Here is a 49,415-nt window from a genome sequence, read left to right on the forward strand (position 1 = left end):
GCCCCCGTTGGGGGTGACGTTGTAAGCACCCGGCGGGCGCCCCTGGGCGGGGGGCCCGCCGGCCCCGGTCGGCGGCTGGGGGGGGGGGGGTGGGCCCCCCCCCGCCCCTCCTGCCACCGCCTACTTCGCCGGCACGAAGGCCAGCGCCAGGAACTTCCTGGACGACGACGGGTCAGCGCTGATCAGTTGGGTGCCCATGTACAGGCGGCCCTTGTGGAACTTGACCTCTTCCAGCTTGATCGTCATGCTCTGCTCCGCGTCCCGCACCGCGCGGTCGGCCGGGTTGTCCAGCAGCACGGTCTGCTTGCCGGAGCCGCCGTCGATGCTGGCGACCTGACCGCCCTTGTCGTACGGCGGGAACTTGTAGACGAGCAGGTTTCCGCCGTCCATCCGCAGCGGCACCATCGTGTACCGCTCGCCCGACGCGAAGTTGTCGGTGGTGGGCTTGCCGGTGGCGAGGTCGAAGGAGACGATCTCGTTGGTGCGGCCGGTCTCGGCCTGGCCCTTGTGCTCGACGGTGGACAGGTAGACGCGGCCGTTGCCGACGGCGATCTTGGTGCAGTTGCCGACGTCGTCCAGGTCGCACTCGATGGTGAACTTCGAGCTGTCCACGCCGATCTGGGCACGCTGCTTGCCGGTCTTCTCGTCGATCGAGAAGAGGTGGCTCATGCGGGTCTTGTACTCGCCCGACTCACCGACGTTGGCGCCGACGACCAGCGGCTTGGTGGAGACCACCGAGACGTACTTGGACGCCGCCGGCATCTTGAAGGTGCTGATCGGCGCACCGGTCGCGGTGTTGAGGTTCTGGATGAGGTACGACTGGTCGTCGAAGTTGCCGCACTGGCGGACCGCGATCAGGTTGGCGCCGCCCGCGTAGCCGACGTCGTTGCACTGGTCGGCGGAGGCCTTGGGGGCCCACCGCACCGCGCCGTCGGCCAGGGCGAGGCCGCCGCCGCCGGACACGCCGGCCGCGGCCACCGTGTCGCCGGAGATGGTGACCATCTCCAGGCGCTCCTTGCGGTCGCCCTCCGGGAAGCTCTTCTGCCAGAGCAGCTTGCCCGCGTTGAGGTCGATCAGGCCGACCTCGGTGCAGGAGGCGATCTTCTCGCCGGGCTGCTTCTTGCCCTGGAAGACGATCGCGGCCTTGTTGTCCGGGGTGACCTGGAGGGAGCCGCCGCAGGGCGAGCCGTCGAGCGGGAGCTTCCACTTCTCGGTGCCGTTCACCGGGTCGTACCCGATGACGCTGTCCACGGCGCTCTTGGCGTACACCGTGTCGGTCGCCCAGGAGCCGCGGACGGTGGTGATCTCCTTGACGACCGGCAGCGGGACCTGGAAGCCGACCTTCGCCGTGGTGACCGGCGGGGCCTGCTCCTTGCCCGCGCCGTCCGGGGCCTTGGGGGAGTCGCCGCCCTTCGCACCGCCGCCGCCGGTGGAGTTGCCCGCGACGTCCTCGGGCTCGTCGCCGCTGGTGGCCTTGTAGACGACGCCGACGGCGACGATCACGACGACGGCGACGACCGCCGCGATGATGATCTTGAGCTGGTTGGACAGGCCGCCGCCGTTGCCGCTGCCGCCCTGGACGACCGCGCCCGGGGCCGGGCCCTGGGGCGGATGCATGCTGTACGAGGCGGGCTGGCCGGGCTGCTGGCCGGGGTAGCCGTAGCCGGGCTGCTGCTGGCCGCCGTACGGGTTCGGCTGGGGCTGGCCGGGCTGTCCCGGGTAGCCGTAACCGGCCGGCGGAGCCTGCGGGGGCCGGCCCGGAGCGGCCGGCGGCGGCGCGGGAGCGCCCTGCGGGGGCTGGCCGGGGGACTGGGGGTAGCCGTAGGCGGGCTGGCCGGGCTGCTGGCCCGGCGGGGGCGGGGTGGGTGCGCCGAAGCCGCCGGCCGGCGGCGGGACGGGGGCACCGAAACCGCCCGCGGGCGGCGGGGTCGGGGCGCCGAAGCCCTCCGCCACGGTGGGCGGCGGCGACTGCGGCGGCGTGTCCTGCGGGGCGGGCCGGTGGCCCGGCTCGGGGGACTTGCCGAACGGGGAGGGCTGCGGTGCCCCCTCCCCGTTCTGCGGGGGCTGGTTGGGCGGTTGCGTCATGGTGGTTCTACCTCTGGGCCGGTGGGGACGAAGGGGGGTGGCAGGTCGAAGGCGCGCGGGCCTTCACACGTCGTGGCGGGCGCGGGCCCCGGACGTCGGGAGGGGTACGGGCTCCCGGACGCCGGGACGGGCGCGAACCCTCGGACGCCGGGACGGGCGCGGGGCGGGGCCGGCCGCGAGGGGCCGCGCTCCCGCCCCGCGCAGCTCAGTTGCCGAAGGCCAGAATGGCCTGCGGCTTCTCGTCGTCCTTGCCGGAGATCCGGTCGGAGGACATGAACAGCCGGCCGCCCTCGTAGGCGATCCGCTTGGAGAACATGGTCCGCTCGATCGCCGACACCGACGCCGGGTGCCTGAGCACGGGAGCCGGGCTGCCGCCCGCCACCGGGACCTTCACCAGGCCGCCGGCCTTGTCGTACGACGGCTCGGTGTACGCGAAGACGCTGCCGTTCTCGACCTTCAGCGGCGTCATCGCGACGCCGTCGCCCTTCGAGGTCCACTTCCGCTTGCCGGTGCTGACGTCGTAGGCGCGGATCTCGTTGCTGCGGCCGGAGCCGAGGCCGCTGCCGGACTTGGGCTCGCTCGACACGTACAGGGTGTTCTGGTCGGCGGCGACGCCCGAGCAGTCCTGGAGGCCGGACTTCAGGATGGCCCAGCCGCACTGGAGGTCGGGCAGCTCCTCACCCACGGCGAGCTGCGCGCCCAGCGTCCCGTTCGGCTTGATGAAGGAGATGTTGCCCGCCTCCTTCTTGCCCTTCTCCAGGTAGAGCACGATCGGGTCGACCGACAGGACGCGCTTGATGGTCCACTTCGGATCGACCTTCCAGGCCCACTTGGTCCTGCCGGTGACCGGGTCGATCTCGCTGAGCTGCGAGGTGGCCTGGTCGGGCTTTCCGCAGGCGTCGACCGTGAGCATCTTGGCCGCGGAGGAGGCGAACCCGTCCCTGCGGCACCCGGCGGTCCGCACGTCGCCGAAGAGCTTCGAGCCGTCGCTGATCCGGAAGGCGCTGGGGAAGGTGCGCTCGGCCACGACCGTGTCGCCGGAGACCACGAGGTCCTCGACGTCGCCGTCGAAGAGGTTCTCCTTCGCGACCTCCTTGCGCCACCCGGCCTTGCCGGTCTTCAGGTCGACCTGCTGGAGCTGGTTGCAGTCGCCGCTCTCGCCGTTGGTCTTCTTGACCCCGATGACGATCTTGTCGTCCTTGCCGACCGTCTTCGGCGCGACGCACACCTCGGTCGGGAACGGCAGCTCCCAGCGCTTCTTGCCGTCGGCCGCCCCGTACGCCGTCATCTTCTTGTAGTACGTGTGGATGACGGTGTCGCCGACGAACCACATCGGCATCACCTTCCCGCCGCCGCTCGGCAGGTCGACGTCGTTGGCGTGGTTCCACAGGACCTTGGAGTCGCCGGGCTGGCGGCCCGCGTTGAGGTCCGCGCCCCCGTCGCGGCCCGGGGCGTCGCCGCCGTTGCCCTTGCCGTCGCCCTTGTCGACGCTGGGGGCGGCGGAGGGGTCGGCCGCGCCGGTGGGCTTGGCGACGGGTTCCTCCTCGCCCCCGGAGACCAGGTAGACGCCGCCCGCGATGACGATCAGGGCGGCCACGGCCGCGCCGACGATCAGCATCAGCTTCTGCTTGTTCTGCGGGCCACCGCCGCCGCCCGGACCGGGCGCGCCCGGGTAGCCGGGAGGCTGCTGCGGCGGCTGGCCGGGGTAGCCGTAGCCGGGCTGGGGCTGCTGGCCGTACGGATTCGGCTGGCCGGGCTGGCCGGGGTAGCCGTAGCCCTGCGTCGGCTGCGTCGCGTACGGATTCTCCGCGGCCGGCGGCGGCGTCTGCGGGTAGCCGTAACCGGGCTGGACGCCGGGGGGCGGACCCTGCGGCGGCTGCGGCGCGCCGGACGGCGGTCCCGGAGGCGGGCCCTGCGGAGCCCCGGCGGGCGGGGTCTGCGGGTCCTGCGGTGCGCCGAAGCCCCCCTGCGGCGGCTGGTTGGGCGGCTGAGACATCAGCACTTACCTCTTCACACGGGTGTCCCGCCGCCCGGTCGGTCTCCCCCGCGATTCCGGGCGGTCAAACCCCCCGGAAAGGAGCGAATCGGGCTTGGGTCCCGTAGATCTACGACAGTCGAGCGGGGCTTCTTTCTATCACCGGAGTCACCTCGAACAAGGGGCCGGTCCGCCCCTGTTCCCAAGGGAGGACCGGCCTGTGATGCGCTCGTTATGAGGTCTGTACGTCTTCTCTACGACCGGCCCGGACCCCGGAACCACCTGACGGAATGCCAGATTTCGGGACCCCGCGGACCCGGCGGCTCAGGCGTCCTCGGCCAGCTCCAGCCAGCGCATCTCCAACTCGTCGCGCTCGCCGATCAGTTTGCGCAGCTCGGCGTCGAGCTCGGCGACCTTGCCGAAGTCGGTGGCGTTGTCGGCGATCTGCGCGTGCAGCACGGTCTCCCGCTCGGACATCTTGCTGAGCTGCCGCTCGATCCGCTGGAGTTCCTTCTTGGCGGCCCGCTGGTCGCCGGAGGACTTCTCCGGCTTCGCGGCGGACGCGGCCACCGGGGCGGGGGCCGCGGCGACGGCGGCCGCGACGACCTGCCGGCGGCGCTCCAGGTACTCGTCGAGGCCGCGCGGCAGGTTGCGCAGGGTGGCGTCGCCGAGCAGCGCGAACACCTTGTCGGTGGTGCGCTCGATGAAGAACCGGTCGTGCGAGATCACGACCATGGACCCGGGCCAGCCGTCGAGGAGGTCTTCGAGCTGGGTGAGGGTCTCGATGTCGAGGTCGTTGGTGGGCTCGTCGAGGAAGAGGACGTTCGGCTCGTCCATGAGGAGGCGCAGGATCTGCAGCCGACGGCGCTCACCGCCGGAGAGGTCGCCGACCGGCGTCCACTGCTTCTCCTTGGTGAAGCCGAACTGCTCGCAGAGCTGCCCGGCGGTCATCTCCCGGCCCTTGCCGAGGTCGACGCGGTCGCGGACCTTCTGCACGGCCTCCAGCACGCGCAGGTTCGGGTCGAGCTCGCCGACCTCCTGGGAGAGGTACGCCAGCCTGACGGTCTTGCCGACGACGATCCTCCCGGCCGCGGGCTGCGCGTCGCCCTGGGTGCGGGCGGCCTCGGCGAGGGCGCGCAGCAGGGAGGTCTTGCCCGCGCCGTTGACACCGACCAGGCCGACGCGGTCGCCGGGGCCGAGCTGCCAGGTGAGGTGCTTCAGGAGGACCTTGGGGCCGGCCTGGATCGTCACGTCCTCCAGGTCGAAGACGGTCTTGCCGAGGCGGGCGTTGGCGAACTTCATCAGCTCGCTGGTGTCGCGGGGCGGCGGCACGTCGGCGATCAGCTCGTTCGCCGCCTCGATGCGGTAGCGGGGCTTGGAGGTGCGGGCGGGGGCGCCGCGCCGCAGCCAGGCCAGCTCCTTGCGCATCAGGTTCTGTCGCTTCGTCTCCTCGGTGGCGGCGATGCGCTCGCGCTCGGCGCGGGCGAAGACGTAGTCGCTGTAGCCGCCCTCGTACTCGTGGACGGCCCCCCGCTGCACGTCCCACATGCGGGTGCACACCTGGTCGAGGAACCAGCGGTCGTGGGTCACGCAGACGAGCGCGGACCGGCGCGACTGGAGGTGCTTGGCGAGCCAGCTGATGCCCTCGACGTCGAGGTGGTTGGTGGGCTCGTCGAGGACGATGAGGTCCTGGTCGGCGATGAGCAGCTTCGCGAGCGCGATGCGCCGGCGCTCGCCGCCGGACAGCGGACCGATGACGGTGTCCAGGCCCTGCCCGAAGCCGGGGAGGTCGAGACCGCCGAAGAGTCCGGTCAGTACGTCGCGGATCTTGGCGCTGCCCGCCCACTCGTGGTCGGCCATGTCGCCGATGACCTCGTGGCGGACGGTGGCGGCGGGGTCCAGGGAGTCGTGCTGGGTGAGCACGCCCAGCCGCAGGCCGCCGACGTGGGTGACGCGGCCGGAGTCGGCCTCCTCCAACTGGGCGAGCATGCGGATCAGGGTGGTCTTGCCGTCGCCGTTGCGGCCGACGACGCCGATCCGGTCGCCCTCCGAGACGCCGAGGGAGACGCCGTCGAGCAGGGCGCGGGTGCCGTACACCTTGCTGACTGCCTCGACATTGACCAGGTTGACGGCCATGAGTGGGTGCTCCAGGGGGCGGGGACGGATAGACCTCCCAGCCTAGTCGGCACGGGGAGGTGCCCCGGGGAGCGGGGGCGGAGGCCGTGGCCGGGCGGGGGCGGAGGGCGCCCGGGGGGCTGTGGCGGCGGCGCGGGGAGCGGGGGCGGGAGTGCCGGACAGGGACACCCGAACGGGCGTATCGAAGGCTCCCCGGCAGGCCGGAGCCGCCCGCCGGCGTTCTGCTGGTTCCGTACCCCCGGTACCGACCCAGAGGCAGGACGTCATGCACACCTCCACCTCCACATCCCGTACCGCCGCCGCCACCGCCGCCGCAGCCCTGCTGCTGGCCCTCGGCGCGGGCGGCGGGGCCGCGTACGCGCTCGACTCCCCCACCGACCCCGGTGAACTGACCGTCATCGACACCTCCGAGGGCAAGGCCCTCGCGGACAAGGACGGCAACGCCCTCTACGCCTGGGCGGGCGACGAGAAGGACAAGTCCCACTGCACCGGCGACTGCGCCAAGACCTGGCCCGCCGCGACCGGTTACCCGACCAAGTCGTCGGACGTCACCGGGGAGACGAACCAGATCGACCTCGCGGGCAGCGACAAGAAGCAGGTCGTGCTGGACGAGAAGCCGCTGTACTACTTCAAGGACGACGCCAAACCCGGCGACACCAAGGGCAACGGCGTCAAGGGCCCCGACGGCAAGGTCTGGAGCCTGGTCGGCCCGGACGGCAGGGCCCTCGCCGCGGCCGCCGCCGTACCGGACGCCGGCGACTCCCCCTCCGCCGAGGCGAGCGCCTCGCCCTCGGACGCGGCGTCGGCGTCGGCCTCCGCGTCGGCATCGGCTTCGGCTTCGGCTTCGGCTTCGGCTTCGGCTTCCGAGTCCGCCTCGGCGTCTGCCTCCGAGTCCACGTCGGCTTCGGCGTCTGCTTCGGCTTCGGCAAGCCCGAGCGAGAGCGCCACGGGCACGGCCGAGCCGACCGCTCCCGTCGCCCCGGTCGTCCCGGGCGAGACCACCAAGCCGGGCAAGCCGACGCAGCCGGACCGGGCGACGCCGTCCGGCGCGGTCAAGGCGGGCGCGGAGGTCGCCGACCGGGACGACGGCGCGACCGGCGCCCTGCTCGGCCTCAGCGCCGCGACGGCGCTCGCGGCGGCCGGCGCGGTGTACGGCGTACGACGCAGGAACGCGGGCCGGCACTGACCCCCACCGGCCCGGTCCGGGGCGGGGGCCGCGAAGCCCCCGCCCCGCTCCCCAGGGGCTCCCACGAGCGCTAGAGCACCACGGCGCCCGGCGCCGGCGCCACCGCCACCCGGGCGGCCACGCACGTCCCCGACGCCAGCAGCGCCTGCGCGACGCGGTGCGCGCCCTCGGCGTCCTTCGCCAGGAAGGCGGTCGTCGGCCCGGAGCCGGACACCAGTGCGGCCAGGGCCCCGGCCCGCGTCCCCTGCGCGAGGGTCTCGGCGAGGGAGGGGCGCAGGGAGAGGGCCGCGGCCTGGAGGTCGTTGCTCAGGCCCGCCGCGAGCGCGGCCGTGTCGCCGGTGCGGAGCGCCGTCAGCAGGGCCGCGGAGGCCGCCGGCTCCGGGACCTCGGTCCCGGCGGTGAGCCGGTCGAACTCCCCGTACACGGCCGGTGTCGACAATCCGCCGTCCGCGACCGCGAACACCCAGTGGAACTCCCCGCCCACCTCCAGCGGCGTGAGCTGTTCGCCCCGCCCGACGCCGAGGGCCGCTCCGCCGACGTACGAGAAGGGCACGTCGCTCCCCAGCCCGGCGCAGATCGCCAGGAGCTGTTCGCGCGGCGTTCTCGTCCCCCACAGCACGTCGCACGCCAGCAGCGCGCCCGCCGCGTCCGCGCTGCCGCCCGCCATGCCGCCCGCGACGGGGATGTCCTTGTCGATGTGCAGGTGCACGTCGGGGGCGAGGCCGTGCAGCTCGGCGAGGGCGATCGCGGCCCGGGCGGCGAGGTTCGTCCGGTCGAGCGGCACGTACTGCGAACCGGGTCCGCTGCACGTGACGCGCAGTTCCCGCGCCGGGGCCGCCGTCACCTCGTCGTACAGCCCCACGGCGAGGAACACGTTCGCGAGCGGATGGAAGCCGTCGCCCCGCACGCCGCCGACGGCCAGTTGCACGTTCACCTTGGCGGGCACCCGCACGGTGACCGTCATGCCTTGGCCTCCGCGATCCGCGCGAACTCCTCCACCGTCAGCGCCTCGCCGCGCGCCTGCGGCGAGATCCCGGCGGCGACGAGCGCAGCCTCGGCGGCGGCGGGCGACCCGGCCCAGCCGGCGAGCGCGGCGCGCAGCGTCTTGCGCCGCTGGGCGAAGGCGGCGTCGACGACCGCGAACACCTCCCGCCGGGTGGCGGTCGTCGCGACCGGCTGCGCCCGCTTCACCAGCGACACCAGCCCGGAGTCGACGTTCGGCGCGGGCCAGAACACGTTCCGCCCGATCGACCCGGCACGCTTGACGTCCGCGTACCAGTTGGCCTTGACGGACGGCACCCCGTACACCTTGTTGCCCGGCCTGGCGGCGAGCCGGTCGGCGACCTCCGCCTGCACCATGACGAGCGTGCGCTCGATGGTGGGGAAGTGCTCCAGCATGTGCAGCAGGACGGGCACGGCCACGTTGTACGGGAGGTTGGCGACCAGCGCGGTCGGCTCGGCGGGGAGCTTCTCGACGAGCATGGCGTCCGAGTGCACGAGGTCGAACCGGCCGGCCCGCTCCGGCATCCGCGCCCGGACGGTGCTCGGCAGCGCCGCCGCAAGCACGTCGTCGATCTCGACGGCGACGACCCGGTCGGCCGCCTCAAGCAGGGCGAGCGTCAGCGAACCGAGCCCCGGCCCGACCTCGACCACGACGTCGTCGGGACGCACCTCGGCGGTGCGGACGATGCGGCGGACGGTGTTGGCGTCGATGACGAAGTTCTGCCCGCGCTGCTTGGTGGGGCGCACGCCGAGGACTTCGGCCAGCTCGCGAATGTCTGCGGGCCCGAGGAGGGCGTGCTCCGGGGGCGCGGGGGGTTCAGGGGTGCTCACCGCACCAGCGTAAAGGGGCCGGCCGCCCGGGACGGCCCCCGCCGGTCCGCTACAGCCTGCGGCCGCAGTGCGGCCAGGGGCTCGCGCCCCGCTGGACGTAGAGCTTCTTCGCGCGGAAGGTCTGTTCGGCCGCCGGAGCCTCGTGCGCGGCACCCGTTCCGCCCAGGGACTGCCACGTCTGGCGGTCGAACTGGTACAGCCCGCCGTACGTCCCGGTCGGGTCGGTGGCGTTCGCCCGTCCGCCCGACTCGCACTGCGCCAGCCCGTCCCAGTTGAGCCCGTCCGCGCCCGCCACCGACGACGGCATCGTCTTGGTGCCGACCCGGATCACCTGGTCGACGGGCTCCCGGGCGATTTCCTCCGAGAGCCTCTTCGGCTTCTGCTTGACCCCGTTGACCGTCCTCAGGACGTACGTGACCCGGCGCGACCCCTTCACCCCGGCCCGCTCGACCTCCTCGGTGCCCTTGAAGAGCGAGGCGTCGTTCCTGCGGATCACCCTGAAGTCGATGGGCTCCTCGCGGACCTCCTTGCTGCCGGTGATCCGCATGACGGTGACGGTCTGCCCGTCGCGGGGGAAGCTGTCCAGGGGGACGGACAGGGTGTCCTCCGCGCCCAGGGTGATCCCGGCCTCGCCGACCGCCTCCTCGACGGTGGCCGCGTTGGTGCGGATGGTGTGCTCGCGTCCGTCGGCCATCACCGTCAGGGTCCGTTCCGTGCGGACGTCGAGCGTGAGGCCCTTGCGGCCGATGGCCGACGACCGGGACGCCGACAGGTAGGCGCCCTCCGCCCGCACCCCGAACTGCTTGAGGGCCCCGCCGACGGTCTGCGCCGTCGTCCACACCTGCCGCCGCCGGCCGTCGAGGGTGAGCACGACGGGCCGGCCGTAGCGCACGACGACCTCGTCGCCGCTGGCGAGCGCCTGCCCGGGGCCGGGGGCCACCAGGTCGTGCTCGCCGATGTGGACGCCCTCCTGCTCCAGGAGTTCGGTGACGTCGTCGGCGAAGGTGTGCAGGGTGCGCGGCGCGCCGTCGACGCTCAGCTCGATGGCCTTGTCGTTGGCGACGAAGGCGGAGGTGCCGCCCGCGAGGAACGCCACGACCAGCGCCTGCGGCACCAGCTTGCGGAGGGTGTCGGGCTTCTCCGCCCCCGGTACGGCCGCCGTGCCGCCCCTGCGCCGACGGGCCGTCCGCCGGCCGTCGCCGTCGCTGTCGCCGCCGGGGCGGCCGTCCTGGGGCCCGGCGGGCAGGGGGTGCTGCCGTGGCAGGAGCGGCTCGTCGGTGGCGACGGCGGACGGGGCGAGGTCGTAGAGGCCGAGTGCGGGGCCGGACGCGGGGGCGGGGTTGCCGGCGTACTGCGCCGTGTACGTGTCGTACGCACCCGGCGTCTCTGGCGGGTATACGGCGTACGGGTTCCGCACGGCGGTGGCGTGATGTCCGTACGGGTCGTGCGGGTCGTGCACGGCGGTCGCATGACGTCCGTACGGGTCGTGCGGGTCGTGCACGGCGTGCGCGTCAGAGGCGACTGCTGAGTCCTGCTGCCCGGTGTCGTACCCGTTTTCCGCACCCTGCCGACCGGCGTCGTACGCCGTATAAGAGGCCGCCGTATACGAAGCCGCCGCGTACGAAGCCTCCCCGTACCCGGGCCCCCCGAACGGCCCAGTCCCGTACGCCGCCCCGTCGTACCCGGCGGCGTACGGCTGCGGCTCGTACGACGTCCCGTACTGCGCCTCGTACGACAGCGCACCACCCTGCGTATTGCTCACGTCGCTCCCGGTCCGCGCGAATCCGCCCGACGGGCAGACCGGTGTCCCGGCCTGCCACTGCTGCGGGCCGGGACACTAGCGGAGCGGCCGTCACTCTCCAAAGCGGCGCGGCTACGCAGGGTCGCGCGACGAACTCCCGTGCGAAGCGGGCGGAGCCCGGGCTCAGTAGCCGAACGCGCGTGCCGTGTTGGCGGCGATCGCGGTCGCCATGGCGTCCTCGTCGACGCCCTTGACGGCGGCCATCGCGCGCACCGTGATCGGGATCAGGTACGGGGCGTTGGGCCGCCCGCGGTAGGGGGCGGGGGTCAGGAACGGCGCGTCGGTCTCGACCAGCACCCGGTCCAGGGGGGCGACGGCGAGCGCGTCGCGCAGCGGCTGGGCGTTCTTGAAGGTGACGGTGCCGGCGAAGGACAGGTAGTAGCCCTCGGCCGCGCAGATCCGTGCCATGTCGGCGTCGCCCGAGTAGCAGTGGAAGACGGTGCGCTCGGGGGCGCCCTCCTCGTCCAGGACCCGCAGGACGTCCGCGTGGGCGTCCCGGTCGTGGATGACCAGGGCCTTGCCGTGCCGCTTGGCCATCTCGATGTGGGCGCGGAAGGAACGCTCCTGCGCGGCCTTGCCCTCCGGTCCCGTACGGAAGAAGTCGAGGCCGGTCTCGCCGACGCCCAGTACGTGCGGGAGGGCGGCGAGCCGGTCGATCTCGGCGAGCGCGTCGTCGAGGGCGGCCTCGCCGCCGCCGGGGCGGGCCCCCTGGCGGGACCAGCCGTCGGGGTCGCCGAGGACGATGCGCGGGGCCTCGTTGGGGTGCAGGGCGACGGCTGCGTGGATGTCGTCGTACGCCGCCGCGGTCTCGGCGGCCCACTGGGAGCCCTTCACGTCGCAGCCCACCTGCACCAGGGTGGTCACTCCGACGGAGGCGGCCGTGGCGAGGGCCTGCTCGACGGTGGTGTCCTGCATGTCCAGGTGGGTGTGCGAGTCGGCGACCGGCACGCGGAGGGGCTCGGGTGCGGGCGGTGCTGTCTTCTTGTCGACATTGTCGCCGACAGGGCGGGGGCTCATGCGGTCGATCCTACGAAAGCGCCGCCCGGCCCCGGCCCGTGCGTCCGTTACGGCTGCTTGCGGTGGAAGGGGTGCAGCAGGTCGGCGAGGTGCCAGTGGTGCGGCTCGCGCGGCTGGGGCGCGCCGGCGGCCGCGGACTCCGCGGGAACGGGTCCGGCGGCGGAGACCGTCTCCGCGTTGCGCCGCTGGAGGTCCTGGACCGAGGACACCTGGCCGGAACGCATGATGCGCACCACGGTGCCGCCGCAGTTGAGGCAGGAGGGGCGGGACAGCGGGGAGGGCACGCGCTCCCCGTCGGCGCGGTAGACGACGAAGGGGTGACCGGAGCCGTCCGTGTGGTGCTCTATCTCGTACGCCTGCTCCCAGCCGTGCCCGCACTTCATGCAGGCGAAGGCGTACGCCTCCCGGACCGCCCCATGTGCCGCGTCGTGCGTCGTGCCCCGTGCGGTGCCCTGCATGGTGCCCTGCGCCGTGCTGCTGCCGGCTGCGCCCTGCGCGATCTCGCTCATGCCAGCTCCTTTCCACTCACCTCCAGTGGACGCCTTTTCGGGCACAAGCGCGACAGACCTGTCAAAACGTGGAGAGCATTTGGCGTCCGCCCGAGAAAGTTGGCTTATGCACGGGATTCGCTTTGCCTTTCAGGGCTTTCCTTTGCCTTCGCCCGCCCCCGCGGCCTGCGAACGAGCCGCGTTCTTTGCCGCGACGACCGCATCGAACACCTCCCGCTTGGGCAGTCCCGCCTCGGCCGCAACGGCGGCGATGGCCTCCTTGCGCCGCTCCCCCGCCTCCTCGCGCACCTGCACCCGGCGCACCAGCTCCCCGGCGTCCAGCTCGGCCGGACCCGCCTCGGGCGCGCCCTCCACGACGACGGTGATCTCGCCGCGCACCCCCTCCGCGGCCCACTCCGCGAGCTCCTTGAGCGGCCCGCGCCTGACCTCCTCGTACGTCTTGGTCAGCTCGCGGCAGACGGCGGCCCGCCGGCCCTCGCCGAACACCTCGGCCATCGCGGCGAGGGTGTCGTCGAGCCGGTGCGGGGCCTCGAAGTACACGAGGGTGCGCCGCTCGTCGGCGACCTCCCGCAGCTTGCCCAGCCGCTCGCCCGCCTTCCTCGGCAGGAACCCCTCGAAGCAGAACCGGTCGACCGGCAGCCCGGACAGCGCGAGCGCGGTGAGCACGGCGGAGGGCCCCGGCACGGCGGTGATCCGCAGGTCCTTCTCGACGGCGGCCGCCACCAGCCGGTACCCGGGGTCGGACACCGACGGCATGCCGGCGTCCGTCACCAGCAGCACGCGCGCGCCGCCCTCCAGGGCCTCGACCAGCTCGGGCGTGCGCGCCGACTCGTTGCCCTCGAAGTACGACACGACCCGCCCGGTGGTGAACACGCCGAGCGCCTGGGTCAGCCGCCGCAGCCGCCGGGTGTCCTCGGCGGCGATCACGTCGGCGGCCGTCAGCTCCTCGGCCAGCCGGGGCGGGGCGTCGGAGACGTCGCCGATGGGCGTCCCCGCGAGGACGAGCACCCCGGCGGAGGAGGCGGACGCGGGGGCGGGGGCGGCGGACGCGTGGGGTGCAGTCGATCCAGTCACGCCCCCATCCTCCCAGGGCCCGCCCCCGGCGGTGCCCGGCGTGCGTCTGCCCGCCGACCCGCCCGCACCGCGCCCGGCCTGACAGGCGACGCGCACAGCCCCGTTACCTACGATGGCGCGGTGACGAGTACTGCGCCCCCAGCCCAGCACGGACGGGCCCCGCACGAGGAGCCGCCCTCCTGGCAGCGAAGGCTGCGCCGGTTCGGCTACGCGCCCCGGACCACGACGGGGCTGCGCGAACGCCTGGTGCCGCCGTACGCCGTCATGCCCTACCGCGCGCACGTCTGGCAGTTCCTGCGGGTCTCCCCGGCCGTCTTCTACGCTGTACGGCGCACGCTGCCGTGGGTCGGCCCGCTGCTGGTCACCCTCCTCGCGGGCGTGCTGCGGTTCTGGAACCTCGGCAACCCAAAGGCGGTGATATTCGACGAGACGTACTACGCGAAGGACGCGTGGGCGCTGGTCCACCAGGGCTATGAGGGAAGCTGGCCCAAGGGCGTCGACAAATCGGTTCTGTCGTCTCCCGACGCGGTTCCGATCCCCACCGACCCCGGTTACGTCGTCCACCCCCCGGTGGGCAAGTGGCTGATCGGCTGGGGTGAACAGCTCTTCGGCTTCTCCCCCTTCGGCTGGCGCTTCGCGGTGGCGGTGCTCGGCACGCTCTCCGTCCTGCTCCTGTGCCGCATCGGCCGCCGCCTGTTCCGCTCGACCTTCCTGGGCTGCCTGGCGGGCCTGCTGCTGACCGTCGACGGCCTGCACTTCGTGATGAGCCGCACCGCGCTGCTCGACCAGGTGCTGATGTTCTTCGTGCTGGCGGCGTTCGGCTGCCTGCTGGTCGACCGCGACCGCAGCCGCCGGCGACTGGCCGAGGCGCTGCCGGTGGACGCGGACGGCGTCCTGCGCCCGTCGTCGGAGGTGGCCTCCCGGCTGCGGCTGGGCCCGCGCCCGTGGCGGCTGGCGGCCGGACTGTGCCTGGGCCTGGGCTTCGCGACGAAGTGGAGCGGCCTCTACACGCTGGTCGCCTTCTGCCTCCTCACCGTCCTGTGGGACGTGGCCGCGCGCCGTACCGCGGGGGCCCGCCGCCCGTACGCGGCGGTCCTGAAGCGGGACGTGCTCCCGGCCTTCGTCTCGACCGTCCCGGTGGCGGTGCTGACGTACATCGCCTCCTGGACGGGCTGGATCCTCACCTCGAAGGGGTACTTCCGGGACTGGGCGAAGGGCCGGGCCGGCCTGTCCCCCGACCACATCGGGCCGATCCCGCTCCCCCGGTTCGACATGACGTGGGTGCCGGAGTGGCTGCGCAGCCTGTGGCACTACGAGAGCGAGGTCTACACCTTCCACATCGGGCTGACCTCGGGCCACACCTACCAGTCCAACCCCTGGTCGTGGATCCTGGCCGGCCGTCCGGTCTCGTACTACTACGAGTCCCCGAAGCCGGGCGCCGCGGGCTGCCCGCGCACGGAGACGGAGAAGTGCGCGAGCGAGGTACTGGCCCTGGGCACCCCCCTCCTGTGGTGGGCGGCGGCCTTCGCGCTGCTGTACGTCCTGTGGCGCTGGTTCTTCCGCCGCGACTGGCGGGCGGGGGCGATCCTGGCCGGGGTGGCGGCGGGCTGGCTGCCCTGGTTCCTCTACCAGGAACGGACGATCTTCTACTTCTACGCGGTCGTGTTCGTCCCCTTCCTGTGCCTGGCGGTGGCGATGCTGATGGGGGCGGTGCTGGGCCGGCCGGGCGCGGACGAGCGACGCCGGGCGACGGGGGCGATCGGGGTCGGGGTCCTGGTGCTCCTCATCGCCTGGAACTTCATTTATTTCTGGCCGATCTACACGGGCCAGACGATCCCCATCGACGAGTGGCGGCAGCGGATGTGGCTCGACACGTGGATCTGACGGCGGGCGGCGATCGGCCCCCGCACGTCACCGACCGTATTCATTCCGAGAGACCCGGGAAGGAGTCACCGATGAGCGTCGAAGCGATCATGCACACCCAGTTCCCCGCCGGGCACACGGTCTTCTTCGGCATGGGCGGAGAGGTGATCACGACTCCGCGGAGCGAGGAGCATTCCAGCACGACTCCTGATCGCCGAGGTCGTCCCAGTCCCTTCGGCGCGCAAGGACTACGACGAACGCACCGCCGAGTACGGGCGCTGCGGCATCCCGGTCTGCGTGGTGGTCGACCCGTACGCCGCTAAGGCCGTCGTCCGCACCCGGCTACCACGCCGCTGACCGCCACTCGTACGGCACGGGCGAGCTGCCCATCGAGTTGGCCGACGGCCGCACCCGCACGCTCGACCCGGACGAGCTGCCCCGGGCCGGGGCGCAGGGGCCCTTGCGCCGGCCGTTGTCGCACCCCTGTACCAGTCCCGTAACGCAGTAGCACTCCTGTCACCCCGACCCCGTAGAGTCACTCCCCGACAACTCCGGGCAGCATTCCGCGCTCCCGGCGAGCTCCTGGGAGAGGACCGCGTCATGCGCAGCGGAGCCAAGGTCGCCGTCGTCGGCGGCGCGTTCGTCCTGGTCGCCGGTGGTGTCGGCTACGGCGGTTACAACCTGTACACCGGCCTCACCGGCGGCAGCGGCCCCGGCGGCTCGGGGCAGGGCGGGATCAACACCCAGAACGCGCCCGTCAGAACCGGTCCCCCGGCCCCCGAAGAGGTCCGGTCCGCCTCCGATGCCTTCTTCGCCGCCTGGGCCAAGGGCGAGCCCGGGACCGCCGCGCAGCTCACCAACAACGCGGCCGACGCCACCGCCGTCCTCGCCTCGTACGCCGACGAGGCCCACATATCGGGCCTGAAGATCACCCCCGGCACGGCGGTCGGCACGAAGGTCCCCTTCACCGTCACCGGCAAGGTGGGCACTGAGGACGCCGCCAAGCCCCTCTCGTACGAGAGCTCGCTGACCGTCGTACGCGGCAGGACGACCGGCAAGGCACTCGTCGACTGGCAGCCGACGGTCGTCCACCCCGAGCTGAGGAAGGGCGAGACGCTCAAGACGGGCACGGCGTCGGCGCCCCCCATCGAGGCCGTCGACCGCAACGGCAAGGTGCTGACCCGGGAGGACCACCCCTCCCTCGGCCCGGTCCTGGACCAGCTCCGCAAGAAGTACGGCGAGAAGGCCGACGGCAAGCCGGGGGTCGAGCTGTTCATCGAGCCCGCCGAGGCCGACCAGCCGACCCGCACTCTCCTCACGCTCTCCAAGGGCGTTCCGGGCAAGCTCAGGACGACCCTGGACGCGGGGGTGCAGGCGGCGGCGGAGAAGGCGGTCAAGCGGTTCGAGGGGGGCTCGGTCGTCGCGCTCAGCCGCCAGAGCGGCGCGATCCGGGCGATCGCGAGCAATCCCGCATCGGCGTTCAGCCCGGCCGTCAGCGGCACCAAGGCCCCCGGCTCCACGCTCAAGGTCATGACCGCCGCGATGTTCCTGGAGAAGGGCGTCCTGAACCCGGGCACGACCGTCGAATGCCCCCCGGACGTGACGTACGAAGGCCGCAAGATCAACAACCTCAACCACAAGGGTTACGGGAACATCCCCTTCTCCCGGGCCTTCGCCGTCTCCTGCAACAGCGCCTTCATCAAGCAGATCCGCAAGGTCGGCGACGACGGCGCGCTGCCCGCCTTCGCCGCGTCCCACTTCGGCATCGGCCCCGAGTGGCAGACCGGCATCAGCACCTTCGACGGCAAGATCCCGGCCGGCCAGGGCGGCGAGGCCGCGGCCCAGTACATCGGCCAGGGCCAGACCCAGTTCAACCCGCTGAACATCGCCTCCATCACCGCGACCGCCACCACCGGCACCTTCCGCCAGCCGTACGTGGTCCCCGCCGACCTCGACGGCCGCCCCTTCGCGAAGGCTCCCTCCAGCCTCTCCGCCGCCACCGTCCAGGGCATCCGCTCGATGATGCGCCTGACCGCGACCTCCGGCACGGCCGCCAAGGCGATGGCCTCCGTCGGCGGCGACAAGGGAGCGAAGACCGGTTCCGCCGAGCTCGACGGGCAGGAGGCGTCCGACAGTTGGTTCACGGGTTACGCGGGTGACCTGACGGCGGCGGCCATGGTCCTCAAGGGCGGCCACGGCGGCGACGCCGCCGGCCCGATCGTCGCGAGCGTCCTCAACGCCCGCTGAGACCCCGCGACATACCGGCTCATCACCCCCGGCCGCGCTCCGGCCACCCCCCGGGCCACCCCTCGGAACGCACTCGCCCGGCCCGCACGCGCAGCAGTAGCGTGCGGGCCATGAGCACTTCACCAACGCCTCCCGTTCACCCGCTGTTCGCCGAAGCCCTCCGGGAGATGGGGCTCGCCGGCCTGGAAGCCGAGGTGCGCCGCTTCCCGGACGCCACCCGCACGGCCGCTGAGGCCGCCGCCGCCATCGGCTGCGACACCAGCGAGATCGTCAAGTCCCTGGTCTTCGCGGCGGACGGCGCACCGGTCCTGGTCCTGATGGACGGCTCCTCGCGGGTCGACCTGGATCTCGTGCGTGCCGAACTCGGCGCGACCGCGGTCAAGCGCGCCGACGCCGACCTGGTGCGCGCCACCACCGGCTACGCGATCGGCGGCGTGCCCCCCTTCGGCCACCGCACCCGCACCACCGTCCTCGCCGACCGGGGCCTGCTCACCCACCCCCTGGTCTGGGCGGCCGCCGGAACCCCGCACTCCGTCTTCCCCATGGCCCCGAAGGACCTGATCGCCCACGCGGGGGCGGAACTCGTCGACGTACGCGAGGAAACCGCGTCGTGACCCCGCTCGTCATATCCGCCGTCCTGCTCGCCGCCGTCACGCACGCGAGCTGGAACGCCATCGCGCACCACATCAAGGACCAGCTCGTCTCCTTCACGCTGATCTCCGGCGGCGGCCTGCTCATCGGCCTGGTGATGGCCGCGTTCGTGCCCTTCCCCGCCGCCGCGGCGTGGCCGTTCCTGGCCCTCTCCGCCGCCCTGCACGTCGCGTACATGCTGCTGCTCATGCGCTCGTTCACGCTGGGCGACTTCGGGCAGATGTACCCGATCGCGCGCGGTACGGCGCCGCTCGCGGTGACCGCGCTCGCGGCGGTCTTCGCCGACGAGATCCCCACCGGGTGGCAGCTCGCTGGCGTGGCGGTGGCCTGCACGGGCCTGGTGGGCGTGGCGCTGTGGGGCATCCGGGGCTCGGGCAGGAAGCCCCAGTGGGCGGCGATCGGGGCGGCGTTGGCCACGGGTCTCGCGATCGCGCTCTACACCACGGTCGACGGCCTGGGCGTGCGCGCCTCGGGCACCTCGCTCGGTTACGTCGCCTGGCTGATGGTCCTGGAGGGCATCGCGATCCCGGTGTACGCGCTGTACCGGCGGCGCGGCCGGCTCGCCGCCCAGGTGCGCCCGTACGCGGTCCGCGGCTTCGCGGGCGCGGCCCTGTCGGTCGCGGCGTACGGCCTGGTCCTGTGGGCCCAGACCCGCGCGCCGCTCGCTCCGATCGCCGCGCTGCGCGAGTCGAGCATCATCGTGGGCGCGGCGATCGGCGCCATCTTCCTGAAGGAACGGTTCGGCGGCCCCCGGATCGCGGCGGCGGGCCTGATGGTGGTGGGCATCGGCCTGATGCTGCACACCAGTTGACCGGCGGGACCCGGCGACGGCTCCCGGGAGGCGCCGCAGGGGGCGCCGTTCCCGGATGTGGGCCGTTCAGGTTGAGGTTTGGTAAAGACTGCGGTCGCACCACATCCATTTGCCCTTCACCGGCGTCACACGTGCAGGCGGCCCCCTCATACGGCCCCCCTTTCAGGGCATTTGGAGCATTCACGGTGAAAACTGGAATCAAGGCGATCTGTCGCATAACGGCGACTCTCGTCACCGCCGGTTCGGTCATGACCGCCGGCGCGCTCGTCGCACCCGCCGCGCAGGCCGCACCGGCCGCGGCCCCCAAGGTGCCGTCGATCGTCGCCAAGGGCGGCTTCCTGATGGACAGCGCGTCCGGCCGCACGTACTTCTCGAAGGCCGGCGACACCCGGCTCTCCACCGGTTCCACGACGAAGATCATGACCGCTCAGGTGGTGCTCGCCACCAAGGGGCTGAACCTCGACACCAAGGTCACGATCCAGAAGGCGTACAGCGACTACATCGTCCGCAAGGGCGCCTCGTCGGCGCGGCTGATCGTCGGCGACAAGGTGTCCGTGCGCACGCTGCTGTACGGATTGATGCTGCCGTCGGGCTGCGACGCGGCGTACGCGCTGGCCGACAAGTTCGGCTCGGGCTCGACGCGGGACGCGCGGGTGAAGTCGTTCATCGGGAAGATGAACACGACCGCGAAGAACCTGGGGATGAAGAACACCAGGTTCGACTCCTTCGACGGCATCAGCAACGGGTCCAACTACTCGACCCCGCGCGACCTCGCGAAGCTCGCCACGGCGGCGCTGAAGAACGGCAGCTTCCGGGCGATCGTGAAGACGAAGTCCACCTCGCAGCGGACCACCACCAAGAACGGTGGCTACCGCACCATGCAGTGGACCAACACCAACAAGCTGCTGGGCAGCTACAACGGTGCGATCGGCGTGAAGACGGGTTCCGGCCAGCAGGCGAAGTACTGCCTGGTCTTCGCGGCGACGCGCGGCAAGCGGACGGTCGTCGGCGCGGTGCTGGCCTCCACCAACGAGGCGAACCGGACGGCGGACGCCAAGAAGATCATGGACTACGGCTTCAAGCGGTAGTTCCGGTACGGACACGGGCAGGGGCCGGCCTTCCGGGGCGGCCCCGGCAGTTCCGGTACGGACACGGGCAGGGGCCGTCCCTCGGGGCGGCCCCTGCGGCGTTCATCCCCGCGCCAGGCTCTCCTTGACCGCCGCGATCAGCGCGAGCGCGCGCGGGTCGGCGGTGACGCCCTTGCGGAGGCCGTTGGTGACGTAACCGAGGGCGATGCCCGACTCCGGGTCGGCGAAGCCGAGCGAGCCGCCCCGGCCGGGGTGCCCGAACGAGCCGGGGCCCAGCAGCGGGGAGGCCGACCCGTGCAACATGAAGCCCAGGCCGAAGCGGGTGTTGACGACCAGCACGCGGTCCGGACCCGCGGATTCCTCGGTACGGGCGAGGGTGAGCGTCGCCGGGGCGAAGAGCCGGGGTCCGTCGTCGACGGGGCCGATCATCGCCGCGTAGCAGCGGGCGAGGGCGCGGGCGGTGGAGATGGCGCCGGAGGCGGGGAGTTCGGCGGCGCGGTAGGCGGGGTCGTTCTCGTCCGGGAGCGGGTCGATGGCCCCGAAGGCACGCCGGGTGAGGGAACGGGGGTCGGCGTACGCCTCGCTGACGGCCCGCTTGGGGCGGAGCCTGAGGCCGGAGGCGGACGGCGGCTCCTCGACGGGCCCGAGCCGGCCTACCCGGTGGGCCTCCTCCCTCGGCAGCCCGATCCAGAAGTCGAGCCCGAGCGGACGGGCGATCTCCTCCGCCACCCAGCGGCCGATGGTGCGCCCGGTGACCCGGCGGACCAGCTCGGCGACGAGGAAGCTGTACGTCTGCGCGTGGTACCCGTGGTCGGCGCCGGGCTCCCACACCGGGGCCTGGGCGGCGACCGCCCGCGCCCCGGACTCGCCGTCGCAGGCCTCGGCGGCGGTCAGCGGCCGGTCCAGCACCGGGAGCCCCGCCCGGTGCGAGAGCAGGTGACGTACGAGGACCCGCTCCTTGCCCGCGGCCTTGAACTCGGGCCAGTACGTGCTCACCGGCGCGTCGAGGTCGATCTGCCCCCGCTGGTGGAGGAGCAGCGGAACGGCCGCGGCTATGCCCTTGCCGGCGGAGCGGACGACCTGGGCGGTGTCGAGGGCCCAGGGGACGCCGCCGTCGACGTCGCGGGTGCCGCCCCAGAGGTCGGCGACCTTGCGGCCGTGGAGGTAGACGGCGACGGCGGCCCCGCAGTCGCCGCGGGTGTGGAAGTTGCGGAGGAAGGCTTCCCTGACGGGCTCGAAGGCGGGGGCGACTGAGCCTTGGACGTCCACGCGAGGGCTCCGCTTCCTGGGTGCTGGGGGACGGGGTCGGGGTGGTGCTGACCACCATGGTGCCGGGTGGGGGACGACCGCCGCGGGCGGGGTGCCCTTGAGCGGCCGCACCGGCTCGTAGGGGCGCGTCGGGGGCGCGTGTTGGGGGCGCACGGGGAACGGGCAGGGAGTACGCGAGCGCAAATGTTTTCGGCCCGGCGTGACGTTATGGGACATTGAGTGTCTATTAATCGTGATTGCGAGTGTTGCGTACATACGAGGTGAGGAGGCGGGCATGTCCCGCACCGTTGAGGACCGCCCCCTCGGGGGCTCCGACGCCGAGAGCGCCGCCGCCGGGGCCACGGCCGCCGAGAGCCCGGCCGGACGCCCCGCCGAGGCGCGGCCCCCCGCGGAGGCCCGCCTGCGCGCGAACCTCGTCACCGACGCACCGGTCCCCACCTGCCTGCCGGTCGTCCTGCGGTACGCCCCGGCGGGCGACCGGCGCGATGTGAGCATCGAGCTGCCGGTGCCGGGCCCGCCGGGCGGCACGGGCGGCCGCCCCACCTGGACCTTCCCGCGCGCATTGCTGGAGGCGGGGCTGCGCGCCCCGGCCGAGCAGGGTGACGTGCGCATCTGGCCGTGCGGGCGGGTGCAGGCGGTGCTGGAGCTGCACGCGGAGCAGGGGGTGCTGCTGGTGCAGTTGGACAGCGCGCCGCTGGTGCGCTTCCTGCGGCAGACGTACGCGTAGGCGTCCGCGCTTGACGCCGTGGGCGGTGTCGCGCGCGGCCTGCGGCGATACGGGCGGGGCCTGGTGGTGCCGGACGCGGCCTGCGGCTGTGCGGGCGGGGCCTGCCGGTACCGGACGCGGCCCGCGGTCGTGCGGGCGGGGCCTGCCGGTGCCGGACCCGAAGATCCAGTCGTACGAGTTGCCGCACCCCCCTGGCGCGGAAAGCATGAGGGCATGCGAGTGCCCACAGACGCGACCGCCCAGGAGCCCGGCCTCCCCCACTCGGCCCAGTCCGAGCCGCCCGCCTATCTCCGCTTCCCGCACCTGCACGGCGACACCCTCGCCTTCGTGGCCGAGGACGACCTGTGGGTGGCGCCCCTCGCCCCGGCCGGGCACACGCCGGGACGGGCGTGGCGGCTGACGGTGGACCGCACCCGCGTCGGGCACCCCCGGTTCTCACCGGACGGCCGTCAACTCGCGTACACGACATGGCGCAGCCTGGACCCCGAGGTGCACGTCGTCCCCGTCGCGGGCGGGCCGTCGCGCCGGCTCTCCCACTGGGGGTCGGTGGACGCCCGCGTCTGCGGCTGGACCCCGGACGGCCAGATCCTCGCCGTCTCCTCGCACGGCCAGCCCTTCTCGTACTTCTCGTGGGCGTACACGCTGCCCACCGACGGCAGCCCCGGTCGCCGCCTCCCCTGGGGTCCGGTGTCCGCCATCGCGATCTCCGACACCCTCCCCGGCTGCAACGGCGAACGCCGCACCCTGCTGCTCACCGGGAAGCCGCCGCACGAGCCCGCCGCGTGGAAGCGTTACCGGGGCGGGGCGACGGGCCGCCTGTGGCTGCACGGCGAGCGCCTGCTGCCCGAGCTGAACGGCCATCTGGACACGCCGATGTTCGTGGCCGGCCGGATCGCGTTCCTCTCCGACCACGAGGGCATCGGCAACCTCTACTCCTGCCTGCCCGACGGCTCCGACCTGCGCCGTCACACCGACCACGCCGACTTCTACGCCCGGCACGCCTCGTCCGACGGGACGCGGGTGGTCTACCAGTGCGCGGGCGAGCTGTGGCTCGTCGACGACCTGTCGCCGACGGGGGCGCCGCGCCGGCTGGACGTCCGCCTGGGCGGACCGCGCTCCGGGCGCCGCGTCTACCAGGTGCCGGCGGCGGGCCACGTGGGCGGGCTCGCGGTCGACCCCACGGGCCGGGCGAGCGCCGTCTCCGTGCGCGGCAGCCTGTACTGGCTGACCCACCGCGACGGCCCGGCCCGCACGATCGCGGACACTCCGGGGGTACGGGTGCGGCTCCCGGAGATGCTGGGCGCCAGCGGGCAGGTCGCGTTCGTGACCGACGCGGAGGGCGAGGACGCGGTGGAGATCGCGTACCTGCCCCGGGCGGCCGGGGCGCGCGCCGCGCGCCGGCTCGCCGCCGGTCAGCTGGGGCGCGTACACGAGCTGGTGGCGGACCCGGACGGGGCGCGCACGGCGATCGCGTCGCACGACGGGCGGCTCCTGCTCCTCACCGTCACCGAGGGCGAGGAGTCCCTGACCGAGGTGATCCGCTCGGTCAACGGGCCCGTCCGCGACCTGGCCTTCTCGCCCGACGGGGCGTGGCTGACGTGGTCGCACCCGGGGATCGGGCGGTCGCTGCGGCAGATCAAGATGGCGCGCATCCATTCCCCGAGCGCCGCGAAGGACGCGGGGACCGCCCTGATCGTGGACGTCACCAACGGCCGCTTCGAGGACGAGAACCCGGTCTTCACCAGCGACGGCCGCTATCTGGCCTTCCTCTCCTGGCGCGGTTTCGACCCGGTGTACGACGTCCACACGGGCGACCTGTCCTTCCCGCTGGGCTGCCGGCCGTACCTCGTACCGCTCTCCTCGGCGACCCCCTCCCCCTTCGCGCTGTCCCCCGACGGCCGCCCGGCGGCGGGCGGCCTGGACCCGGACGAGGCGTCGGAGGGCGACGGCACGGTGACGGTGGAGGTGGAGGGCCTGGCCAACCGGGTGACGCCCTTCCCGGTGGCGGCCTCCAAGTACTCGTCCCTGTCGGCGGTCGCCGGGGGCGGCCTGGTCTGGCTGCGCTGGCCGATCTCGGGCGCGCTCGGCGAGACGTTCGCGAACCCGGCCGACACCTCGGGCCGCCCCACCCTCGAACACTTCGACCTCGCCAAGGCCCGCAGGACGGAACTCGCCGACGACCTGGAATGGTTCGCCGTCAGCGGCGACGGCAGCCGCCTGGTCGTCGTGGAGGACGGCGAACTGCGCGCGGTCCCCGCCACCGAACGCGGCGACGGCGACTCCACCGTCCACCTGGACCTGCGCCGCATCCTGCACGACGTGGACCCGGCCGCGGAGTGGCGGCAGGCGTACGCGGAGGCGGGCCGCATCGTCGACTCCTACTTCTGGGAGCCGGACATGGGCGGCATCGACTGGCCGGCGATCCTCGACCAGTATCGTCCGCTGGTCGAACGCGTGGCCTCCCCCGACGAGTTCGCCGACCTGCTGCGGGAGGTGCTGGGCGAACTGGGGACCTCGCACGCGTACGTCGCCGGCGCGCGCCGCAACGAAGGACCCCCGCACTACCAGCGGGCGATGGGCCTGCTGGGCGCCAACTTCTACGTCAAGGACGGCAACTGGACCGTCTCCCGGATCCTGCCGGGCGACTCCTCCGACTCCAAGGCGCGGTCGCCGCTGGCGGGTACGGGGATCCGGGTCGGGGCGGTGCTGACGCACGTGGACGGCCGGCCGGTGGACCCGGTGACGGGGCCCTTCCCGCTGCTGTCGGCCGCCGGCGGCACGACGGTCGAGCTGACGTTCGTGCCGGAGGGGCCCGCCGGGGAGGTGCGGCCGCGGCGGGTCGCCGTCGTCCCGCTGGTGGACGAACGCCCGCTGCGTTACCAGGACTGGGTGGCCAAGCGCCGGGAGGTGGTTCGCGACCTGAGCGGCGGCAAGTGCGGCTATCTGCACATCCCGGACATGGGGGGCTCGGGCTGGGCCCAGTTCAACCGCGACCTGCGGCTGGAGGTCTCCCGCCCGGCGCTGATCGTCGACGTACGCGGAAACGCCGGCGGGAACATCAGCGAGCTGGTCATCGAGAAGCTGACCCGCCGCATCCTGGGCTGGGACCTGACGCGGGACGCCCAGCCGGTGTCGTACGCGTCCAACGCGCCCCGGGGCCCGGTGGTCGCCCTCGCCGACGAGGCGACGTCCTCCGACGGCGACATGATCACGGCCGCCTTCCGGCTGCTGTCGCTGGGGCCGGTGGTGGGTCAGCGGACCTGGGGCGGGGTCGTCGGCATGACCGGCCGTCACCCGCTGGGCGACGGCACGGTGATCACCGTGCCGATGAACGCGGCCTGGTTCGACGCGTACGGGTGGGGGGTGGAGAACCACGGGGTCACCCCGGACATCCCCGCCCTGCGCACCCCGCTGGACTGGGCGGAGGGGCGGTACGCGGTACTGGACGACGCGGTGAAGGTCGCCCTGGACCTGCTCGCGTCGACCCCGGCGGCGGCCCCGCCGGACTACTCCGCGGTCCCGGACAAGCGGCGGCCGAAGCTGCCGCCGAGGGGGTGAGGGGAGGGGTCCGGGCGGGGCGGGGCCGGGGCGGCGAGCGGCGGGGCTCCGGCCGGGGGTCAGGTCCGCACGCCCCGGGTGGACTCGTCCGCGGCGCCTCCCGCGCCGACGAGCCCCTTGCTCACGCCCGCCAGCCTCGGTGCGAACCGCTGCATCTCCCGTCGGCCGGCCGTCCCGATGACCGCGGGCAGGTAGCCCCGCACCGACTGCATCCCCCGCAGCCACCACTGCGCGTACACGTGGTGGCTGCGGCGCTCGATGCCCGCGACGATCCGGTCCACGGCCGGCCCGAGCGGGTACGTGCGGTTGGACGGCCACGGCAGCCGCTGCCGCAGCTCGCGCATCACCTCGTCCTGGTCGGCGCCGCGCACCATGTCGGTGTCGGTCCACGACAGGTAACCGACGCCCACCCGCACCCCGCGGTACCCGACCTCGGCGCGCAGACAGTGCGCGAACGCCTCCACACCCGACTTCGACGCGCAGTACGCGCTCATCATCGGCGCCGGGGTGATCGCCGCCAGCGAGGCGATCTGGAGGAAGTAACCGCGGCTCTCCAGCAGCACCGGGAGGAAGGCGCGAGCGGTGACCGCGCCGCCCACCAGGTTGACCTCGATGACCCGCCGCCATGCCTGCGGGTCGGAGTCGACAAAGGGACCTCCGGAGGCCACGCCCGCGTTGGCGACGACAATGTCGACTTTCCCGAAGCGCTCCTTGACCTCGGCGGCGACCTGCGCCATCGCCTCGTGGTCGGTGACATCCGCGTGCCACCAGTCGCTCTCGGTGTGCAGCCTGCCGGTGACCTCCTTCAGCAGCTCGGGCTCCAGGCCCACCAGCGCCACGTTGGCCCCGCGCGCGGAGAGCTTGCGGGCGAGCAGCTCGCCGACGCCCCGCGCCCCTCCGGTGACGACCGCGACCTGTCCCTCAAGGCTGTACGTCATGCCACTTCCTCCCCAACTCCCACACCAGCACCAGCACTCGCACTCGCACTCGCACTCGCACTCGCACTCGCACTCGCACTCGCAACGACATAGCTGTCCATCAGCTCGCGGATCCTCCCGTTCACGACTTCCGGTGCCTCCACGGGCGTCATGTGCCCGACCCCGGTGAGCAGCGTCAGCCCCAGCGACTGCCGCAGCGCCGCCTCGATCTCCCGGGCGTGCACCGGCGGCGTGAGCCGGTCGTCCGCACCGGCGACGACCGCCACCGGCACGCGCAACTCACCGACACCGCGCACCAGGTCGAGCCCGGCCAGCACGTGCGACCACCCGACCCGTGCCTGCCTGGGGCACGCGTGCACGATGCGAGCGCATTGCGAAACCCGCTCCGGTGACGTGCCGCGGCCCATCGTGACGTACTTCAGCACCGCCCGGGAGACGGGCGTGACCGGTCCGAGCGGAGCCGTGGCCCCCAGTACGGCCCGGGTCAGCCGGGTCCGCAGCCGGCCCGCCCGCAGCGGCAGCACCAGCGACTCGGCGGCCAGTCGCGCACTGCCGGTGCTGCACAGGAGCACGGCCGCCGCGTGTTCGGCGACGGCGGGCCGCCCCGCCGCGGCCATGATCGTCATGCCGCCCATGGAGTGACCGGCCAGCACCGCCTTCTCGCCCGGCGCGAGCGTCGCGGTGAGCACGGCCTCCAGGTCGTCGGCGAGCCCCTCCACCGCGTACACGCCCGAGTCCGGCGAACGGCCGTGTCCCCGCTGGTCGTACGCGACGACCCGGAAGTCGCGCGACAGTTCGCGGATCTGGGCCGCCCAGAAACCGATGGAACACGTCCACCCGTGCGCCAGCACCACCGCCGGCGCGCCTTCCTCGCCGTACACCTCGACGTGCAGCCGTGCACCGTCGCGCGAGGTGACGGTCAGCTCCCGTACGTCGAGCCCGAGACCGCGCCCCGGCCCGCGTCCGCGCCCGAACCCGCGTCCGCCCGTGACCCGGCTCACGCGACGGCCCCCTCGACCTCGGCCGGAGCGGGGACCTCGGCCCGCACCACGTCGTACTCCGCGAGGTTGACCTCGCGCGTGGCCCGCCGGAACTCCGAGGTGGTGCCCGGCCAGACGGTCGTGTTGCGGCCGTTGGCGTCCAGGTACCAACTGTCGCAGCCGCCCGTGTTCCACACGGTGCGCTTCATGCGCTCCTGCACCCGGCGGTTCCACGCGCCGACCGCCGAGGGGCGCGCGGCGAGGGCGACCCGTCCGCCCAGCGTGTCCAACTGCCGCAGGTAGTCGGCCAGGTAGTTGAGCTGCGCCTCGATCATGAGGATCATCGACGAGTTCCCCAGCCCGGTGTTCGGGCCGATGATCGTCATCCAGTTCGGGAAGCCGACGGCGCTCGCACCGCGCAGCGACTCCATGCCGCCCTTCCACGTCTCGGCGAGGGTGATGCCGTCGGCCCCGACGACGCGGTCGGCGATGGGCATGTCGGTGACGTGGAAGCCCGTACCGAAGATGATCGCGTCGACCTCCGTCTCCGTACCGTCGGCGGCGACCACGGTCGACCCGCGCACCTCGCTCAATCCGGACGCGACGACATCCACGTTGGGCTGCGCGAGCGCCGGATAGTACGTGCTCGACAGCAGGATGCGCTTGCAGCCGATGCGGTAGTCGGGCGTCAGCCTGGCGCGCAGCGCGGGGTCCTTGATGGACTTCGCCATATTGGCCTTGGCGATGGTCTCGATGAAGCCGAGCTCGTTGGGGCGCTTGGTGAAGGCTTGCACCTGGAGTTCGCGGATGCCCCACAGCAACCCGCGCCGGGCCTTGCCGGTCGCCGGCACCGTGCGGTGCAGCCAGCGCTCGGCGCCGCTGATCGCGCGGTCGGCACGCGGCATCACCCACGGCGGCGTGCGCTGGAAGAGGGTGAGTTTGTCGACTTGTGGCTGAATGGCCGGCACGATCTGGATCGCGGACGCACCGGTCCCGATCATCGCGACGCGCTTGCCCGTGAGGTCGTAGTCGTGGTCCCAGCGCGCCGAGTGGAAGACCCTGCCGGGGAAGGTGTCGAGCCCGGGAACGTCCGGCGTCTTCGGGTCCGACAGCGGCCCGGTCGCCGACACGACCACGTCCGCGACGAGCGTCGTGCCGTTCGCCGCCTCGATCTTCCACCAGAGCTTCTCGGCGTCCCAGGTCATCATCGTGACCTCGTGGTTCAGCCGGATGTGCGACCGCAGCCCGAAGGTGTCGGTCACGTGCTCCAGGTACGCCCGGATGTGCTCCTGGCCGGAGAACGTGCGCGGCCACTCGGGGTTGGGCGCGAAGGAGAACGAGTACAGGTGGGACGGTACGTCGCAGGCGCACCCGGGATAGCTGTTGTCGCGCCACGTCCCGCCCACCGCGTCCGCCCGCTCCAGCACGACGAAGTCGGTGACCCCTTCCCTGCGCAGCCGGACCGCGGCCCCCAGGCCCCCGAACCCGGACCCGATCACCGCCACTCGTACATGCTCGTGCTCGAACTCGGCCATGCCCGACGCCTCCCGCACTCAACAACCCAACGACACGTGGTGACACGCTGCGACCATGCCAGCAATCACTGGCATGGTTGGGAGAGTAGAGCAGTGGCGTACTGATCGGTAGGGGTACGACCGAGGAAAGTTACCGGTGGTACGACATAGGCTTCCGGGCGTGGAAGAGGCACCGGAACCCCCCGCCCAGGACGGCATGTCCACCGGCACGCAGGACGCGACGTCCCACCGCGCGCAGGACGCGATGCCCGGCGCCGACCAGGCCGCGATGCCCGGCGCCGGCCAGGTCGCGACGCCCGACGCCGGGCAGGACGGCGCACCCGTCGGCACGCGCCCCACCGAGCCGCGCCGCCCGTACCGCGAATACCGCATGGAGGAGCTGGCCGACGCGGCCGGCATCCCCGTGCGCACCCTGCGCTTCTACCGCGAGCGCAAGCTCATCGGCCCGCCGCGCCGCGAGGGCCGCATCGCCTGGTACAACGACCACCACCTGGCCCGGCTGCGCACCATCGCCGCCCTGTTGGAGCGCGGCCACACCCTCACCGGCATCGCCGACCTCGCCTCCACCTTCGACAGCGGCCGCGACATGGGCGACCTGCTGGCGCTCGGCACCCCGCCGGAGCCCACCGAGGAGACCCCCGTCCGCCTCACCCCGGAGAACCTCGCCGACTACTTCGAGGGCGAGGTCACCCCCGAAAACCTCGCCTCCGCGATGTCGCTCGGCTACCTCACCGTCGACGGCGACGAGATCGTTCACATCAGCCGCCGCCTGCTGGACGCGTCGGCGGCCCTGGTCCGCGAGGGCGTCCCGCTGTCGGAGGTGATGGCGGCCGGCCTCCAGGTCCGCGAACACGCGGACGTCCTCGCCCGCATCTTCATCTCGCTCGTCACCACCCACCACGCCGACCCGCAGCGCCTGCGCCCGCTGGCCAAGAGCGTGGTCGAGGCGGAACTCTCCATGGCCCTGGACCGCCACCTGCCCCCGACCGGGCCCACCACCGCCGAGCGGCCCCGCCCCTGAGACCGCCCTGTGCGCGTGCAGCGCCGCGCCCCCGCACACGCACGCATGCACGTACGCCCTACTGCTTCTCCTCGTATGCCACCGTCACCGGCGCGTGGTCACTCCACCGCTCCCCGTGGCTGGCCGCCCGCTCGACCCAGCCCTTGACCGCGCGGTCGGCAAGTCCGGGGGTCGCCACCTGGTAGTCGATCCGCCACCCGCTGTCGTTGTCAAAAGCCCGCCCCCGGTACGACCACCAGGAGTACGGACCCTCCACATCCGGATGCAGTTTCCGCACCACATCCACATATCCGGCCTCCTCGAAGACCCGCCCGAGCCACTCCCGCTCCTCGGGCAGGAACCCGGAGGACTTGCGGTTCGCCCGCCAGTTCTTCAGGTCGGCCTCCTGGTGCGCGATGTTCCAGTCACCGCACACCACGACCTCGCGCCCGTCCGCCGCCGCACGCGCCTTCAGCGTGACGAGGTAGAGCATGAACTCGTCCATAAATCGATATTTCTCGTCCTGCTTCTCGGTCTCGACCTCACCCGACGGCAGATACAGGCTGGCGACCGTCACACCGGGCAGGTCGATCTCCACGTACCGCCCGCTCGCGTCGAACTCCTCGCTGCCGAATCCGATCTGCACCCGCTCCGGCTGCTGCCGCGAGTACACCGCGACCCCGGCCCGCCCCTTGGCCGTCGCGGGCGCGAGCACCACGTGCCACCCCTCGGGCGCCCGCACGTCCGCCGGCAACTGGTCGGCCTCGGCCCGTACCTCCTGGAGGCACACCACATCGGCGTCGGTCCCCGCCAGCCACGGCACGAAGCCCTTCTTGGCGGCGGCCCGCAGGCCATTCACATTCACGCTGGTCACAGTGAGCATCCAAAAACCCTACCGACCCCGCACGCCCTCCCCGCTCGCTCGTACGCTCGTACCCATGGATTTCCGTCCCGTCGCCTACGACCACCCCGACGCCGTCAAGCTCCAGGCCGACGTCCAACTCGAATACGCCGAGCGCTACGGCGAGGGCGACCTCACCCCGCTCGATCCGGCGATGTTCACTCCCCCGCGGGGCCTGTACCTGATCGCGTACGACGACGAGGGCTTCCCCGTCGCCACCGGCGGTTGGCGCGCCCAGCGCGCGGACGAGGAGAACTACGCCGACGGCGACGCCGAACTCAAGCGCATGTACGTCGTCCCCGCCGCCCGCGGCAAGGCACTCGCCCGCCGGATGCTGGCCCTCCTGGAGGCCGACGCCCGCGCCGCGGGCCGTACCCGCATGGTCCTGGAAACCGGCACCGAACAGCCCGAGGCCGTCGCCCTCTACCTCTCCAGCGGCTACACCCCGGTCCCCCTGGCCGACCGCTTCGGCCTCTACCGCCACACCGACGAAAGCCGCTGCTTCACCAAGCCCCTGCTGTAACCCACCTCACACCGGAACACACACAGCAACTCACACAGCAAAGGGAGCCGGCGCTCACCCGGCTCCCGAAGACCGCTTCCCGATGCCGCGATGATCGTTCCCCACCCGTGAGCTCTGCCGGGCCGGGGAACGACCCTGGTCTGCCCGCTACAAGTGCTTGATCTTCTCGAAGGGACAGCCGCCGGCGACGACAACCACCAGCCCGTACGCCGCGAGGCTGTTGGCCCGTCGGCACAGCTCCGGATCGGACGCCACTCCGGCCGGCACCTCATAACCGACAGAGGGACTGAGTTGTCCGAGCAACAAGCCGCCGCCCAGCCAGGAATCGACCCTGCGGGCCACCGCACGGCGGGCCCCATGTTCGCCGCCTTTCATGGCGCTCTGGCCCCGCACCCGTGGCGCGACCCGGAGTCCGAGCACGACGCGTACCAGCTCTTTCACCAGCGGTCCGCTGCCATGGGGTGGCTCGACGACCGATCCAGCGCCGCTGGAGACGAGCGGGCGGCCAAAGCGCCGGGCCTGTGGGCCATGAACAACGCCACCTATAACAACCACCCTGCCGATACCGAGCCCTTCGCCTGGTTCCAGGTCGAGTGCAGTACGCCGGCGAGTGACCGCCCGCTTCCCGTGCAGCCGTTCCTGCGCTGCGCCGAGGACACCCTCGCGCGCATCGGCACGGCACACCTGTCCGCGGTGCAGATCCTTCTGCCCCTCCAAGGACTCGCCCCCGCCTCCCGCCCGCACAACGCACTCATCCCCTCCATGGAGACCTGCGACTGGTTCGCCGAGCGCGACCCGCAGGCCGTGACTCCCGTGATGATCAGCATCAACAGCGGGCGCGACACTGCGATCCCCACCGTCGCTCGACAACTCACCAGCCGCCTCGGCCGCCTGGAGCAGAAAGTGTTCCTCCCAAGCGGATCGGAAAGCACCGGCAAGGACGTCACTCCGCCCCCACCGTTCGCCGACGAATTCCGGAACGGGCCGCCCCTGCACGGCCTGACCCTGCGAGGCGAGCTCGCCGAATGGTCCTGCGACGCGGTCGGCTGGCTGGCCGCGACCATCGCCGACTCCGCTGCCCAGCTCGGTGTACGTACGCCACTGCTGCTCTCTGTCGTACGAGATCGCAGGACAGGTGAGTGACTGCCCACCCAGCCGAGCCCGGCTTCCCCGAGCGGCATCCGCGTCGTACCGAGCCTGAGAAACACGAAATCCCGTCCAGTTGAATCAACTGGACGGGATTTCGTGAACCGATCCCGAGTTGACTCGCGAACGGTTCGTTGTGTGGGCCGTTCACGAGTGGGTCTGACCTGCTGCGATGCAGCGCCTCCACCACACCCTTCCCGCGAACCGAAAGATCACTTCCCGAATAGTCATGCCCACATCACTAGCATCACTCGCCCGCCACGCCGGGCTGGCTATTTAACTAGCCGCAGGAGAGCCTTCGAACATGGGCCACCTGCCAGCTCCACGCTTGCGCCGCATCGCGAAGGTCATTGCCATCGACCTCACACACCGCATCGCCCTGCTCCCCCAAGAGACTGACCATCCAAAGTGGGCCCTACCTCAACAGACGGCCTTGCTGGACGAGACCTACACGGACACCGTGTCCCGACTCTGCGAAGACCTGTTCCCTACGTATCCCACAAGGAACGGCACAGTCGTAGGCCGCCGCTGGGCCACCGCCCCCGAGGGCCCCACGCTGCGAGTGGAGACACACTTCCACATCGTCCGAGTGGACGCGGAGCCAGCCGACGACATTCCGAGCCAGCGCATCCTCTGGGCACCCCGAACCATCATCGGCCTATGGCTGCAAGCTTCGGAGACCGAGACTGCGAAGATCCTCATCGATGGCTATCTTGACGGCTGGCTTCCTGACGGGCCGATCACTCTGGACTGAGCAGCTAGCTCACCTGACCGTGGACGCTTTACCCATGCCCGATCAGGTGTCCCCGCGGAAACGTGTGGTCCGACGGCTCTGTGCGGTACGCGGGCTGCTCCGAAACCCCCACCGCAGTATCAGATAGATGAGTACGGCGACAACACTGGGGCCACACAGAATGCCCACCATGTTGCCCACCTCGGTGCCGCCCAGTGCGTAGGCGGCGGCGGTACCGGACACGGCTAGGGCCAGCAGCCAGGGGGCCAGGAACCTGGTGCGTTCGGCGAACAGGAGAACGATCGGCCCTCCCCACGCCAGGAGGATGACGGCGAATGCAATGAAGGGAGCAAAGGACATCAGATCTCCAGTATGAACCCGTGCAAACGATGCCGTCCGGACAGGCATCGAATCCCGGACACCCCCGGAAAGGCTGCCGAGCCTCTCCGGGGGTTGCCGAAGTACGCAGTGACGCATCACATGGAATCAGTGAGAGCGCCTGGTTGCTGGACTAGCTGCTGTACTGCGGGTCCGGGGTGGTGCTGGGCCAGGAACAGAACTTCCCGGGCGGATTGGCTCCCGCACCGGTCAGTACGTCCATGGCCCAGGGATTGGCGCTGTGGCCAGTGAGCGGGCCGCAGGTTCCGTACCCCATGCCGTGACCGGTGAGGTCGAGTACGGCACTGAACGGGATGAAGCTCCCCTCGTACACCGGAGCTTTACTGCCGGTGAAGTTGCCCTCCTGGTTGATGGCCTTGCCGTCGACGTATAGGTACTGGCTCGGCATGTGGCTGGAGCGCAGGATCGGGTCTCCGTCGTACGGCTTGACCTTGCCGTCGGCGCAGAGTTGGAAGCTCAGTTCCTGCCAGATGGGCGGTGCGTTGTTGAAGAGCGAGCCCGTCTTACCCGGCTTGAAGAAGGCGTTGTAGATCTCGCCGGCCACCTGGGCCACCGCGTCAGGTACCACCGGCGAGGAGTCCAGCGCGTTCTTCCAACGCTCGGCTGAACCGGTCGCGCCCTCATCCGCGAGCATCGGCCGGTAGCCGATAGAGCCGCCCGAGGTGTAGAGGGATCGGACGCAGGTGTTGTTCTCGGTCAGCTGCGGTGCGATGCCCATCGCCGCGTAGGCGCGGCCTGGGAGGATGCCGGTGGTGCTGGTGGTGGTAGTGGTGGTGCGCCCGTCGTGCTCGTTGAGGTCCTTAGTCGTGTAGTTGAGGTTGGGTCTGTTGATCTTGTAGTCCTGCTCAACTGTCTTGAAGAAGTCCATGATGAAGGGCGGCAGATGCGTGTCGGCGGTACGGTCGTCGTATTCGACGAACTCGCTGCCTTCTACGATCTTGCCGCTGGCATCCTTGACGAAGGAGACGGTCGCCTTGTTCCGGATCTTGTACGCCGAGTCATCCGTATCGAATCGGGACGGCTTGCTGTCGCTGGTAGGGCGGTCGGTGTACGCATTGGAGTAGCGCAGCCAGCTGGCCATGCTCTTGCCATCAGGATGATCGGTGGGGCTGGTGCCAGCCGCGCGTATCGAGTCGTTCCACCGGGTCATCGAGGCACCGGTGTTCGGCATCACGCAATTCGGCGATGGCTGACTGGCGCAGCTGGGAAGTTTGATCACGTCGCCCGAGGTCTTCATGCCCCAGTCATAGATCTTCTGGCGGTTCTCGAACGGACTGTCGATCAGGAGGCTGGACTCGGGGTCCGTATCGAGGTTCTGGTTCTCGTCGAAGAACCCGACCGCCTGCACTGTCCGTTCGACGAAGGTGCCGTTGATCGGGACGACGGCGATGGCGTCGAACGCGATGTCCTGGTCCCCTGTGCCATCGGGGGTGATGGTGTCGAGGCTGACCTTCGGCACGCCGTCGAACATGAACGCGCCGATGTTCTTCCACCGGTTGGTATCGCCGGGTTGGGAGACGACCTTGGTGCGGACGCCCCGGCTGCCTGTGTCGATACGGTAGCGGGCCTGCTTGGTGTGGGCACCGTGGTCGGGCAGGTGGACCATTACCGTTGCCGCACCGTTGAACGCCTTGTTTAGTGTCCAAGTCCCGGTGAACTTCAGCCGTCGGCCCTTCTCATCATTCGGGCGAGTATGCCCAAAGTAGAAGTGACCGCCGAACCCGGCACCGAGCTGGTGCAGATCTACCTTGGACGGCCAGCGGTTGATGCCGCCGGTTCCGGGGTGTACGCCGTCCCCGTTACCGAAGTCGATGGAGAAAGAACCTTGGTTGGTCCAGCCGCCGTTAGCGCAGCCCGGGCGGATTACCGGGGTGCCCTGAGGGAGGTCGTCGATGATCATCGCATTCGCGGGCAGGCCACCGGTGGAGCAGTTCGGCGGGTACGCGGTCCCGTCGGCCTCCTCCGGGTAGGTATCGTCGAACCGCATGAACTCGTTGCCGCAACTGTACGCACAGTCGGTCTTCCACTGCACTGACTGGTGCCACCAGCACTTGGAGTCAGTGCGCTGACAGGGCCCGGTCGAAGGGCTGGAATTTGAGGCGCCGTCGGAGATCTTTGACGGGTCGCACTCGTTATAAGGACCGCAGAAGGTGTCCTCCGGTGGCTTGAGCTGCGCGCGGTTCTGCTTGGCGCTGCCCTTGACCGTGGCATCCTCTCCCGTGCCGTTCCACCACGCGGGGCGGAAGGCGCCTACCAGCTTGCCCGGGGATTCCAGGAAGGACGGCGGGTGTGCGGCGAAGCCAAGGACCTTCTCGGGGTATGGCCAGTGCTGCGGGCGGGCGGCGGCAGAGGCGTCCTCGTTGCCAAGCCGGTTCTCCATGAACGGGAGGCGTCCGGCATCCCACTCGGGGTTGGCGGGGTTGTTGGCCCAGCCGACGCCCCAGGGGCCGTTGCCGTTGACGTTCTCGTAGAAGCCCGAGTTGTACGCCCACAGCGCGAAGAACCAGTTCTCGATACGCTTGGGGTCACCGTCATGGACCTCCACGCCGGCCCTCTTGGCCTGATTCCACTTCTCTACCAGAATCTGTAGCCCAGCAGCGATGTTGGCGGTGTAGTCCAGGGCGACGGCACGCTGCTTCTGGTATTCCCAGGCTGCGCCGCCCTTGTCGCCCTCGCGGCCGGCCATCCGCATGTGGTCGGTGACCTGCGTGATCCCATAGCCGCAATCAGCCTCGTCGAAGTTGATGTCCCAGTCGTTGGACGTGTCGCCGTCGTAGAGGTCGATGCCGTAGTAGTTGCCGATCAGCGGGCTGGCGGTGACGCCAGGCACGGCGCTGCGCGCCGCCTGCCACATATTCGACTCCTGCGTGGTAATGCCGAGCAGGATCTGGGCCGGGACTCGACCGCCGCCCTGGAGAACAGGGTTGGGGAAGGACACTTGTGGGCTGTACGCCGGCATACCGAGGTTGCGCCAGTTGGCAGGTCGCGAGATGTGTTTGTTCAGACCACCGATGACGGCCTGATCGACGGCCCACTCGACCTGGCGCGGCTTAGGCTGCATCGCTTGGTTGCGGGGGTCGTTACGAGGTACGGAGCAGGTTCGCTCCGACTCCACGATCTCGTTGCGGGGATCAACGGCCGCCCGGGGGCCGAGCTGGGCGGACTTGCCACCCTCAGCGGACGTCGCCAAACCCTTGGACGCGCCGGCATCCTTGGCAACCTGCTTGCCTTTCAAGCGTGGTGACGGGGTACGGCTCTCCTCCCATTGCGGTGAACGTGTAGCCAGCGGCTTCACCGTGAAGTGAGCTTTCTCGCCGGTGTCGCGGACGGTGGCGATGATGTTGACTGGACGGGCGTCCAGCGCGGACTGAGGCGCCAGGTGCGCGGGCGAACCCTTGCCGTCGGCCCACACCGTACGCTCGACGACAGCCCCAGCGTGGCTGGAGACCAGCGCGTCCTTGCTTGCGCCGACCAGGTGCTGAACGGTGCGCGGCTGCGGTCCCTGTGGGGTGACGTCGCCGGTGACAAAGACGTCCTTGCCTGCTCGGGTCAGGCCGGTCGCGGAGAGCTTGCCGTGGCCCAGCAGCGCGGGCTTGGCAGGCTTGGTGACCTGGGGTAGGCGCTTGACGTAGGTCGTTGCTTCGGTGTCCTTGGTGGGGCGCTTGGCCCGGTCCAGGAAGACGACGCCGCCGTCGCCGTCGGGGCTGATCCGGTAGGCGGTGTTCGCGGTCCGGGTCAGGATCTTCTTTTTGCCCTTGGAATCTATGGACACCAACTGGGTGCCGAAGGCGGCGACAATGCCCTCGCCAGTGCGCACCGCTGAGGTGACCTGCCCACCCGTGACGATCGCGGAGCCCAGGGTGCCCTTGGCCGCGTCGAGTGGGATCAGGCGGGTGGCGCCGAGGTCCTCGCCCGGAGACTGGGTAAGGACTGCGGTATCGCCGGTGCCGCAGCCCGGGTTGTAGTACGACAGCGAGGCAGTGACGGAGAACTTGGTGACGCTGCCGTTGCTCAGGTCCACCACGGCGGTGAAGCCGCCACGGGCCATCAGCTTCGGCTTGTTGGTGAAGGTGCGCGGCGCGTACACGACCACCGCATACCGGCCCGAGCCAGTCACACAGGCGTTACCAATCCACTGGTCCGCGTCCAGGCCAGGCTCGGCCAGACTCGCCGTGGTCTGCCACTGATAGCCAGCCGACTCGCGGGCTGTCATGAGGTGGAAGCCCTGAGCGTCACCCGTGGTGGTCCAAGCGACGTCACCAGACTTCTGCCAGTCCTTACCAAGCTTCTGGGCACGCTCGGCCGATGGCACCGCGGCCGCGGACTCCCGGGCGATGTCCGGATCGGCTGGAGCAATCAGCGGCGTGGTCTCGTTCGCTACGACGCCAGCCGCGGCCGGGACCTGCACCAGACCGGTCATCGCTGCACTCGCCACCAGGATCGCCAGTGACACCCGCGCCGTTCTTCGGTGACGCGGAACTCCTAAGGTTCTCAATTCAGTTTCCTCTTCGGTTCACGGCTCGCCATATAAAGAAGCGACGAGCATTTCAGGCAGGTACATGCCAAACGCATGCAATGGCTCAGCGGCTTACGGATAGCACCTCAGAAAGGAGAAGCATCGAGCCGAGAAAAGAAACGCGCACGAACAGTTGGACCGTAGGGACCGCTACGCATATGGCGCAGACCTCCCGCAGCTTGCGAATATGTCGGCAATGGGGATACACTCAGCTACTTTTGGAACTAGCGAGATATTTTTAAAGCGTGGCCGCTCCCCATCAAGGTTCAGGCCTGTGCCTGCAGGGTCTGCAGGCACAGGCCTGATAAAAATTCTCCACGTTCCGAGCCTGAGGGCTACAGTGGCACCAATTGCGTGGTGATTCTCACTCAGAATCTCTTACTCGAAGCATTCTGATTCTTGAGCTTGGTTATCAGATTTGCCGCTGGCCAATATGAGCCACAGTTCGGCGAGAACGCCTGGCTGGTTCCTTGGTGGCCAGAATTAAAGTAGATGCGATGAGTGGCCGTGCACTCACCATTAGAAGCTGAAGCTGCAGCATTCTTCACTGCGGCACCGTTGCCATATTTTGCACCACCCATGACACACTGGGCCGTGCTCTTAGACATTTGCATTGCCTCAAAGACATAACGCACCACGATCGTTCCGCCGTTTACCGTCTCACCCCAATGATCCCAGTTGCTTCGATTCGTAACGAAACATGCACTCAGCGAGTAATTGGACTGCTCGCTCCTACTGTTGTAGTAGATGGCGAAACAGTAGTTGTTTCCGGAGGAGGAACAAGTGTCCGACTCATAGGAAGTTCCTGCTGAAGCTGGAGTTGTCGAGAGCCCGAGTCCCGCGAGGGTGACCAGCATGACCGCTGCACGCCTAAAGTGGTTTCGCATGGTTTACTTAGCTCCCTTTTTGTACGCTTGGACAAATTTCGCTACTGCAGATTCCTTTTCCTTCTTCACCTGGGACAACTCGCTTTGACGTTTGGTGATCTCGATCCCCTGCATAGCTTTTTCTACACCATGCCAAGTAGGAATCAAGTTGCTCTGCTTCTTGCAGTTCACATCCGCCGTAGCCAAGCGAATTTCCTCAGCTGCAGGCTCCGTGGCAGCGAGTGAATCCCGAACCAGATCCGGCGCCTTCAGGGGACTCGCGACCGTGAACCCCTTGCTCTTCATGCATGAGGACCAGGCCGTCATCGCCTTGACGGTCCGCGGATCGCTTTGAGAAAGGCTGAATGCCTGCGCCTCGGCCTCCTCAGCCTCTGTGCTTTGCGGCATTGGGAACATTCGCGCCGCCTCACCCCGGCATCCCCCCTCAGGCACAGGTCGGCCTTCGTACTTTCCCTCGCTAATTTCTGGTCCGTCCCCGGTGAAAACGGCTTCTTCGGCTCCCGGTGTCGGCTCCCATCGAGGCGATTCAGGCGTGTCCGCATCGAGGTGATACCCGTTCTTCTGGACCGAGGAAAGGTCGGATACCCCATACCGCCGCCCCATTCCGGTTTCAACTTGGGCCACAGTAGACTCAACTAGCGGAGCTGGGGGATTAAAGCCTTCGAAACTAAATCCCTTCATGCATGAACGCCACTGGTCCTGGGTGGCCACCTGCCAGGCGTACCTTTCCTGGGCACTGTAGAGGTAATTGTTCAACGGCAAGGTGAGCCCTTTAGCGAGACCCTTCGTCGGCGCTGTCGGCACACTGCCCAGCGAGAGCCGGTCAGTCTTTTCATCACCTACAGCACCTTTCGCTACACCTTGGCTTGCTGATTCATTTGCCGACAATGTCCCGCAGCCAGCAACGGCCAGCAAGAGGAGAGCCGCGCCCAACACTTTCCCCGACTTCGATGGAATTTCCTTCAGCACATTCTGCATGATCATGATCCCCTTACATTCAAACGGCAACCCCTCCGAGGGGGCCCTATTTACCGTTCTGGCGAATAACTAGTTCGACATCTAACCGATTTTGAGTTAGGAGCCATCGAGAAGACTTAACGTCGATCATGGAACAGTCAAGGCGACCGCGATACCAGAAGATCACCACATGCTGAAATCGACATCAAAGAACGGAATCGCTTTCCAGATCGCACTTAAGCTGCTGCTCATTTCATGACCTGCCTCCTCGGAACACCCCTCCTCCCTCAACCAGTTCTCTGCACGGGCTCTGATCTCGCAGCGAACGATGTCCGGGCGCCAGAGGGCCAGCCAGGGATTGGCCCAGACCATACGCAGAACAGACACTTCACACGCACAAATCGATCATCTTTGGCTGTATTCCGTTTGCGTCAGAGACCCGACAGAGCAGCCTCATCGGCTGCCACCTGCGCAGATGGCGTGATGCGCTGCACTCCGCTTCGCCAACGGAGTCGGCTGGTTTATGTCGCAGAAGGCACACTCACCAACCGCGTCATGGGCCAGCAAGTAAGGTGCCCACGCACTCAACGGGCCTTGCATGCGGTGGTGCCGTACCCAAATGGTGTTACACAAGGCCGTGTTTGAGCAGGTCAGGGCCTGTGATGACAGTTCTCCGGCCATGATGCGAGCGCAAGGTTGTGCACGTGGGCGACAGCCTGGACAGGGTGGTAGAGGCCGTCGCCGTGCTGCCGGCAGGCGCGGAGGATCTTGTTGTTCTCCATCCGGCCGATCACATGCTCCACCCGGGCACACACCTTGCGATGAGCTGCGTTGTCCGCCTCCTCGCCCGCCAACAGGGGGCGGCGCAGGCGTTTGCGGTGGGGCACGACCATGCCGCAGTTGAGGTAGGCGCCGTCGCCCAGCACGGTCACGCCCTGGCAGTACTCGGCCAGCCGGACGCCCGCCAGGCATGCGCGTCCGCGGTAGTGCTTTGCACCGAGTTGATCCAAGCCGAATCCTGCCACGCCCACGTGGGCGTCAAGCAGATGTCGTTCCGCCCTGTGGATGTCCAAGCCACCGAGAAGTAGGTTGCTGCCCCTACCCTCCCCTCTCCCGACGACGATGCCGCTACCGTTCAAACCCCTGCCGATCCATCCGAGTTGAGTTCCGAGTTCCGTCACACCTAGACTCTCGCCGTTGGCTTGGTCCATCACTGATCGCCTCGGTATCAATGAGCACGCTTCTATCCGACTAGCAGCCAGGAGCGATACATCCTCGCCGCCTGACGGCGGTCTCAAGGACAAGGCGCCCAACCCGGATCGCCCTACACGACTCCATGCCGCAGGCGAAAGACATCTCCTCACGCCGACCCAAACCTGTCGTGTGCGTATCGAAATGAGCACTCTATGTAGCGCTCCTTGAGAATGGAATGCCATGTTCCGTTCTGCCTGGCAAACCCCGTAGGGTGTGCCTGTCAGAAACGCCAGGCACGGTAGATCAATATGAGCAACAGAGCAGATAGGCGCTCTGATCTGCTTGTCGAGGCATTGACGCTGATTCGTCAGGACCGGGATGAACGGCGAGCGGATTGCTCGGCACTGCGTGGGGAGCTCACTCAGGCTCTCAATCGAGTTGCCGAGTTGCAGGACCGACTCTCGGAAGAGGAATGCGGGCTTGAACAGGCCGAAGCGCGATGCCAGTTCGTCGAAGCTTCCCTGTCCACACCCGAGTCCACTTCGTATGCCGCTCCTGTGCCCGATGCTGCCCCTGCTACCCCGCAGCCCGTTCCTGCACCTGCACCTGCACCTGCACCTGCACCTGCACCGAACTTCGTCGCAGCGCGTACCTCATTCCCAGCGTTCCTCGCTCCGGCATTGCCCGCCCAGGGGCCCTCTGCTCCTCGTCAGAGCCAAGACGAGTCCCAGGAACTCGTGCAATCGAGTGTGACGCAGGCTCCGCTGGATGAGCTTCAGGACGACGACTCCAATAGCCTGCAGGACTTCATCATCACGATCCTGGCTACCTCTGACCGTGCCATGCACGTCGACGAGGTAGTCGAGACCATCGACCGCCTGCGGACCAAGGGCCACACCGAGAAGCTCGGGAATTCCAAGCGTCCGAACGAGGATGTGCGCACCGCCATGAACCGGCTGGTCACTAAGGGGCACGTGGAAAAGGTCGCCGCCGGCACCTATGCCGTGGTCCGCACTGTGCCAGACAACTCGGAAGGCGAGGCTGCCTGACCCAGACACACGCCTCTGATCATTTGTGAGAGGGGTGGTGCCGCCGGATTGCCCTCCGGCGGCACCGATACGTGCCCCTGATCATGATTCACGTGCATCCCAGTCTAGTCGACGACTACCGCTGGGATCGCGTGGCCTATTCCTGTATGCCATTTCACTTATTGGTGGCATGGAAAGTAGGCCCTTGTGCCGGTTATTCCGTCGGCATCATCAGCATTCCGCCGTGGCGGGGCTCTCAGCCCCCGGCCAGAGTGCGACAGCGAGCCCGTCTTCGAGCAAGCTCACCGTGACGACGTCGGGCCAGCTGATTCCGCTGAGCAGGTTCACGATCGCCTGCCGGTTGACCCCGGTGAGAGCGGCGGCCTGGCGAAGGCTCAGCCCTTGTTCGTCCAGCCTCTCCCGCAGAGCGCGCGCAATTGCTTGGACGACCCTCGCCTGGGGGTGTCCGACCACGCTCGTATAGGGCCACGCGTCCGGGTCCGCGGCCAGGTCCCGCGGCGTCGTACTGCGCTGGGTGCCACCGGGCATCGAGATGCGCTCCTCCAAGTTGATGTGCACTATGTCGAGCAATGCGGCTATTTGTTCAGCCGCTATTCGTGGTGCGTCGCACTGGAGACCAAGATGAGTCAGGCAATCCTGCGGTACCGCCCCAAGGACGCCCCTCCCGAGTGGGAGGCGGTGGCCGACGGCGTGCGGATGGTCGTCGCCACCGTCGCCGACCACGTCCCCTACCGGCTCACCACCGTGCTCGGCGTCATGGCGACCCTCGCCATCAGCGCCGAGCGCGCTGGCCTGGCACGCGATCCTGCTGTCTGGCTGGAGCAGGGCACCATCACCCGCTCGCTGCTGCTGAACACCGACATCGCCCCGAACAGCACGCAGACCTACGCATCGATCCTGGCCCGCGTAAGGGAGACCCTCGTCTGGGTCGAGCGCGGTGAAGCCCCACGGCCCCACCTGAGCGGGGACCGCTCCCGCGCGGAGCCCTACAGCACCAGCGACCTCACCCGTCTGGACGTCTGGTCCGACAACCTTCCGCCCGCCCCTACAGGCAGGGGCAACGCCAAAGCACTGCTCACGCTCGGTGCCGGCTGCGGACTCACGCCCAAGGAGATCCTCGCGGTCCGTGGCAGCGACGTGCACATCCTCCCGAGTGACGCCGTCGTCGTGGGAGTCCCCGGCACCGACCGCCTCATCGTGTGTCGCTCCCTGTGGGAGGAAGCGCTCGCCGGGCTCGCCTGAACCGTCGGCGACAACTACCTGTACGCACCCGACAGGCAGGTCACCTACCCGAAGAACGCCATCAGCAACTGGACCAGACGCAACAGGCTCGGCGACCAGAAGGTCCCCGTCCTGGATACCCGGCGCTTGCGCGCCACCTGGCTCGTCGCGCTTCTGCGCGACCATGTTCCGGCCGACCTCGTGGCCCGCGCCGCCGGCATGAAGACGACCGCCGCGCTCGCTCCTTACATGGCCTGGGTACCGGCGATCTCCCGCGACGCGGCCGTGCGCATGCTCCGGGGATGGGCGTGAAGCGCCGGGGCGGGCAGCACCGGCCTGCCCCTTCACCGCACCCCTCCCATCTGAACGACCGTCTGGTGCGCCAGGTCGTCGACCTCGTACGTGCCAGCGGAGTCCTGGAGGAAATCGCGGTACTGGAAGCCCGCCGTCCTGGCCCTCGTGGTCTCCCTACAGAGACCGTGCTGGTCGGCATGGTGCTTGCGGCACGGGAGTTGCGCAGTACCAACGTGGACGATGCCTGGGAGTGCGTGCAGTTCCGCCTGCGCAAGCACTGGCTGACGTACTTCGGGCTGAAGGACGTCGACCGTACGGACATTGAAGTCACCCGGGCGTCGGCGAAGCGGTTCTACGACGCCTGGTCGCGCATCACGACAGTGCTTGACCCGGCCCGCCACGACCGCCGTACGCGCATGCAGCGGGACCAGGCCGTCATCTACCGGCGTGCCTGGCTGCACCGCACGCACCACGACTCGACGCCGACGCTGTCGCGCATCGCCAACAAACTGGTGCTCACGCCCGTGCGCACTGCCGTGGCCCGGGGTCTCATGGATGACTGGGCCGGTGACCTCTCGGTGGACGCCACTGCCATTCCGACCTGGGCCCGCCACAGCACCCGTCGCCGTGCCTCGCTCGAAGTGAGCGCGGGCGTTCATGTTTCCGGCGGTGGCCACAAGACCTTCGGTTACAGCGCCACCCTGCTGGTCGCCGGTCACGCCGAGCCGTCCCTCGCCGGCCGGTACCCCCAGCTGTGCATGGGCTTGTCCCTGCACACGCCAGGCAAGCAGATCGGCCACCAGGCCGTCCGCCTGCTGCAGGTCGTCAAGCGCCTGTGGCCCGTCCAGGGTTACCTGGCAGGTGACTTGGCCTACGCCGATGCCAAGGTCGAGAACTTCCACGACCCGGTACGGGCTGCCGGGTACAAGCCGGTCCTCGACTACAAGACGACCATGGTCCGCAAGGACAAGAACGCCGTCGAAGGCACGCTCGCCATCGCAGGCGACCTGCTCTGCCCCCACACCCCACAGCGGATCATCGACACCTACCACCGGATGGCCGCTGCCAAGCAGAGCAAGACCCGCGAGGAGCTCCTGCCCGACATGCTGGAGGCAGACTCCTACGTCCTCCCGCTGAAGCAGTCCGCCGACCACCGCGGTCTGGAACGCTGCCAGTGCCCCGCCGCTGGCACCAGTCCCCGTGTCACCTGCCCCTGGGCACAGGAACGCGATGCCTCCGGCACACACCGGCGCCGCAGCCACACACCGCGCCGCCCCGTCCGCGCCCAACCCCAAACCATCGACCTGACCAACCGCCGTGCCAGGCAGGCACATCCGGACGCCAGGCCGACGGTGCGACCTCCGGAACGGCCCGTCCATCAGCGTCCGGCGATCTGCCAGCAGTCCACGATCACCGTGCCGGTCGACGTCATGCCCAAGCTCCGACAGGAGCTGCCCTGGGGGCGCGAAGCCTGGCAGCGTGCGTACCGCAGCCTGCGCAGCCACGTGGAAGGCCTCAACGGCCGGGCCAAGAACGTCGAGACGTTCCTGCACTCCCGTGAGAAGCGCCAGAGCAGAGGACGAGTCGCTCAGACCCTGCTGAGCGCAATCCAGCTCATGGTCGAGAACCTGAGAACCATCGAGTCCTTCCTGCGCGATCAGCGCCTGTGGAAGGAAGAGAACTATACCCTCGGCGACATACCCGAGACTCCGGACCCGTACGAGAGCCCGGCCGAGGAGATAGGGGAAGACAACTCCGCCCCGCCGCCCGAACCGTAGAAGCTGCATCGGCGAGACAGGCGCAACAACCGCACAACCATCAGCGCGCCGCAGGACCACCCGAGTCCTGCGGCCGCTTCGCCATGCCCGCACAGCCACAGCCAGCTCCGCTCACCGTGCCCACGGAACCGAACCGGGCTTCCCCGAGCGGCATCCGCGTCGTACCAAGCCTGAAAACCACGAAATCCCGCCCAGTTGATTCAACTGGGCGGGATTTCGTGAACCGATCCCGAGTTGACTCGCGAACGGTTCGTTGTGTGGACCTGTGGGGATTTGAACCCCAGACCCCCTCGATGCGAACGAGGTGCGCTACCAGACTGCGCCACAGGCCCTTGCAACGAGATGAACTCTAGCACCTCTTCCGGGGTGCTCGGTAATCCGTTCCTTCCACCCCCTCAGGCCCCCCACCTGCGGCGGGTCACTCATTGGCCGCGCGTGGGCGGTCGTCCTCGTCGTACTGGTCGAAGAGCGGGGTACGGCCCCGGTCGCGGGAACGGCGGCCAGCCGGGGGGCGGCGGGCGCCCGGCGTGGGCAGGTCGTCCGTGGCGGGCTCGGCGGGGGCCGCCGGGTCGGCGGTGCTGGAGCGGGCGGAGCTCCAGGTGCCCGGGGCGCCCAGGTCGAGTTCGCCGGTGGCGCGGGGGGCGACGGGAGCGGTGACGTACGTCGGCAGGGGGACCGGGACGGGCTCCCAGCTCTCGCCGCGGGCCGCGCCGCGCTCGCGTTCGCGCTGCTGGTCGACCCACTCGGCGTGGTCCGTCTGCTCGACCAGGGCGCGCCGTCCGGCCTCCTGGGGGGAGACGACGGGGGCGGGCTCGGGCTCCGGGCGGTCGTCGTCCTGCTCACCGTGGGACTGCGAGGCGTGGGAGTGCGGCTGGTGGCCCTGATGGGCGGGGTGGCCCTGGTTCGCGTGGGGTCCCTGGTGTGCGTGGTGGCGCTGCGGGTGGTCCGGCGACGGGGCCGGCACCGGGCGGCGGACCTGCTGGGTGCGCTGCTCGCGCAGGCGCTGCGCGGCGAGTTCCGCGCGGCGGCGGTCCATGGTGAAGGCGAACCGGCGCTTCTCCTGGTTGCGCAGATGCACGATGTACGTACTGAGGAGCACGGCCGGGATTCCGGGGGCCCACAGGTAGCGCAGCCCGCCGACGGCGGCGACGATCGCGCCGAACGTGAAGGCGGCGAAGAGCAGCACCGTGGTGCGCCGGCGGCGGGCCAGGACCTTGGACCGGCGGGCGCGCTCGACCGCCGCTGGCGAGGGCTTGGCGGGGCGGGGCCGCTTCCGCTCGCGCACCGGCTGCGACTCGCCCGGAGCGGCGGCCTCCTCGCGCTCGGCCCCCTGCTGCGCCGTGCGTCCGGCCCCGGAGGCGGCCTTGCGCTCGGCCCTGGAGGAGGGCGCGGCGAAGGCGCGGACGTCGACCGAGTCGGTCACCGGGTCCGCGTCGGACGGGGCGTCGGGGTCGCTGGGCTCCGTGCCTTCGGTGCCTTCCGCGCCGTCGGCGCGCTGCTGGAGCTCCTTGGCGTACCGGCGCTCCATGGCCGCGCGTCCCGACAGCAGTCGGATGGCGGTGCTGAAGCGTTCCGTCGGACGAGCCTCGTTGAGTTCGTCCTGCCTGCGGAGCCACATCGGCACCAAGTAGGCGGCCCAGGCCCCGACGATGACTGCGTAGATCAGGCCGCTGCTGCTCACACCCCACACCGTAGAGGGGCCCGGAGGGGGGCATCCGCCAATTGGGCCGGTGTGTCGGGCGTATCTGTCTGATATTCCGAACTTTTTTGACGCGAGAGCCGGTAGCCTCGGTCAAATTCGAGCACTTGTTTTATTTTTGCGAGGCGGAGCGGCGCCGCCAGCGCCCCAGGACGCCTTCGGGGACCTCCTCCGAGGTCAGGGCGAAGACGAGATGGTCGCGCCAGGCGCCGTCGATGTGCAGATAGCGCGGGCGCAGGCCCTCCTCGCGGAAACCGAGCTTTTCCACCACGCGACGGCTGGGCCCGTTCTCCGGGCGAATGCACACCTCCATGCGGTGCAGCCCGACGGTGCGGAAACAGTGGTCGACCACGAGCGCGACGGCGGTCGGCATCACGCCGCGCCCGGCGACCTCACGGTCGACCCAGTAGCCGACGTGCGCCGAGCACATCGAGCCCCAGGTGATCCCGGCGACCGTCAGCTGCCCGACCAGCTCGCCCCGGTACTCGATGACGAACGGCAGCATCCGGCCCGCGTTCGCCTCCGCCCGCAGGTGGCGCACCATTTGGCGGTACGTCGGACGGTGGGCGACCGGGCCGGTGGGCGCGGGCGGCGGGATGGTCGCCTCCCAGGGGCGCAGCCAGTCCCGGTTGCGGCGGTTGACCTCGCGCCAGGCCCGCTGGTCGCGCAGCTTTATCGGGCGCAGGACCACGTCCCCGTCCCTGAGCTCCACGGGCCAGGCGGCGGTGTTCAGTTCGTCCCCCCGGAAGTACCGGTGGGCCCGGGGTGGTCGCCGCCGCGGAGCTGGTCGACGGCGTGCAGCAGGATGCGGTCGAGGACCGCGAGGCCGTCGCGGACGCCGCCGGTGGAACCGGGCAGGTTGACGATCAGTGTGGTGCCGCCCGCGACGCCGGCCAGCCCCCGGGAGAGGGACGCGGTGGGCACGTGCGGGCGGCCCTCGGCGCGGATGGCCTCGGGGATGCCGGGGATCTCGTAGTCGATGACCCGGCGGGTGGCGTCGGGGGTGCGGTCGGTGGGCGAGATGCCGGTGCCGCCGGTCGTCACGATGACGTCGTACGCGAAGAGCACGCCGTCGCGCAGGGCCGCTTCGACGGGGTCGCCGTCGGGGACGACCTCGGGTCCGGTGACGGTGAACCCCATCCGGGTCAGGCCTTCGGCTACCAACGGGCCGCCCCTGTCCGCGTACACCCCGGCGGAGGCGCGGTTGGAGGCGGTGACGACGAGCGCGCGGTAGGGGCGGGTGCCGGGGCCCGCGTGCAGGGGCTCGCCGGGGACCTGGGACTCGTAGCCGGGCTCGGAGACCGGGCCGGGTACGGCGTCGGGGCGGGCGTGCGCCTCGGAGTGGCGGTCGGCCTCGGTGTCGGCGGGGGTGTCGGGGGCGAGGGCGGACGCCGGGTGCCGGGTGCTCATGCGCGGGTCCAGTCGCCGGACTTGCCGCCGGTCTTCTCCTCGACCCGCACGTCGGTGATGACCGCGCCCTTGTCGACGGCCTTCACCATGTCGACCACGGTCAGGGCCGCGACGGTGACCGCGGTGAGGGCCTCCATCTCGACGCCCGTACGGTCCGTGGTCTTCACTGTGGCCAGGATCTCCACGGCGTCGTCGGCGACGGTCAGCTCGACCGTGACGCCGGAGACGGCGAGCGGGTGGCAGAGCGGGATCAGGTCGGGGGTGCGCTTGGCTCCCATGATCCCGGCGATGCGGGCGGTGGGGGGGGGGGGGGCGGCCGGGGGGCCCCCCCCCCCCCGGGGGCCGGCCCCACCCCCCGGGGGCCCCCCCCCACCCCCACCCGCCCCGGGGGGGGGGGGTTGTGGATTTGATTCGGGGAGAGCACC

At 70.3% G+C, this 49,415-nt stretch carries 37 protein-coding genes, 1 tRNA gene and 2 pseudogenes; 16 read left to right on the forward strand and 24 right to left on the reverse strand.

Annotated elements, in window-relative coordinates:
* Window positions 1-120: 120 nt before the first annotated feature.
* From ACIP93_RS00615 to ACIP93_RS00625, 3 genes are all read right to left on the reverse strand, one after another.
* Window positions 121-2,085 carry a PQQ-binding-like beta-propeller repeat protein gene (locus tag ACIP93_RS00615; protein WP_401754128.1) on the reverse strand — a complete coding sequence of 655 codons (1,965 nt, stop codon included), beginning with the start codon at window positions 2,083-2,085 and terminating at the stop codon, window positions 121-123.
* 205 nt (window positions 2,086-2,290) lie between these two features.
* Window positions 2,291-4,081 (reverse strand): PQQ-binding-like beta-propeller repeat protein, encoded by a 1,791-nt coding sequence (locus ACIP93_RS00620; protein ID WP_345222088.1) that lies wholly within the window; start codon window positions 4,079-4,081, stop codon window positions 2,291-2,293.
* A 303-nt stretch (window positions 4,082-4,384) separates the two neighbouring features.
* A complete protein-coding gene (locus ACIP93_RS00625; protein ID WP_345222086.1) occupies window positions 4,385-6,196 on the reverse strand; it encodes an ABC-F family ATP-binding cassette domain-containing protein in 1,812 nt (603 codons plus the stop codon).
* Window positions 6,197-6,461: 265 nt separating this feature from the next.
* On the opposite strand from ACIP93_RS00625, the gene ACIP93_RS00630 reads away from it, so the two are divergent.
* Window positions 6,462-7,382, forward strand: coding sequence for a hypothetical protein (locus ACIP93_RS00630; RefSeq protein ID WP_401754132.1), 921 nt, complete (start codon window positions 6,462-6,464; stop codon window positions 7,380-7,382).
* A 70-nt stretch (window positions 7,383-7,452) separates the two neighbouring features.
* On the opposite strand, the gene ACIP93_RS00635 is transcribed toward ACIP93_RS00630, so the two are convergent.
* The 6 genes from ACIP93_RS00635 to rsmI form a co-directional block, all read right to left on the reverse strand.
* Window positions 7,453-8,346: a 4-(cytidine 5'-diphospho)-2-C-methyl-D-erythritol kinase gene (locus ACIP93_RS00635; RefSeq protein ID WP_345222081.1), complete on the reverse strand. Its 894-nt coding sequence runs from the start codon at window positions 8,344-8,346 to the stop codon at window positions 7,453-7,455.
* On the reverse strand, window positions 8,343-9,215 hold the full coding sequence (rsmA, locus tag ACIP93_RS00640) for a 16S rRNA (adenine(1518)-N(6)/adenine(1519)-N(6))-dimethyltransferase RsmA (RefSeq protein ID WP_401754135.1): 873 nt from the start codon (window positions 9,213-9,215) through the stop codon (window positions 8,343-8,345). The genes ACIP93_RS00635 and rsmA overlap by 4 nt, the downstream gene beginning before the upstream one ends.
* 49 nt (window positions 9,216-9,264) lie before the next feature.
* Window positions 9,265-10,716, reverse strand: coding sequence for a ubiquitin-like domain-containing protein (locus ACIP93_RS00645; protein ID WP_401755587.1), 1,452 nt, complete (start codon window positions 10,714-10,716; stop codon window positions 9,265-9,267).
* A 423-nt stretch (window positions 10,717-11,139) separates the two neighbouring features.
* On the reverse strand, window positions 11,140-12,033 hold the full coding sequence (locus tag ACIP93_RS00650) for a TatD family hydrolase (RefSeq protein ID WP_401754138.1): 894 nt from the start codon (window positions 12,031-12,033) through the stop codon (window positions 11,140-11,142).
* Window positions 12,034-12,080: 47 nt separating this feature from the next.
* Window positions 12,081-12,491, reverse strand: coding sequence for a hypothetical protein (locus ACIP93_RS00655; RefSeq protein WP_401755590.1), 411 nt, complete (start codon window positions 12,489-12,491; stop codon window positions 12,081-12,083).
* A gap of 180 nt (window positions 12,492-12,671) precedes the next feature.
* Window positions 12,672-13,550, reverse strand: a complete 879-nt coding sequence (gene rsmI, locus ACIP93_RS00660; protein ID WP_401755592.1) for a 16S rRNA (cytidine(1402)-2'-O)-methyltransferase — start codon at window positions 13,548-13,550, stop codon at window positions 12,672-12,674.
* Between the two features lie 186 nt (window positions 13,551-13,736).
* Here rsmI and ACIP93_RS00665 point away from each other — a divergent pair, with 186 nt between their 5' ends.
* From ACIP93_RS00665 to ACIP93_RS00685, 5 genes are all read left to right on the forward strand, one after another.
* Window positions 13,737-15,500 carry a dolichyl-phosphate-mannose--protein mannosyltransferase gene (locus ACIP93_RS00665; protein ID WP_401754141.1) on the forward strand — a complete coding sequence of 588 codons (1,764 nt, stop codon included), beginning with the start codon at window positions 13,737-13,739 and terminating at the stop codon, window positions 15,498-15,500.
* 579 nt (window positions 15,501-16,079) lie between these two features.
* Window positions 16,080-17,726, forward strand: coding sequence for a penicillin-binding transpeptidase domain-containing protein (locus ACIP93_RS00670; RefSeq protein ID WP_401754144.1), 1,647 nt, complete (start codon window positions 16,080-16,082; stop codon window positions 17,724-17,726).
* A gap of 110 nt (window positions 17,727-17,836) precedes the next feature.
* A complete protein-coding gene (locus ACIP93_RS00675) occupies window positions 17,837-18,340 on the forward strand; it encodes a YbaK/EbsC family protein (protein WP_401754147.1) in 504 nt (167 codons plus the stop codon).
* On the forward strand, window positions 18,337-19,188 hold the full coding sequence (locus ACIP93_RS00680) for an EamA family transporter (protein ID WP_401754150.1): 852 nt from the start codon (window positions 18,337-18,339) through the stop codon (window positions 19,186-19,188). Before ACIP93_RS00675 ends, ACIP93_RS00680 begins: the two co-directional genes overlap by 4 nt.
* A gap of 185 nt (window positions 19,189-19,373) precedes the next feature.
* Window positions 19,374-20,276 (forward strand): D-alanyl-D-alanine carboxypeptidase family protein, encoded by a 903-nt coding sequence (locus tag ACIP93_RS00685; protein ID WP_401754153.1) that lies wholly within the window; start codon window positions 19,374-19,376, stop codon window positions 20,274-20,276.
* 102 nt (window positions 20,277-20,378) lie between these two features.
* Here the strand turns inward: ACIP93_RS00685 and ACIP93_RS00690 are convergent, their stop codons facing one another.
* Window positions 20,379-21,545 (reverse strand): serine hydrolase domain-containing protein, encoded by a 1,167-nt coding sequence (locus tag ACIP93_RS00690; RefSeq protein ID WP_401754156.1) that lies wholly within the window; start codon window positions 21,543-21,545, stop codon window positions 20,379-20,381.
* A 274-nt stretch (window positions 21,546-21,819) separates the two neighbouring features.
* Here ACIP93_RS00690 and ACIP93_RS00695 point away from each other — a divergent pair, with 274 nt between their 5' ends.
* Both ACIP93_RS00695 and ACIP93_RS00700 read left to right on the forward strand, forming a co-directional pair.
* Window positions 21,820-22,272 carry an SsgA family sporulation/cell division regulator gene (locus ACIP93_RS00695; protein ID WP_345222056.1) on the forward strand — a complete coding sequence of 151 codons (453 nt, stop codon included), beginning with the start codon at window positions 21,820-21,822 and terminating at the stop codon, window positions 22,270-22,272.
* A gap of 213 nt (window positions 22,273-22,485) precedes the next feature.
* The gene (locus tag ACIP93_RS00700) at window positions 22,486-25,830 is read left to right on the forward strand and encodes a S41 family peptidase (RefSeq protein WP_401754159.1); all 3,345 of its coding nucleotides are present in this window, start codon (window positions 22,486-22,488) and stop codon (window positions 25,828-25,830) included.
* Window positions 25,831-25,889: 59 nt separating this feature from the next.
* Here ACIP93_RS00700 and ACIP93_RS00705 read toward each other — a convergent pair whose 3' ends face one another.
* The 3 genes from ACIP93_RS00705 to ACIP93_RS00715 all read right to left on the reverse strand — a co-directional run bounded on the left by ACIP93_RS00705 (window position 25,890) and on the right by ACIP93_RS00715 (window position 29,283).
* A complete protein-coding gene (locus tag ACIP93_RS00705; protein ID WP_401754162.1) occupies window positions 25,890-26,768 on the reverse strand; it encodes an SDR family oxidoreductase in 879 nt (292 codons plus the stop codon).
* Window positions 26,765-27,691 (reverse strand): alpha/beta fold hydrolase, encoded by a 927-nt coding sequence (locus ACIP93_RS00710; protein ID WP_401755595.1) that lies wholly within the window; start codon window positions 27,689-27,691, stop codon window positions 26,765-26,767. The genes ACIP93_RS00705 and ACIP93_RS00710 overlap by 4 nt, the downstream gene beginning before the upstream one ends.
* Window positions 27,692-27,765: 74 nt before the next feature.
* Window positions 27,766-29,283, reverse strand: a complete 1,518-nt coding sequence (locus ACIP93_RS00715) for a flavin-containing monooxygenase (protein WP_401754165.1) — start codon at window positions 29,281-29,283, stop codon at window positions 27,766-27,768.
* A 370-nt stretch (window positions 29,284-29,653) separates the two neighbouring features.
* Here ACIP93_RS00715 and ACIP93_RS00720 point away from each other — a divergent pair, with 370 nt between their 5' ends.
* Window positions 29,654-30,304: a MerR family transcriptional regulator gene (locus ACIP93_RS00720; protein WP_401755598.1), complete on the forward strand. Its 651-nt coding sequence runs from the start codon at window positions 29,654-29,656 to the stop codon at window positions 30,302-30,304.
* 58 nt (window positions 30,305-30,362) lie between these two features.
* On the opposite strand, the gene ACIP93_RS00725 is transcribed toward ACIP93_RS00720, so the two are convergent.
* Window positions 30,363-31,166, reverse strand: coding sequence for an exodeoxyribonuclease III (locus ACIP93_RS00725; protein WP_401754168.1), 804 nt, complete (start codon window positions 31,164-31,166; stop codon window positions 30,363-30,365).
* Between the two features lie 55 nt (window positions 31,167-31,221).
* On the opposite strand from ACIP93_RS00725, the gene ACIP93_RS00730 reads away from it, so the two are divergent.
* The 3 genes from ACIP93_RS00730 to ACIP93_RS00740 all read left to right on the forward strand — a co-directional run bounded on the left by ACIP93_RS00730 (window position 31,222) and on the right by ACIP93_RS00740 (window position 33,607).
* A complete protein-coding gene (locus ACIP93_RS00730) occupies window positions 31,222-31,707 on the forward strand; it encodes a GNAT family N-acetyltransferase (RefSeq protein ID WP_345222045.1) in 486 nt (161 codons plus the stop codon).
* Between the two features lie 291 nt (window positions 31,708-31,998).
* Window positions 31,999-32,850, forward strand: a complete 852-nt coding sequence (locus tag ACIP93_RS00735; RefSeq protein ID WP_401754171.1) for a hypothetical protein — start codon at window positions 31,999-32,001, stop codon at window positions 32,848-32,850.
* Between the two features lie 307 nt (window positions 32,851-33,157).
* Window positions 33,158-33,607 (forward strand): hypothetical protein, encoded by a 450-nt coding sequence (locus tag ACIP93_RS00740; RefSeq protein ID WP_401754174.1) that lies wholly within the window; start codon window positions 33,158-33,160, stop codon window positions 33,605-33,607.
* Window positions 33,608-33,649: 42 nt separating this feature from the next.
* Here the strand turns inward: ACIP93_RS00740 and ACIP93_RS00745 are convergent, their stop codons facing one another.
* The 4 genes and pseudogenes from ACIP93_RS00745 to ACIP93_RS00760 all read right to left on the reverse strand — a co-directional run.
* Window positions 33,650-33,946 (reverse strand): hypothetical protein, encoded by a 297-nt coding sequence (locus tag ACIP93_RS00745; protein ID WP_401754177.1) that lies wholly within the window; start codon window positions 33,944-33,946, stop codon window positions 33,650-33,652.
* A gap of 151 nt (window positions 33,947-34,097) precedes the next feature.
* Window positions 34,098-38,438 carry a hypothetical protein gene (locus ACIP93_RS00750; protein WP_401754180.1) on the reverse strand — a complete coding sequence of 1,447 codons (4,341 nt, stop codon included), beginning with the start codon at window positions 38,436-38,438 and terminating at the stop codon, window positions 34,098-34,100.
* A gap of 953 nt (window positions 38,439-39,391) precedes the next feature.
* The gene (locus ACIP93_RS00755; protein ID WP_401754183.1) at window positions 39,392-40,372 is read right to left on the reverse strand and encodes a hypothetical protein; all 981 of its coding nucleotides are present in this window, start codon (window positions 40,370-40,372) and stop codon (window positions 39,392-39,394) included.
* Window positions 40,373-40,995: 623 nt separating this feature from the next.
* Window positions 40,996-41,342: pseudogene (locus tag ACIP93_RS00760) on the reverse strand (transposase family protein); the annotation flags it as partial.
* A 505-nt stretch (window positions 41,343-41,847) separates the two neighbouring features.
* On the opposite strand from ACIP93_RS00760, the gene ACIP93_RS00765 reads away from it, so the two are divergent.
* Window positions 41,848-42,588, forward strand: a complete 741-nt coding sequence (locus ACIP93_RS00765) for a hypothetical protein (RefSeq protein WP_401754186.1) — start codon at window positions 41,848-41,850, stop codon at window positions 42,586-42,588.
* Window positions 42,589-42,798: 210 nt separating this feature from the next.
* On the opposite strand, the gene ACIP93_RS00770 is transcribed toward ACIP93_RS00765, so the two are convergent.
* Window positions 42,799-43,158, reverse strand: coding sequence for a helix-turn-helix domain-containing protein (locus tag ACIP93_RS00770; protein ID WP_401754189.1), 360 nt, complete (start codon window positions 43,156-43,158; stop codon window positions 42,799-42,801).
* A 51-nt stretch (window positions 43,159-43,209) separates the two neighbouring features.
* Here ACIP93_RS00770 and ACIP93_RS00775 point away from each other — a divergent pair, with 51 nt between their 5' ends.
* From ACIP93_RS00775 to ACIP93_RS00785, 3 genes are all read left to right on the forward strand, one after another.
* Window positions 43,210-43,830: a hypothetical protein gene (locus ACIP93_RS00775; protein ID WP_401754192.1), complete on the forward strand. Its 621-nt coding sequence runs from the start codon at window positions 43,210-43,212 to the stop codon at window positions 43,828-43,830.
* 126 nt (window positions 43,831-43,956) lie between these two features.
* A complete protein-coding gene (locus ACIP93_RS00780) occupies window positions 43,957-44,121 on the forward strand; it encodes a hypothetical protein (RefSeq protein WP_401754194.1) in 165 nt (54 codons plus the stop codon).
* Window positions 44,112-45,881: a hypothetical protein gene (locus ACIP93_RS00785; protein ID WP_401754197.1), complete on the forward strand. Its 1,770-nt coding sequence runs from the start codon at window positions 44,112-44,114 to the stop codon at window positions 45,879-45,881. The genes ACIP93_RS00780 and ACIP93_RS00785 overlap by 10 nt, the downstream gene beginning before the upstream one ends.
* Window positions 45,882-46,139: 258 nt before the next feature.
* Here the strand turns inward: ACIP93_RS00785 and ACIP93_RS00790 are convergent.
* The 5 genes and pseudogenes from ACIP93_RS00790 to moaC form a co-directional block, all read right to left on the reverse strand.
* A tRNA-Ala gene (locus ACIP93_RS00790) sits at window positions 46,140-46,213 on the reverse strand.
* Window positions 46,214-46,299: 86 nt separating this feature from the next.
* Entirely contained in the window at window positions 46,300-47,562 is a 1,263-nt protein-coding gene (locus ACIP93_RS00795) for a hypothetical protein (protein ID WP_345222041.1), read from the reverse strand.
* Between the two features lie 130 nt (window positions 47,563-47,692).
* On the reverse strand, window positions 47,693-48,292 hold the full coding sequence (locus tag ACIP93_RS00800) for a GNAT family N-acetyltransferase (protein ID WP_401754200.1): 600 nt from the start codon (window positions 48,290-48,292) through the stop codon (window positions 47,693-47,695).
* Between the two features lie 17 nt (window positions 48,293-48,309).
* Window positions 48,310-48,990, reverse strand: a complete 681-nt coding sequence (locus ACIP93_RS00805; protein ID WP_380836786.1) for a molybdenum cofactor biosynthesis protein B — start codon at window positions 48,988-48,990, stop codon at window positions 48,310-48,312.
* Window positions 48,987-49,300 (reverse strand): annotated as a pseudogene (gene moaC / locus ACIP93_RS00810) (cyclic pyranopterin monophosphate synthase MoaC); the annotation flags it as partial. The pseudogene moaC and the gene ACIP93_RS00805, both read right to left, overlap by 4 nt.
* Between the last annotated feature and the right edge of the window lie 115 nt (window positions 49,301-49,415).

Origin of the sequence: Streptomyces sp. NPDC088745 (assembly GCF_044751045.1) — a bacterium.
Taxonomy (GTDB): Bacteria; Actinomycetota; Actinomycetes; order Streptomycetales; family Streptomycetaceae; genus Streptomyces; species Streptomyces cremeus.

Coding starts and splice junctions, on each gene's coding strand:
- ACIP93_RS00765 (WP_401754186.1), top strand. CDS start 41,848: ATGAGCAACAGAGCAGATAGGCGCTCTGATCTGCTTGTCGAGGCATTG.
- ACIP93_RS00695 (WP_345222056.1), top strand. CDS start 21,820: ATGTCCCGCACCGTTGAGGACCGCCCCCTCGGGGGCTCCGACGCCGAG.
- ACIP93_RS00720 (WP_401755598.1), top strand. CDS start 29,654: ATGGAGGAGCTGGCCGACGCGGCCGGCATCCCCGTGCGCACCCTGCGC.
- ACIP93_RS00715 (WP_401754165.1), bottom strand. CDS start 29,283: ATGGCCGAGTTCGAGCACGAGCATGTACGAGTGGCGGTGATCGGGTCC.
- ACIP93_RS00615 (WP_401754128.1), bottom strand. CDS start 2,085: ATGACGCAACCGCCCAACCAGCCCCCGCAGAACGGGGAGGGGGCACCG.
- ACIP93_RS00805 (WP_380836786.1), bottom strand. CDS start 48,990: ATGAGCACCCGGCACCCGGCGTCCGCCCTCGCCCCCGACACCCCCGCC.
- ACIP93_RS00630 (WP_401754132.1), top strand. CDS start 6,462: ATGCACACCTCCACCTCCACATCCCGTACCGCCGCCGCCACCGCCGCC.
- ACIP93_RS00730 (WP_345222045.1), top strand. CDS start 31,222: ATGGATTTCCGTCCCGTCGCCTACGACCACCCCGACGCCGTCAAGCTC.
- ACIP93_RS00670 (WP_401754144.1), top strand. CDS start 16,080: ATGCGCAGCGGAGCCAAGGTCGCCGTCGTCGGCGGCGCGTTCGTCCTG.
- ACIP93_RS00775 (WP_401754192.1), top strand. CDS start 43,210: ATGAGTCAGGCAATCCTGCGGTACCGCCCCAAGGACGCCCCTCCCGAG.
- ACIP93_RS00705 (WP_401754162.1), bottom strand. CDS start 26,768: ATGACGTACAGCCTTGAGGGACAGGTCGCGGTCGTCACCGGAGGGGCG.
- ACIP93_RS00785 (WP_401754197.1), top strand. CDS start 44,112: ATGGGCGTGAAGCGCCGGGGCGGGCAGCACCGGCCTGCCCCTTCACCG.
- ACIP93_RS00740 (WP_401754174.1), top strand. CDS start 33,158: ATGGGCCACCTGCCAGCTCCACGCTTGCGCCGCATCGCGAAGGTCATT.
- ACIP93_RS00700 (WP_401754159.1), top strand. CDS start 22,486: ATGCGAGTGCCCACAGACGCGACCGCCCAGGAGCCCGGCCTCCCCCAC.
- ACIP93_RS00625 (WP_345222086.1), bottom strand. CDS start 6,196: ATGGCCGTCAACCTGGTCAATGTCGAGGCAGTCAGCAAGGTGTACGGC.
- ACIP93_RS00650 (WP_401754138.1), bottom strand. CDS start 12,033: ATGAGCCCCCGCCCTGTCGGCGACAATGTCGACAAGAAGACAGCACCG.
- ACIP93_RS00675 (WP_401754147.1), top strand. CDS start 17,837: ATGAGCACTTCACCAACGCCTCCCGTTCACCCGCTGTTCGCCGAAGCC.
- ACIP93_RS00655 (WP_401755590.1), bottom strand. CDS start 12,491: ATGCAGGGCACCGCACGGGGCACGACGCACGACGCGGCACATGGGGCG.
- ACIP93_RS00745 (WP_401754177.1), bottom strand. CDS start 33,946: ATGTCCTTTGCTCCCTTCATTGCATTCGCCGTCATCCTCCTGGCGTGG.
- ACIP93_RS00755 (WP_401754183.1), bottom strand. CDS start 40,372: ATGATCATGCAGAATGTGCTGAAGGAAATTCCATCGAAGTCGGGGAAA.
- ACIP93_RS00635 (WP_345222081.1), bottom strand. CDS start 8,346: ATGACGGTCACCGTGCGGGTGCCCGCCAAGGTGAACGTGCAACTGGCC.
- ACIP93_RS00620 (WP_345222088.1), bottom strand. CDS start 4,081: ATGTCTCAGCCGCCCAACCAGCCGCCGCAGGGGGGCTTCGGCGCACCG.
- ACIP93_RS00725 (WP_401754168.1), bottom strand. CDS start 31,166: ATGCTCACTGTGACCAGCGTGAATGTGAATGGCCTGCGGGCCGCCGCC.